General features: G+C 71.6%; 51 protein-coding genes and 1 tRNA gene. 39 read left to right on the plus strand and 13 right to left on the minus strand.

What is annotated here, in order from left to right; genetic code table 11:
- Positions 1–79 precede the first annotated feature (79 nt).
- The 3 genes from ACFVX9_RS16815 to ACFVX9_RS16825 form a co-directional block, all read right to left on the minus strand.
- A complete protein-coding gene (locus ACFVX9_RS16815; RefSeq protein WP_380377689.1) occupies positions 80–991 on the minus strand; it encodes an alpha/beta fold hydrolase in 912 nt (303 codons plus the stop codon).
- Positions 988–1,836: a hypothetical protein gene (locus ACFVX9_RS16820; protein WP_387982251.1), complete on the minus strand. Its 849-nt coding sequence runs from the start codon at positions 1,834–1,836 to the stop codon at positions 988–990. Before ACFVX9_RS16820 ends, ACFVX9_RS16815 begins: the two co-directional genes overlap by 4 nt.
- Positions 1,837–1,943: 107 nt before the next feature.
- Entirely contained in the window at positions 1,944–2,117 is a 174-nt protein-coding gene (locus ACFVX9_RS16825; protein WP_387982252.1) for a cypemycin family RiPP, read from the minus strand.
- Between the two features lie 517 nt (positions 2,118–2,634).
- Between ACFVX9_RS16825 and ACFVX9_RS16830 the strand changes: the two genes are divergently transcribed.
- From ACFVX9_RS16830 to ACFVX9_RS16850, 5 genes are all read left to right on the plus strand, one after another.
- On the plus strand, positions 2,635–3,333 hold the full coding sequence (locus tag ACFVX9_RS16830) for an ATP-binding cassette domain-containing protein (RefSeq protein WP_063346939.1): 699 nt from the start codon (positions 2,635–2,637) through the stop codon (positions 3,331–3,333).
- 5 nt (positions 3,334–3,338) lie between these two features.
- Complete coding sequence (locus ACFVX9_RS16835) at positions 3,339–5,015, plus strand: DUF6297 family protein (protein ID WP_387982254.1); 1,677 nt, start codon at positions 3,339–3,341, stop codon at positions 5,013–5,015.
- A gap of 285 nt (positions 5,016–5,300) precedes the next feature.
- Complete coding sequence (locus ACFVX9_RS16840) at positions 5,301–6,461, plus strand: sensor histidine kinase (RefSeq protein WP_387982256.1); 1,161 nt, start codon at positions 5,301–5,303, stop codon at positions 6,459–6,461.
- Positions 6,458–7,132 (plus strand): response regulator transcription factor, encoded by a 675-nt coding sequence (locus ACFVX9_RS16845; protein WP_363377203.1) that lies wholly within the window; start codon positions 6,458–6,460, stop codon positions 7,130–7,132. The genes ACFVX9_RS16840 and ACFVX9_RS16845 overlap by 4 nt, the downstream gene beginning before the upstream one ends.
- A 230-nt stretch (positions 7,133–7,362) precedes the next feature.
- A complete protein-coding gene (locus ACFVX9_RS16850; RefSeq protein ID WP_387982257.1) occupies positions 7,363–8,562 on the plus strand; it encodes an alpha/beta hydrolase in 1,200 nt (399 codons plus the stop codon).
- A gap of 286 nt (positions 8,563–8,848) precedes the next feature.
- On the opposite strand, the gene ACFVX9_RS16855 is transcribed toward ACFVX9_RS16850, so the two are convergent.
- Positions 8,849–8,936 (minus strand) — tRNA-Leu (locus ACFVX9_RS16855).
- Positions 8,937–9,226: 290 nt separating this feature from the next.
- Between ACFVX9_RS16855 and ACFVX9_RS16860 the strand changes: the two genes are divergently transcribed.
- From ACFVX9_RS16860 to ACFVX9_RS16870, 3 genes are all read left to right on the plus strand, one after another.
- Positions 9,227–10,558: a M20/M25/M40 family metallo-hydrolase gene (locus ACFVX9_RS16860; RefSeq protein ID WP_063346934.1), complete on the plus strand. Its 1,332-nt coding sequence runs from the start codon at positions 9,227–9,229 to the stop codon at positions 10,556–10,558.
- A 305-nt stretch (positions 10,559–10,863) separates the two neighbouring features.
- Positions 10,864–11,106, plus strand: a complete 243-nt coding sequence (locus ACFVX9_RS16865) for a chaplin (RefSeq protein ID WP_063346933.1) — start codon at positions 10,864–10,866, stop codon at positions 11,104–11,106.
- A gap of 334 nt (positions 11,107–11,440) precedes the next feature.
- Positions 11,441–12,280 carry a chaplin gene (locus tag ACFVX9_RS16870; RefSeq protein WP_387982259.1) on the plus strand — a complete coding sequence of 280 codons (840 nt, stop codon included), beginning with the start codon at positions 11,441–11,443 and terminating at the stop codon, positions 12,278–12,280.
- 304 nt (positions 12,281–12,584) lie between these two features.
- Here the strand turns inward: ACFVX9_RS16870 and ACFVX9_RS16875 are convergent, their stop codons facing one another.
- Positions 12,585–12,794 (minus strand): DUF5703 family protein, encoded by a 210-nt coding sequence (locus ACFVX9_RS16875; protein ID WP_033350848.1) that lies wholly within the window; start codon positions 12,792–12,794, stop codon positions 12,585–12,587.
- Between the two features lie 379 nt (positions 12,795–13,173).
- Between ACFVX9_RS16875 and ACFVX9_RS16880 the strand changes: the two genes are divergently transcribed.
- Entirely contained in the window at positions 13,174–13,779 is a 606-nt protein-coding gene (locus tag ACFVX9_RS16880) for a hypothetical protein (RefSeq protein WP_063346931.1), read from the plus strand.
- Between the two features lie 85 nt (positions 13,780–13,864).
- Here the strand turns inward: ACFVX9_RS16880 and ACFVX9_RS16885 are convergent, their stop codons facing one another.
- A complete protein-coding gene (locus ACFVX9_RS16885; RefSeq protein ID WP_387982260.1) occupies positions 13,865–16,087 on the minus strand; it encodes a helix-hairpin-helix domain-containing protein in 2,223 nt (740 codons plus the stop codon).
- Positions 16,088–16,136: 49 nt separating this feature from the next.
- A complete protein-coding gene (locus tag ACFVX9_RS16890) occupies positions 16,137–17,117 on the minus strand; it encodes an aldo/keto reductase (protein ID WP_380482167.1) in 981 nt (326 codons plus the stop codon).
- 251 nt (positions 17,118–17,368) lie between these two features.
- Here ACFVX9_RS16890 and ACFVX9_RS16895 point away from each other — a divergent pair, with 251 nt between their 5' ends.
- The 9 genes from ACFVX9_RS16895 to ACFVX9_RS16935 all read left to right on the plus strand — a co-directional run bounded on the left by ACFVX9_RS16895 (position 17,369) and on the right by ACFVX9_RS16935 (position 23,845).
- On the plus strand, positions 17,369–18,415 hold the full coding sequence (locus tag ACFVX9_RS16895) for an LLM class F420-dependent oxidoreductase (protein ID WP_387982261.1): 1,047 nt from the start codon (positions 17,369–17,371) through the stop codon (positions 18,413–18,415).
- A 79-nt stretch (positions 18,416–18,494) separates the two neighbouring features.
- Positions 18,495–19,049: a recombinase family protein gene (locus tag ACFVX9_RS16900; RefSeq protein WP_380482169.1), complete on the plus strand. Its 555-nt coding sequence runs from the start codon at positions 18,495–18,497 to the stop codon at positions 19,047–19,049.
- 107 nt (positions 19,050–19,156) lie between these two features.
- Positions 19,157–19,606 carry a hypothetical protein gene (locus ACFVX9_RS16905; protein ID WP_380482171.1) on the plus strand — a complete coding sequence of 150 codons (450 nt, stop codon included), beginning with the start codon at positions 19,157–19,159 and terminating at the stop codon, positions 19,604–19,606.
- A gap of 410 nt (positions 19,607–20,016) precedes the next feature.
- Complete coding sequence (locus ACFVX9_RS16910; RefSeq protein ID WP_380377667.1) at positions 20,017–20,238, plus strand: hypothetical protein; 222 nt, start codon at positions 20,017–20,019, stop codon at positions 20,236–20,238.
- The gene (locus ACFVX9_RS16915) at positions 20,222–20,743 is read left to right on the plus strand and encodes a DUF6879 family protein (protein ID WP_380377666.1); all 522 of its coding nucleotides are present in this window, start codon (positions 20,222–20,224) and stop codon (positions 20,741–20,743) included. The genes ACFVX9_RS16910 and ACFVX9_RS16915 overlap by 17 nt, the downstream gene beginning before the upstream one ends.
- The gene (locus ACFVX9_RS16920; RefSeq protein WP_380482173.1) at positions 20,733–21,581 is read left to right on the plus strand and encodes a Scr1 family TA system antitoxin-like transcriptional regulator; all 849 of its coding nucleotides are present in this window, start codon (positions 20,733–20,735) and stop codon (positions 21,579–21,581) included. Before ACFVX9_RS16915 ends, ACFVX9_RS16920 begins: the two co-directional genes overlap by 11 nt.
- A gap of 266 nt (positions 21,582–21,847) precedes the next feature.
- On the plus strand, positions 21,848–22,270 hold the full coding sequence (locus ACFVX9_RS16925) for a hypothetical protein (protein ID WP_387982263.1): 423 nt from the start codon (positions 21,848–21,850) through the stop codon (positions 22,268–22,270).
- Between the two features lie 115 nt (positions 22,271–22,385).
- Positions 22,386–22,838, plus strand: coding sequence for an NUDIX domain-containing protein (locus ACFVX9_RS16930; protein ID WP_380377660.1), 453 nt, complete (start codon positions 22,386–22,388; stop codon positions 22,836–22,838).
- A gap of 59 nt (positions 22,839–22,897) precedes the next feature.
- A complete protein-coding gene (locus ACFVX9_RS16935; RefSeq protein ID WP_387982265.1) occupies positions 22,898–23,845 on the plus strand; it encodes a hypothetical protein in 948 nt (315 codons plus the stop codon).
- 218 nt (positions 23,846–24,063) lie between these two features.
- Here ACFVX9_RS16935 and ACFVX9_RS16940 read toward each other — a convergent pair whose 3' ends face one another.
- Positions 24,064–25,047 carry a magnesium and cobalt transport protein CorA gene (locus tag ACFVX9_RS16940; protein WP_380377657.1) on the minus strand — a complete coding sequence of 328 codons (984 nt, stop codon included), beginning with the start codon at positions 25,045–25,047 and terminating at the stop codon, positions 24,064–24,066.
- A gap of 197 nt (positions 25,048–25,244) precedes the next feature.
- Between ACFVX9_RS16940 and ACFVX9_RS16945 the strand changes: the two genes are divergently transcribed.
- The 6 genes from ACFVX9_RS16945 (at position 25,245) to mshC (ending at position 31,179) form a co-directional block, all read left to right on the plus strand.
- Entirely contained in the window at positions 25,245–25,937 is a 693-nt protein-coding gene (locus ACFVX9_RS16945; protein WP_387982266.1) for a histidine phosphatase family protein, read from the plus strand.
- Positions 25,938–26,274: 337 nt separating this feature from the next.
- Positions 26,275–26,853 (plus strand): DUF3090 domain-containing protein, encoded by a 579-nt coding sequence (locus ACFVX9_RS16950; RefSeq protein WP_063350992.1) that lies wholly within the window; start codon positions 26,275–26,277, stop codon positions 26,851–26,853.
- Positions 26,854–26,909: 56 nt separating this feature from the next.
- A complete protein-coding gene (locus ACFVX9_RS16955; RefSeq protein WP_387982311.1) occupies positions 26,910–27,695 on the plus strand; it encodes an SCO1664 family protein in 786 nt (261 codons plus the stop codon).
- A 73-nt stretch (positions 27,696–27,768) separates the two neighbouring features.
- Positions 27,769–28,698: an AraC family transcriptional regulator gene (locus ACFVX9_RS16960; RefSeq protein ID WP_380377653.1), complete on the plus strand. Its 930-nt coding sequence runs from the start codon at positions 27,769–27,771 to the stop codon at positions 28,696–28,698.
- Between the two features lie 127 nt (positions 28,699–28,825).
- Positions 28,826–29,665, plus strand: coding sequence for a carbohydrate-binding protein (locus ACFVX9_RS16965; RefSeq protein WP_063346925.1), 840 nt, complete (start codon positions 28,826–28,828; stop codon positions 29,663–29,665).
- A gap of 284 nt (positions 29,666–29,949) precedes the next feature.
- Complete coding sequence (gene mshC / locus ACFVX9_RS16970) at positions 29,950–31,179, plus strand: cysteine--1-D-myo-inosityl 2-amino-2-deoxy-alpha-D-glucopyranoside ligase (RefSeq protein ID WP_380377650.1); 1,230 nt, start codon at positions 29,950–29,952, stop codon at positions 31,177–31,179.
- 88 nt (positions 31,180–31,267) lie between these two features.
- Here mshC and ACFVX9_RS16975 read toward each other — a convergent pair whose 3' ends face one another.
- Positions 31,268–32,218, minus strand: coding sequence for a PAC2 family protein (locus ACFVX9_RS16975; protein ID WP_063346923.1), 951 nt, complete (start codon positions 32,216–32,218; stop codon positions 31,268–31,270).
- 370 nt (positions 32,219–32,588) lie between these two features.
- Positions 32,589–33,680 carry a hypothetical protein gene (locus ACFVX9_RS16980; RefSeq protein ID WP_387982269.1) on the minus strand — a complete coding sequence of 364 codons (1,092 nt, stop codon included), beginning with the start codon at positions 33,678–33,680 and terminating at the stop codon, positions 32,589–32,591.
- A gap of 143 nt (positions 33,681–33,823) precedes the next feature.
- Between ACFVX9_RS16980 and metH the strand changes: the two genes are divergently transcribed.
- The 3 genes from metH (at position 33,824) to ACFVX9_RS16995 (ending at position 40,159) form a co-directional block, all read left to right on the plus strand.
- Positions 33,824–37,330: a methionine synthase gene (metH, locus tag ACFVX9_RS16985; protein WP_380377646.1), complete on the plus strand. Its 3,507-nt coding sequence runs from the start codon at positions 33,824–33,826 to the stop codon at positions 37,328–37,330.
- Positions 37,331–37,484: 154 nt separating this feature from the next.
- A complete protein-coding gene (locus ACFVX9_RS16990) occupies positions 37,485–38,186 on the plus strand; it encodes an HAD family phosphatase (RefSeq protein WP_063346921.1) in 702 nt (233 codons plus the stop codon).
- A gap of 353 nt (positions 38,187–38,539) precedes the next feature.
- On the plus strand, positions 38,540–40,159 hold the full coding sequence (locus ACFVX9_RS16995; RefSeq protein WP_380377642.1) for an ABC transporter substrate-binding protein: 1,620 nt from the start codon (positions 38,540–38,542) through the stop codon (positions 40,157–40,159).
- Between the two features lie 108 nt (positions 40,160–40,267).
- On the opposite strand, the gene ACFVX9_RS17000 is transcribed toward ACFVX9_RS16995, so the two are convergent.
- Positions 40,268–40,939: a response regulator transcription factor gene (locus ACFVX9_RS17000; RefSeq protein WP_063346919.1), complete on the minus strand. Its 672-nt coding sequence runs from the start codon at positions 40,937–40,939 to the stop codon at positions 40,268–40,270.
- Positions 40,939–41,847 carry a RecB family exonuclease gene (locus tag ACFVX9_RS17005; protein WP_063346918.1) on the minus strand — a complete coding sequence of 303 codons (909 nt, stop codon included), beginning with the start codon at positions 41,845–41,847 and terminating at the stop codon, positions 40,939–40,941. The genes ACFVX9_RS17000 and ACFVX9_RS17005 overlap by 1 nt, the downstream gene beginning before the upstream one ends.
- Positions 41,848–42,015: 168 nt before the next feature.
- Here ACFVX9_RS17005 and ACFVX9_RS17010 point away from each other — a divergent pair, with 168 nt between their 5' ends.
- The 3 genes from ACFVX9_RS17010 (at position 42,016) to ACFVX9_RS17020 (ending at position 44,972) form a co-directional block, all read left to right on the plus strand.
- Positions 42,016–43,236 carry a site-2 protease family protein gene (locus ACFVX9_RS17010; RefSeq protein WP_387982272.1) on the plus strand — a complete coding sequence of 407 codons (1,221 nt, stop codon included), beginning with the start codon at positions 42,016–42,018 and terminating at the stop codon, positions 43,234–43,236.
- 45 nt (positions 43,237–43,281) lie between these two features.
- Positions 43,282–44,241, plus strand: coding sequence for a tRNA (adenine-N1)-methyltransferase (locus tag ACFVX9_RS17015; protein WP_063346916.1), 960 nt, complete (start codon positions 43,282–43,284; stop codon positions 44,239–44,241).
- A gap of 125 nt (positions 44,242–44,366) precedes the next feature.
- Positions 44,367–44,972, plus strand: coding sequence for a hypothetical protein (locus tag ACFVX9_RS17020; protein WP_079135481.1), 606 nt, complete (start codon positions 44,367–44,369; stop codon positions 44,970–44,972).
- A 13-nt stretch (positions 44,973–44,985) separates the two neighbouring features.
- Here the strand turns inward: ACFVX9_RS17020 and ACFVX9_RS17025 are convergent, their stop codons facing one another.
- Complete coding sequence (locus ACFVX9_RS17025; RefSeq protein WP_063346915.1) at positions 44,986–45,291, minus strand: ferredoxin; 306 nt, start codon at positions 45,289–45,291, stop codon at positions 44,986–44,988.
- A 285-nt stretch (positions 45,292–45,576) separates the two neighbouring features.
- Here ACFVX9_RS17025 and arc point away from each other — a divergent pair, with 285 nt between their 5' ends.
- From arc to ACFVX9_RS17070, 9 genes are all read left to right on the plus strand, one after another.
- Positions 45,577–47,343 carry a proteasome ATPase gene (arc, locus tag ACFVX9_RS17030; RefSeq protein WP_063346914.1) on the plus strand — a complete coding sequence of 589 codons (1,767 nt, stop codon included), beginning with the start codon at positions 45,577–45,579 and terminating at the stop codon, positions 47,341–47,343.
- 230 nt (positions 47,344–47,573) lie between these two features.
- Positions 47,574–49,085: a depupylase/deamidase Dop gene (gene dop, locus ACFVX9_RS17035; RefSeq protein WP_208869055.1), complete on the plus strand. Its 1,512-nt coding sequence runs from the start codon at positions 47,574–47,576 to the stop codon at positions 49,083–49,085.
- Positions 49,086–49,259: 174 nt separating this feature from the next.
- Positions 49,260–49,478 carry a ubiquitin-like protein Pup gene (locus ACFVX9_RS17040; RefSeq protein WP_031069167.1) on the plus strand — a complete coding sequence of 73 codons (219 nt, stop codon included), beginning with the start codon at positions 49,260–49,262 and terminating at the stop codon, positions 49,476–49,478.
- A 163-nt stretch (positions 49,479–49,641) separates the two neighbouring features.
- Positions 49,642–50,484: a proteasome subunit beta gene (gene prcB / locus ACFVX9_RS17045; protein ID WP_380342771.1), complete on the plus strand. Its 843-nt coding sequence runs from the start codon at positions 49,642–49,644 to the stop codon at positions 50,482–50,484.
- A gap of 31 nt (positions 50,485–50,515) precedes the next feature.
- Complete coding sequence (gene prcA, locus ACFVX9_RS17050) at positions 50,516–51,271, plus strand: proteasome subunit alpha (protein WP_380380040.1); 756 nt, start codon at positions 50,516–50,518, stop codon at positions 51,269–51,271.
- Positions 51,272–51,392: 121 nt separating this feature from the next.
- Entirely contained in the window at positions 51,393–52,754 is a 1,362-nt protein-coding gene (gene pafA, locus ACFVX9_RS17055) for a Pup--protein ligase (RefSeq protein WP_063346911.1), read from the plus strand.
- 136 nt (positions 52,755–52,890) lie between these two features.
- Complete coding sequence (locus ACFVX9_RS17060) at positions 52,891–53,877, plus strand: FKBP-type peptidyl-prolyl cis-trans isomerase (RefSeq protein ID WP_363377220.1); 987 nt, start codon at positions 52,891–52,893, stop codon at positions 53,875–53,877.
- Positions 53,878–54,119: 242 nt separating this feature from the next.
- Positions 54,120–55,430, plus strand: a complete 1,311-nt coding sequence (locus tag ACFVX9_RS17065) for an FKBP-type peptidyl-prolyl cis-trans isomerase (RefSeq protein WP_380342778.1) — start codon at positions 54,120–54,122, stop codon at positions 55,428–55,430.
- A gap of 163 nt (positions 55,431–55,593) precedes the next feature.
- The gene (locus ACFVX9_RS17070) at positions 55,594–55,977 is read left to right on the plus strand and encodes an FKBP-type peptidyl-prolyl cis-trans isomerase (RefSeq protein WP_063346909.1); all 384 of its coding nucleotides are present in this window, start codon (positions 55,594–55,596) and stop codon (positions 55,975–55,977) included.
- Positions 55,978–56,096 lie beyond the last annotated feature (119 nt).

A 56,096-nucleotide genomic window follows, 5' to 3' on the forward strand; every position in this document is an offset into this window, starting at 1 on the left:
CGAACGTGCTGTGGGCGCTCCTGCGCGACAACCGGATCTTCACCTCCGCCCCACCGGTCGCGCAGGCATCTTGACTTCATCATTGAGACTCCAGGATGATCGCCGCCGTCTGCTGCGCCAGGGCGGGCTTGGCGATGATGGACCGGTGGCTGCTCGCCGGCACGACGTGGAAGTCCGCGGCGACCCGCTCGCTGAGCTTGCGCTGCTGCTCGGTGTTGTTGGCGGCCGAGATGACGACGCGCCGCAGCGGCCCGGCGGCCACGAAGTCCTGGCCGGTGAGGGGCTCGTGCAGGTACTCCTGGCGCGCCGCCAGCAGCACCTGGGGGCTGGAGATCGAGGCCAGGTACGCCCGTTGGATGTCCGGGCGGTATTCGAGTTCCCGCTCGGTGGGGCTCGTCAGCCAGCGGGTGGTGCCCAGGGCCGAGCCGAGCAGCCGTCGCGCGGTGTCCTGGTTGTAGCGCGCCACCCGCCTCTTCGACCCGCGGTCCTCACCGAGGAGGACGGCGTCCGTCCCGTCGACGATGTGCAGGACGGTGGCGCGCTCGCGCACGTACGCGGACTCCGCCGCGACGTTCATGGCGGTGAGGGCGCCGATCGAGTGGCCGCACAGGACGACGTCGCCCTGCGGCGCGAGCTGTTGCAGGAGGAACTCGACCAACTGGGCCGGCCGCAGCCTGCTCTTCGAGCGCCAGTACCCGCTGCGGTGGTAGCGCAGGACCCGGAAGCGCCGGCTGAGCAGCCCGGCCACCCAGTCCCAGGACTCCAGCGGCGCGCCCAGGCCGCTTTCGAGGACCGCGACGGGGGCGGTGGGGCCGAGCTCCCCGCCATCGAGCGCGTACTCGATCGCGAGGCCGTCCGGGCCCTGGATCAGGGAGGTCCCCTTGAGTCCGCCGCGCCGGGTGTACTCCTCCTCCAGGCGGATGTACGAGAGGTAGGCGCTGACCACGGCGGCGGCCCCGAAGGTGGCGACCACCTGGCGTTCGAACCTCATCCCCGGCCCCCGTTCCTGGGGAGGCGGTCCACGGCGTAGAGGACCGCCGCGTGGGCCGAGCTGAATCCCCAGAAGAACCGCGGCAGGCCCATCGTCACGGCGATGCCCAGGTGGAAGAGCTTGACGCCGGCCAGGGCCCTGCGGGCGTCCGCCGGTGCCAGCAGGTAGACGACCGGGAACCCCGTCTCCCAGACGATGGTGAACCACGTCATCGAACTGCACAGCAGCGGGCTCTTCTTCAGCCACTTGGCGACCGCGCTGTCCCCGTACTGCTGGGTCTGCAGGACCTGTTCCAGCGCCTCGCCCGACCGCCAGGTACTGGAGATCGCCTTCGCCGCGCCGGCGGTCACGTAGGCGATGAAGGTCTGGGCGTTGACCGCGCGCAGGAAGAGGTCGTCGGACTTCTCGGCCTCGGGGACCAAGGCGGTGAGCAGGCGGTAGCCGCAGATCAGGGCGGCCATGTGGTCCGCCCCGTCCCTGCCGAACGAGGTGCGGTACTTGCTCAGGCCGCTGGAGGCCAGCATCAGGCCGGCTCCGGTGATCTGCTGCGCCCGGCTCCTGCGGCCGGTCAGGGTCAGCGCGCCGCCGACGACGCCCATGGCCTTGATGGCGACGGCGCCGCCGCGGCTGTCGATCGCCTTGCGGAGAGCGTGCGGGACGACGCTGCGATCGCGTTTCGAACTCAGGCCCTGCAAAAGGCCGTTGGGTCCGTAGGCGGCTGTCCGGGTCAAGGCTTCGAGGCCGCTGATGATCTCGCCCACCGCGGCCGGGGCCAGCGTCCAGTAATGCGCGTCCTCGCGCGATATGGGGTGGGAAGGCTCGTTGACGATCTTAGTGAATGGCATTCACGCGTCCTCGTGCTCCGGTCGAGCGGGGCCGGAAAGGGGAACCGCTCGTCCCCCTTTCCGGCCCGTCTGCTCACATGGGTGGTGTCACCGGTGGGTCAGTTGGTTCAGCAGCCGAGGCAGATCGTGCTGCCCGTCACGACGACCTCGCACACGGCGATGATGGTGGGGGTGGTCATCGCGGGAGCGTTGTGTGCGTTCGCGAAACCCTCCTGCGCCTCCGCGAACGAGGCGTTGACGGCATCGGTCACGAACTCGACACGCGATTCGGTGGCGTTCACTCTTTCTCCTTTTGATGGTGGAGACAGCGGCCAACCCACAGAGGACCGACGTCCGCTGCCGGCCGCTGCCGTTCGACCATATGTCGTTTCGGTAACCACGGGAAGACCCTTGATGTGTTCATGGTGTGCGCAATGCGAATCGGCGGCGGATAATTTCGAAGAAATTGACCAATTCCATTGTAGGTGGACATTCCTCGAATTCTGTGCAATGCCCCTTTTGTTGCGGAGTCCCCGGGTGTTCCTGTATTCGATCATTGATATCGCAGGTCAGGCCTTGATCGAGAATCCGGGCGGGTGGCGGATTCCGCCGAACAGTCAGTATGGCCTCGAATCGCCCCATTTGACTTGACGGCCTCGGGTTCGGGTTCTGGTTCGGCCGGAGGGCGCATGTCGGGCCGCCCGGAGGGTGTATTTGGGTCGGCTTTGCAGGATTGGGACGCCTTGCTATGATCGGCCCAATGTTCAGAAAAGTGTGAAAATGAACTTTTCGATCATCCGAGAGAAGACGGCTCGTCGATTGAAAAACAAAACCGGCAAGGCGGCGGGCGCACCGCTGCTGCAACTCGTCGATGTCACACACGCGTACGGTGACAGCACCGTGCTCGACCGGGTCTCCCTCCGCATCCACCGTGGTGAGTGCGTTTCCCTGGTCGGGGAGAACGGATCCGGCAAGAGCACCCTGCTCCGCGTGGCGGCCGGCCGGGAGAGACCCTCCGCAGGGTCGGTCGTCTTCGACGGGGAAGAGATCCACGAGGATTCCCTGGACGTGCGCAAGCGGGTCGCGTCGGTGATGGATCCCGGTGCGTTCTACCCGGACCTCACCGTGCGGGAGCACCTGCGGCTCGTGGCGCTGTCGCACGGCATGGGCGCCGGAGCCGATGCCGCGGTCGACGGGGCGCTGGAGTCGCACCGCCTCACGGCGCAGTCCGAACAGTTCCCCTCGGCCCTGTCCTCCGGACAGACCCAGGCACTGCTCCTCGCCGCCGCCTTCATCCGGCCGCACGACCTCCTCATCCTCGACGAGCCCGAACAGCGGCTCGACTCCCACGCCCGGACCGCCCTCGCCCGCCTGATCGCGGAGCACCGCGACCGCGGAGCGGCCGTCCTCATGGCCACCCACCACCGGGCCCTGAACGAGGTCGCGGACCAGATCGTCGAAGTCGGCTCGCGTTCGGGGCACTCGGGCCCGTCCGGGGCGGTGCAGGGGGAAGGATGAACGGTTTGAGCGACAGCGTGGCACCCGCGACCGGGACGAGGGCGCGGGTGCCCGACAGGTCGGGGGACTGCACCGCGGACACCCTGCTGTTCCTGCGCGAAGCCCGGAGCGGCACGCGCCAGGAGAAGCGTAGGAGCGCGTGGTTCATCGCCTACACGGTCCTCCTGGTGGGCGGCTGCTGGGGTGTCCCCGCCCTGCTCCAGTGGACGAGTTCGACCCGGGCGGCCGACCGGCCGCCCGTGCAGATCGGGGAACAGGCGTCCGCGACGCTCCTGGCGCTGATCCCGGCGGTGCTGGTCCTCGCCCTGCTGCTCACCGCCCGGGGAGCGATGTGGCGGGGCCCGGTCCTGCTGGACCGGGCCACGACCGGCTTCCTGCTGCCCTCGGCCGTCGACCGGCGAGCCCTGCTCGCACCGGGGCTGCGGTCCTCGGTGGCGCTGGCCTCCGTGGTGAGCGGCGTCGCCGGCGCGGTCGCGGGCTTCCTGCTGCAGGGCCTGGCCCCGCAGTCGTGGATCCTGCTGACCCTCGCGGGCTCCTGGACGGGCGTCTCGGTGGCACTCACCACGAGCGCGGTCGGCGTCCTGGTCGAGCGGCACGACCAGTGGATGTCCCGGTACGGCCGCAGGGTCTTCGCCGCAGGGTGGCTCCTCGCCGCGGTCGCCGCCGTCGGCGTGTGGACGGCATGGACGCAGGGGCGGACGGGCTGGCTGCAGGGCCTCCTGCTCTGGTCGGGCCCGTGGGGGTGGGCGTCCCAACCGCTCCTGTGGGCGCTCGGCCTCGTGGGTGCGGCGGGCGCCGTCGGCACGGTGCTGTCCGTCGGCACCCCGGTGCTCGCCCTCGCCCTCGCCTGGCGGGAACTGCCCGCGATCCCGCAAGCCGCCCTCAGGCTGCGCGCGACGGTCGCCGCCCAGATCAGCACGTCCGTCCTCATGCTCGACCTCCGTCAGGCCCGCTCCGGAGTGCCGCGGCTCAAGGAGCGGCGCAGCACCCCCCGGCTCCGCCTCCCCATGCCGCGGCACCGGCTGCTGCTGGTCCCGTGGCGCGACCTCACCTGCCTGCTGCGCAACCCCCGCCGCCTGGGGTGGGCCGTCGTCTGGAGCGGAATCGCCGTCGGACTGACCGCGGCGGCCCCCTCCTTCACCTCGACCGCACAGCAGATCGTCGTCGTGCTGTCCCTGGTCGCCGAATACCTGGCGGCCGCTCAACTCACCGAGCCGGCACGGCTGGAGAGCGACGACCCGCGGCGCTCCACCAACCTGCCCTGGACGTTCAAGTCGCTCGCCCTCCAGCACTCGGCGGTGCCCGGCGGCCTCCTCCTCGCGCTCACCGGAGCCGGCGCACTGGCGTGCGCGCTCGCCGGCCGGGAGACCGCAGGACTCCTCCCGCTCCTCGCCTCCGTACCCGCACTCACCGCGGCCGCGCTGGTCAGCTCCTACCGGGGCGTCGTGCCCGTGCACCTGACGATCGGCGTCAACACCCCCATGGGCAACACCGGCCCCGGCCAGGTGGCGCTCTGGTACCTGCGCGGCCCGCTGGCGGTCGGCACCCTCCTGTTCCCGCTCGCCCGCTCCGCAGCCCAGGGCCACCCGTACGCCGCGACACAACTCGCCTGGACCCTGGCCGTCACCGCAGCCGCTCTCTGGTGGGTCCGGCGCACCGCCCACCGCCTCCACACCCGATAGCCCCGGCCCCACACCAGGGGCCGGCCGCCGCTGCGGACGCATCGTCGGGCGGTCCCTCCGGAGGCGGGCGCCCGTGACGCCTCATACCTGAGAGCCAGGCCGAGGACGGCTCCGCGGCGGGAGGCCGGCCGGTGGGTCCGCTCCGTAGCGTGGTGACCGAATGCACCCCGGCGTCGCGCGCCCGGCGTGATCCGAAAGAGAGCCCCTAGGAGGTGGTCGGTGCGCGGAGCGCTGCACACCGTGAGGAAGGATCTGTTCACCCCGGCCCCGCAGCCCATGCCGCCCATGAGCGGGCCGGGACTGCTGAGGTGGCTGCCGCACGGCGCGGTCGTCGCGGTGGCGGTCTTCGCGGCCGTCTCCGCTACCGAGGACATCCCGTTGCGGCCGCTCGGGATGCTCCACGCCGCGCTCCTGGTACCGGCGCTGCGCCGGCCGCTGCCGGCCTGGTGGCTGTCGCTGGTGATGCTGCCGGTGTTCTCGTTGTACCCGCCCTTCGCGCCGTACACGGGATGGGCGTGGGCCGTGCAGGCTGGGCTGTCGTTCCTGGTCGCGCTGCGCAACCCGCCGCGGGTGACGGGCGAGACGGTGGCGCTGAGCACCGCGCTGCTGCTGGGACTGCAGCTGGCGGGCGGGTGGATCGGGCCCTGGTACTTCACGGTGATCGTGCTGGTGTTGTTCGCCCTCGTCGTGGCCGCCGCGACCGGGGTGCGCCGGACGAGGGAGGTCCGCGCCCGGCTCGCGGAGCAGGAGCGGGCCCTCGCGCAGGAGCGGGCGCACCGCACCGTCCTGGAGGAACGCGCCCGCATCGCGCGCGAGTTGCACGACGTGGTCGCCCACCACATGTCCGTCATCTCCATCCAGGCCGAGGCCGCCCCGTACCGGGTCGCGGACCCGCCCCGGGAACTGGTCGCGGCGCTGGCCGACATCCGCGCGGGCGCCCTGGAGGGACTGACCGAGCTGCGCCGCCTCCTCGGCGTGCTGCGCTCCGAGGACCGTCCCGGCGGGCGTGCTCCCGAGGCTCCGCAGCCCACCCTGGAAAGGCTCGACGACCTGCTCGCCGGGGTGCGCGCGGCCGGGCTCGACGTGCGGGCGGTGGTCTCCGGGACGCGCCGACCGCTGCCCGAGGGCGTGGAGCTGTCGGCCTACCGCATCGTGCAGGAGGCGCTCAGCAACACGCTGCGCCACGCCCCGGGCGCCGCGGCCCGCGTCGAGCTGACGTACACCGACGCCGCCCTGCGGCTGCGGATCCGCAACGGGCCCGGCACCGCGGCCGCCGAGCCCTCGCCGGGAGCCGGGCACGGCCTCCTGGGCATGCGCGAACGTGCCGTGATGCTCGGCGGGGAGTTCTCCGCCGGCACCACCCCCGACGGTGGCTACGAGGTCACCGCGCTGCTGCCGGTGCCCGCCGCCCCAGCCGTCCGGACAGACAGGGAACAGACCGCATGACGATCCGAGTGATGATCGCCGACGACCAGGCGATGGTTCGCGAGGCCTTCTCGGTGCTCCTCGGCGCCCAGCCCGGCATCGAGGTGATCGCGACCGCCGTGGACGGCCTGGACGCGGTGGCCAAGGCCGAGGAGCTCCGCCCCGACGTGATCGTGATGGACATCCGGATGCCCGGACTGAACGGCATCGAGGCCACCCGCCGGATCACCGGGCAGGCCGGCCTGTCGACCAGGATCCTCGTCCTGACCACCTTCGACCTCGACGAGTATGTGTACGAGGCGCTGCGGGCCGGCGCCGGCGGGTTCCTCCTCAAGGACGCCTCCGGGGTCCAACTGGCCGAGGCGGTACGCGTCGTGGCCGCCGGGGACGCGCTGCTGTCGCCCGGACTCACCAAGCGGCTCATCACGGAGTTCGCCCGGCTGGGCGGCTCGGCGAAACCGCCCGCCCAGGTGCGGATCGACGTCCTCACCAACCGCGAGACCGAGGTGCTCACGCTGGTCGCCCGGGGCCTGTCCAACGCGGAGATCGCCGCCGAACTCGTCGTCGCCGAGCAGACCGTCAAGACGCACATGGGCAGCATCCTGCAGAAGCTGCAGCTGCGGGACCGCACCCAGGCCGCAGTCCTCGCCTACGAGACGGGACTGGTCGTTCCCGGCCGCACCGATCTGTGATCCCGCGGTAGTGCGGCGGCACTGGCGCGGACGTCTCCCCCCGACCCCCTACCTGAGAGCTGCTCCGGAGAATGGCTCCGCGGTGTGAGGCCCGTGCGGGTGCCGGATTCCTAGCGTTCTTGTACGAGCCGGTCCTCGCCGCCCCCGTGTGGGTTCCGAGGACCTCGCGGCTCCCGACAAGTTCCGCGGGCGGCGGCGACCGCCCCGCGCACCATCGCAGGAGTGCAGCCATGACCACACCCCGAAGCTCCGCCGCCTCGCCCGCCCGGCCCGTCCGGATCCTGCGGGCCGTCTCCGCCGTCCTGGCGTCGTTCCTCGCGTTCCTGACCGTCGCCATCGTGCTCGGCGCGTACGTCCCCTCGATACCCAAGGCGGGCGTGATCGGGCCGGTCCTGGGCGGGCAGTACCCGTTCCACACGGCCCTGCTGGCCCTCGTCGCCGCCGGCCTCGCCGCGCTGGCCTGGCGGGCCGGCCTGGTGCGCTGGGGACGCGTGGTCACCGGCGTCTCGACGCTGTGCACCGTGGGCGCGCTGGTCATCGGAGGCATCCAGTTCCAGGCCGCCAGGGAGGCCGGCGTCGACATCTCGCTGGGCCAGGTGTTCACCGAACTCTCCTACCCCGCGGCGAAGCCGGACGCGACCGAGACGTTCGCGAGCCCCGAGGGCGAGCCCCTGCGGGTGGACGCGTACCTGCCCGCGAAGGCCCCGGGCAAGCGGACCCCGGCTGTCGTGCTCGCCCACGCCGGCGGCTTCCACACCTTCGACAAGAACGACCTGCGCGGCACCGGCCGCTGGCTCGCCGACCACGGCGTCGCCGTCTTCGCCGTCGACTACCGCCTGGCCGGTCCCGACCGTCCCACCTGGGGCAAGGCCCCGCAAGACCTCGTCTCCGCCATGGGCTGGGTGCAGCGCAACGCCGACGTGTACGGCGTCGACGGCGCACGGATCTCGCTCGGCGGCATGTCGGCGGGCGGCACCCTGGCGATGAACACCGCCTACCGCCTCCAGAACGGCACCATCAAGGCCGCCGAGGGCGCCACCCCTGCGCCCCCGGCCTCCGTGATCGGCTTCTACCCCGGCACCGACGTCGCGCAGATGTGGGAGGACGACGTGGCCGGGACCCGCGAGGCGGCGCAGATGTACACCGGCGGCACCCCGCAGCAGTACCCGGACCGCTACCGCGAGGTGTCCCCGACCTCCGACGTCCGTCCCGGCCTGCCCCGCACCCTGCTCGTCGTCGGGGACCGCGACCGCAGCGCCCGCCCCGAGACCGTCACCGGCCTCGGCGACGCGCTGAGGAAGCAGGGCGTCGACGTGGAGGTGAAGGAACTGCCCTTCGCCGACCACGCGTTCGACGACGCGTACGGCAGCCTCACCTCCCAGACGAGCCGGCAGATCCTGCTCGACTTCCTCCTCGCGGACGCACGCTGACCCCGGGTCCCGGCCGGCCGTCGAGGCGGACAGGCAGCGCGACACGGCTGCGGGAGACTCGCTAGTAGTGCGTGCTGTGGTTCCACCAGGTCTGGGTGCTATCGGTACCGCTTTCCCCCGCAGGGGCGGACTCCGCCACGGGGGTGGGCGTCGACACCGGGCCGGCTGGGCCTGTCCGCCCTGGTCGAAGGGCAAGTCCGCCGGCCGGTGGGTCACGCGGTTGGTCACGTGACTGCTGCACCGTGACCGGAAAAGCAAAAAACCCCTGATAATCAGGGGTCTTAGCTGGTGTCCGAGGGGGGACTTGAACCCCCACGCCCGATAAAGGGCACTAGCACCTCAAGCTAGCGCGTCTGCCATTCCGCCACCCGGACCGGGTGTTGTCTTTGCGGCTTTCGTTCTCTCGTCGGCCGCGCTGACAGATGTAACTGTAGCAAAGATCGGCTTGGGGTCCCAAAACGGTTCGGGGCGGGGGTGCGGGGGTGGTGGCGGGGGCAAGGGGGAGTGTGTGGCGGGGGCGTGACCAGGGGGTTTCGGGGGCGCGCAGGGGGTGGATCCGGGTCGGGGGCTGGGAGAGGATGGGCGTACGTGCTCGTACGCCCGGGTGCAGGTCCTGGGGGTGGCGCGCTGGTGCGTCGGTGCGGGCCAAAGACGAGGAGTGACCGTGAGCGAGCGGAGCGAGTCGGCGGGGCCGAGGGCGACGGCTGAGTCGGAGGTCGCCGGGATCTGTCGCGATCTGATCCGGATCGACACCAGCAACTACGGGGACGGCTCCGGCCCGGGGGAGCGCAAGGCGGCGGAGTACGTCGCCGAGCAGCTCGCCGAGTTCGGGGTGGAGCCGCAGATCTTCGAGTCGGCCAAGGGGCGGGCCTCGACGGTGGTGCGGATCGAGGGCGAGGACCGTTCCCGCCCGGGCCTGCTGATCCACGGCCACACCGACGTGGTGCCGGCCAACGCCGCGGACTGGACGTACGACCCGTTCGGGGGCGAGATCGCGGACGGCTGCGTGTGGGGGCGCGGCGCGGTCGACATGAAGGACATGGACGCGATGACCCTCGCGGTGGTCCGCGACCGGCTGCGCACCGGCCGCAAGCCCCCGCGCGACCTGGTGCTGGCGTTCGTCGCGGACGAGGAGGCCGGCGGCACGTACGGGGCGCGGTTCCTGGTGGACAAGCACCCGGAGCTGTTCGAGGGCGTGACCGAGGGCATCGGCGAGGTCGGCGGCTTCTCCTTCACGGTCAACGACCAGGTGCGGCTGTACCTGGTGGAGACGGCCGAGAAGGGCATGCACTGGATGCGCCTGACGGTCGAGGGCCGCGCCGGGCACGGCTCGATGGAGAACGACGACAACGCGATCACCGAGCTGTGCGAGGCGGTCGCCCGGCTCGGCCGGCACAAGTTCCCGCTGCGGATCACCAAGACCGTACGGGCGTTCCTGAACGAGCTGTCGGACGCTCTCGGGGTCGAGCTCGACCCGGAGAACATGGACGAGACCCTGCGGGTGCTCGGCGGCATCGCCAAGATGATCGGCACCACGCTGCGCAACACCGCCCAGCCGACCATGCTCGGCGCCGGGTACAAGGTGAACGTGATCCCCGGCCAGGCCACCGCACACGTGGACGGGCGCTTCCTGCCCGGCTACGAGGAGGAGTTCCTGGCGGAGCTGGACAGCGTGCTGGGCCCGCGCGTGAAGCGGGAGAGCCTGCACTCGGACAAGGCGATCGAGACCACCTTCGACGGCGCGCTGGTGGAGGCGATGCAGACGGCGCTGCGGGCGGAGGACCCGATCGCCCGCGCGGTGCCGTACTGCCTGTCGGGCGGGACGGACGCCAAGTCGTTCCAGGACCTCGGGATCCGCTGCTTCGGCTTCGCGCCGCTGCAGCTGCCGCCGGAGCTGGACTTCGCCGGGATGTTCCACGGTGTGGACGAGCGGGTGCCGGTGGACGGGCTGAAGTTCGGCGTCCGGGTGCTGGACCGGTTCCTCGACGCCTGCTGAGCGTTGCCTGCCGAGCGTTGCCTGTCGAGCGGCTTGGGCTGAGCTCCTTGGGCTGAGCACCTTGGGCGGACGGCCCGTTCCCGGAGTGCCGGGGGCGGGCCGTCCGCATTGTCCGAGCTAATGATTTGGGACAGGGCGAAGGAGATCAACAGAAACGATCCTGCAAGGAAATGCGGATCGAGCGTGCGTGCGAGACGTCACCGTTGCGAGTGAATGGCAAATCTGTTCCGTACCCCGTTTGCCACACCCTCGTTCATCCCTGTGCAACCCGCCGAACGGGTTGCGTTGTCCATACAGGAGGAATGATGAAGGTCAAGAAGATCGCCGCTGTTGCCGCCGCCACCGGTGGCCTGGTGATCGCCGCCGCCGGTGTCGCGTCCGCTCACGGCGGTGCCGCCGCCGAGGGTGTGGCCGCCGGCTCCCCGGGTGTCGTCGCCGGCAACCAGGTGCAGATCCCGGTGCACGTCCCGGTCAACCTGTGCGGCAACACCGTCAGCGTGATCGGTGTGCTGAACCCGGCGTTCGGCAACCACTGCGCCAACTTCTGAGTCACGCTCCGAGCTGCTGAGGCTCGTTGAGCCGACTCATTCGACCCCCGGGTGGCGGACGCGCCGCCCGGGGGTCGCTTGCATGCGGGGTGCGAGTGCGGGGTGCGGAGAGGTGAACAAGGGGGCAATCGCTCGATCGGGTGAAGCTGGTTCGTTCGGCTCAACCTGCCCGCCGTCCTCTCGTTAACTCCTGTGCAGTCGAAGACCTTGCCGGATATCCGGATATACGGAAATTCCGACTTTCGGAAGGTATTTACGTCAAGGTCGTCACGTCGTTCTCGATACGTCAGGGGAAAAGATGAGGAATGTAGCCAAGAAGGGGATCCTCACGGTCGTGGCCACCGGCAGTGTCCTGGCCTCGACCGCCGGCTACGCCTACGCGGGTGCCGAGGCCCAGGGAGGTGCCGCCGGCTCGGCGGGCGTCGCCTCCGGGAACTCGGTGCAGGTGCCGGTCGAGGTGCCGATCAACGCCTGCGGCAACACCGTCGACGTGATCGGCGTGCTGAACCCGTCCTACGGCAACCGCTGCGCCAACGTCAGCGGCCACCCCGAGGCCGCGAAGCCGGGCGGCTCCCACGTGGGCTCCGGCTCCCACACCGGCTCCGGTTCCCACGCAGGCTCCGGGGCCAACGGCGGCACCGGCCGGGGCTCCTCCGCCTCGGGTGCGTCCGCCTCCGGCGTCGCCGCCAACTCGCCCGGCGTGGTCTCCGGCAACAGCATCCAGGCCCCCGTGCACGTCCCGGTCAACGCCTGCGGCAACTCCGTTGACGTGGTCGGCGTCGGGAACCCCGCCTTCGGCAACGACTGCGCCAACGTCGCGCAGCCCGCCCCGGCGCCGAAGCCGGCCGACGACTGCCCCGAGAAGCACAGCCCGTCCATCCCGCCGCAGGCCGGCGGCGAGGTCCCGGGCAACCCGCGCAACGGCGGCCCGTCCACGACCCCCGAGGCCGGCGCACACTCGGCCCCCGCCGTCGCGCCGGTCGCGAGCGGCCAGGTCGCCCCGGTCGCGGCCCGCGCCGCCGCCCCGGCCGTCGCCTCCTCGCCGAGCGGCGCCGTCGGCAGCCAGCTGGCCTCCACCGGCGCCGGTGACGTCGAACTGCTCGGCGCCGCCGGCCTCGCCCTGCTGCTCGGTGGCGGCGTGCTCTACCGCCGCGCCCGCGCCGGTGCCCGCTGAGCGGCCGCTAGGCCACACCCCGCGGCGCCGCACCCCAGCGGCGCTGCCGGAGCACGACGCCGGAGCGTGACGCGCCCGCGGCCGCCTGGAGGTACGGGCGGCCGCGGGCAAGCGGAGGCCCGGCGTGAAAGCCCGTACGAAGGCCTGACGGTGACGTGAAGCCCCGGCCCGAAAGCCCGGCGTGAAATCCCCACCGCGACGGGCGCGTTCCCGGGCCCGGAGCTCCCCGACCCGGCCGCCTCCCGCCCGGGCGCCCCGCCTGTCCACCCCCGCCGCGGCGGGTGGGCTCAGACGCGCTCGCCCGTCACCAGCTCCGGACCTGCCGGATGATCCGCCGCTTCAGCCGGACCGTCCGGCTCCCGTCGGGGAACAGCCGCAGCCGGTCGAGCTCCCAGTGCCCGTACTCGGCGTGCTCGGTGAGCAGTTGGCGTGCCGCGTTGCGCGTGGTGCCGCGCGGCATGCGCAGCGACTGGTACTCGTACTCCGGTTGCCGGACCGGCTTCGGTGGGGTCAAAACGCTCCTCCTGAGAATCACCTGCACGCAAGCCTACGACCTGCCTCGGACAGTCGGCCCGGGTATTTCCGGACGTCCTCCCGGACGTCCGTCCGACCCGGCAGGACGCCCCGGCAGGACGCCCCGGACCGGCCGGGGCGCGCCAGCTCGCCTGACAGTGCATCAGTTCCGTTGTTCCTCCGGACGGGATACCCCGATCCCGGCGCGCGAAGCGGCACCCGATCGGCCCCGCGCGGCCCGGCTGCACGCCCTTCGCGCCGGGCATGCGCGGGGACAGAACCACGCGGATCGGACATCAGGGGGGAAGTTGCGGTGAAATCGCGGGTGTAGGTGACAACCGCTGTGCGTACCGACACCGCGGGGAGATAGCGTCTGCACCATGTCTGATGCCGCGCAGCCAACCATTGCCGAGGTACGCGCCGCCGCCGAGGCGGTCAAGGCCGCCATCGACCGTCATCTGGAAGCGGTGTCAAGCCCCAGCGCAGCGGATGATCCCGCTGTGTCCGCCGCCTACGAGCAGCTCGCGACGGCGGCCATCGCCTACGACCAGATCCTCTACGAGGTCTACGACGAGGTCACCCCCTTCGAGATCCCCGGGGACGAGGGTCCGGGCGGCTACCACGGCCCCGAACAGCCGGAGGCGATCAGCGTGCTGATCCGCCGCGACTACCACGTCGCCGACCCCAAGCGGCTGCGCGCCCAGGCCGAGCGGCTCGACGAGTCGCTGACCCCCGGCGGGGGCGGCACCAGCGGGGTGAACGCCGCGATCGGCGTGCTGTTCGGCGAGTACGAGCCGGACGAGATCGCCGCCCGCAGCGAGGAGTTCGGCCTGGAGGAGGCGGACTCGACGCTCTGGGTCGCGGCGGCGGAGCCGACCGAGCCGGGGGAGTGGCTGCCGGAACCCTTCGAGCACGCCGACCCGCAGATGCTGATCTGCCGGTTCGACGTGAGCGAGGTCTACGACGACGAGGACCCCGACGACTGAACCGTTCGTCGTGCAGACACCCGGAGGGCGGGCCCCACCTGTAGGGGGCCCGCCCTCCGCGCGTTCCGCCAACCGCCGGACAGGGCTAGTACGCCGAGGCGGCGTTCTCGGCGAGGATCGCCCGCAGCCGGGTGGTGCGCGGCTGCGCCGGGCGCTCGGTGACGGCCTGGGCGAGCGCCGGGCCCGCCGCGTGCACCACGGACAGGTGCCGCTCGCCGCGGCCGAAGGCGGTGTAGACCCACTGCCGGGTGAGCGCCGGGCCGGCGTCCTCCGGGAGCACCACGACCGCGCCCGGCCAGCGGCGGCCGAGTGCCTGGTGGACGGTCAGCGCCCAGCCGTGCCGCAGCCGGCCGGCCTGGGCGGGCGGGACGGTCCGGCGCGAGCCGTCCGCGTACGCCAGGTGCAGGCCGGTGGCGTCGCCGTCCAGCACCCGGGCCGGGCGGGTGACGCCGGGGGCCGGGGAGTCGACCACCCGGTCGCCCGGGTCGAAGCCGCCGAACCGGCCGGGCCCCGGGTTGAGCCGGGCCTTCGCGGCGGCGTTCAGCGCCCGGGTGCCCGCCGGGCCGCCGTGGCCGGGGGTGAGCAGCACCACCTGCTCGGCGGGGATGCCGAGGGCGCGGGGGATGGAGTCGGTGAGCAGCTGGAGGGCGCGGTGGACGGCTTCGCCGCCGTCCTTCGCGGTCAGGATGACCACCTCCTTGTCCGGCGCCTCGACGGGCTGGAGCTCGCCGATGCCGACGCCGGAGACCAGCTCGCCGATCGGGCCGAAGTCCGGGGTGCGGGAGGCGACCGCCGGGCAGACCCTGGCGGCCAGCAGGTCGGCGAAGAACCGGCCGGGGCCGGCCGACCAGAGCTGGCCGGGGTCGCCGCTGAGCACCAGCCGGGTGCCGTCGGCGAGCGACTCCAGGACGGTGGCGGCCAGTTCGACGTCCAGCAGCGGGGCGTCGAGGACGACCAGGACGTCCAGGGCGAGCGTGCCGTCAGCGGCGCGGCCCGGCCCGGCGGCGCCGGAGAGCAGGTCGGCCAGGGTGATCACGGCGGCCGGGGTGTCGGTGAGCGCGGCGAAGGACTCCCGGCCCTGGTCGGTCCAGGTGGCGGCCCAGACCCGCAGCCCGAGGCCGCCGGCAGCGGCCAGCAGCGCGGCGGGTTCGGCGCGGGCGGCCTCGCCGCCGGTGTGCAGCACCAGGGCGCTGTCGGCGACGGCCTGGATCAGGGCGGTCGCGGAGGAGGACGGCGCGGCCTCGCCGGCAGCCGCCCACGCGGTCGGGCCGGGCGCGGCGGGGGCCTGCGGAGATTCCTCCGCCGTGGCCTCTGCTGTGGCCTCCACCGTGTCCTCCGTGGGGGCCGCGCCCGAGCCGGAGGCCGCCTCGGAGCCGGAGGCCGGCGAGGAGTCGGCCGCGGACTCGGCGTCCTCCGCCGTGTCCTCCTCCTCCGGATCCTCCTCCGCCGCCGCGTCCTCGTCGCCCGGCTCAGGGTCCTCGCCCGGCACGAAGGTCGACATCAGCCGGACCAGCCCGTCCGCGAGGCTCTCCTCGGCCAGCGCGAGCCGCTCCAGGGCGAGCAGCGTCCGGGTCGGCGGCTCCTCGTCCTCGTCGCCGCCCGCCGCGTGCGCCTCGGGGCCGGTCAGCTCCTCCTGGAACGGCATCGCGCGCCCGTCCAGGACGGCGGCCTGGATCGCCGCGGCCGAGTCCGGCAGCCCGTGGCGGTCGAGCCCGGCCGCGATCTCGGCGACCTCGACGGCGGAGTGGCCGCGCAGCGCCGCCTGCTCCAGCAGCCACGGCACCAGCGCCTGGGCGCGGCGCGGGTCACCGGGGCCGGCGGCGGGGCCGAGCAGGCCGCGGGCGAAGCCGTCCGCGTGCTCGGGGCGGACGCCGGGCAGGGACAGTACGGCCCACGGGTCGGAGCGCAGCTGTTCGGCGGCGCCGTCGCCGAACTCGGCCACCGCGGCGGCCGCGAGATCGGCCGGGGCGCCCCCGGCGGTCAGTACCTCGGCGGTGTCCTTGAGCGCCTGCGCGCGCTGCTGGTCGGGCTGCGCGGAAGCCGGGGACGGGGTCGGGGCCTTGGCGCCCTGGCCGTCCTTGACGTCCTTGGCGTGCTCGGGAGCCGCGGCGCGGCCCTCGCCCTCCGGCGGTGCGGCCTGCGGGCCGATGCTGCGGATCCGCTGCGCCAGCTCGGCGATCGCCGCCGCCTTCTCCGCCGGGCTCGCCGACTGTGCCGGGCTCGCCGTCTCCGCGGGGCTCGCCTTCTCCGTCGGGCTCACCGAGACTGCCGAGGTCTCCTCCGGAGCGCCGTTCTCCGTGTCACTCATCGTCCGCTCCAAGGGTCACTCCACTGCGTGTTCAGCTGAACGAGGGGGGCTACAGCTCGCTCCACCCCTGGTCCGGGTAGCGGTGCACCGGCGACGAGATGTCGTCCAGCGCACCACGGATCTCACCCGGTAGCGTAAGCGCCTCCACTGACAGCGCCGCCTGCAGCTGTGCCACCGTACGGGCCCCGACCAGCGCGCTCGCCACTCCGGGTCGGTCCCGGACCCAGGCGAGGGCGACCGCGAGCGGGCTGCTGGCGAGGCCGTCGGCGGCCGTGGCGACGGCGTCGACGATCCGCCGCGAGCGCTCCCCGAGGTACGGCTGGACGAACCCGGACAGGTACGGCGAGGCGCCGCGCGAGTCCTGCGGGACGCCGTGCCGGTACTTGCCGGTGAGCACCCCGCGCCCGAGCGGCGAGGAGGCGAGCAGCCCGACCCCGGCGTCCGCCGCGGCGGGCAGCGCCTCGCGCTCGATGCCGCGCTGGAGCAGCGAGTACTCCAGCTGGGCCCCGGCCAGCGGGGTCCGCCCGTGGTGGACGCGCTGCCAGGTGGCGGCCTTGGCGAGCTGCCAGCCGCTGAAGTCGCAGACCCCGACGTACCGGGCGCGTCCGGAGGAGACGGCGATGTCGAGGGCGCTGAGCGTCTCCTCGACGGGCGTCATGGGGTCGAAGGAGTGCACCTGCCACAGGTCGACGTAGTCGGTGCCGAGTCGGCGCAGCGAGGCGTCGAGGGCGGCGAGGAGGTGGCCGCGGGAGCCGTCGAAGCGGCGGGCGGACTCCGGCACGCTGCCGGCCTTGGTGGCGATGACGAGTTCGGAGCGGGGGACGAGGTTGTCGGTGAGCCGGGAGATCAGGTATTCGGCGCCGCCGTCGGCGTACACGTCGGCGGTGTCGAGCAGGGTTCCGCCGGCGTCGACGAACTCCTTGAGCTGCTCGGCGGCCTCGTGTTCGTCGGTGTCGCGGCCCCAGGTCATGGTGCCGAGGCCGAGCCGGGAGACCTGGAGACCGGTACGGCCGAGGTGACGCTTTTCCATCGGACGGGTCCTCCACTGGCCGGTGGCACCGGGCGCCCCGGTAGCCCTGAGAACGCGCAGGTGGGGAGAGCGCTCCCCACGTCGGCTGAGCGTAGCGGCCGGTGTCCGGGCAGGGGTGGCGACCCGCAGAACGATCACCTGGCCCGGTCGGCGGCGGGTGTGACCCAGACCACCACTACCGGTCAGTAGCATGACCGGCGAGTGCGCGGCTACCCTCGCCACCAACCCTCACCGACTGGAAGGTTCGGCACATGCGACTCGGAATCAACCTCGGCTACTGGGGTCTCGGCATGGACGCCGACAACATCGCCGTGGCCCAGGAGGCGGACCGGCTCGGCTACTCGGTGTGCTGGGCGGCCGAGGCGTACGGCTCGGACGCCGCGACGGTGCTGAGCTTCGTCGCCGCGAAGACCGAGCGGATCGACGTCGGTTCGGCCATCTTCCAGATCCCCGCCCGCACCCCGGCGATGACCGCGATGACCGCGGCGACCCTGGACACCCTGTCCGGCGGCCGCTTCCGGCTCGGCCTCGGCGTCTCCGGCCCGCAGGTCTCCGAGGGCTGGTACGGGGTGAAGTTCGACAAGCCGCTCGCCCGCACCCGCGAGTACGTGGAGATCATCCGCAAGGCGATGTCCCGCGAGCGGCTGGTCCACGAGGGCGCGCACTGGACGCTGCCGCTGCCCGGCGGCCCCGGCAAGCCGATCAAGCTCACCGTGCACCCGGTGCGCGAGCACATCCCGCTGTACATCGCCGCGATCGGCCCGAAGAACCTGGAGCAGACCGGCGAGATCGCCGACGGCTGGCTCGGCATCTTCTTCTCGCCCGAGCACGCCGCGCTCTCCCTCGACCCGCTGAAGGCCGGCCGCGCCAAGGCGGGGCAGAGCCTGGACGGCTTCGACCTGTGCCCGACCGTCACCATCGCGGTCGGCGAGGACATCAAGGCCGGCGTCGACTCCCAGCGCTCCTACGCCGCGCTGTACATCGGCGGCATGGGCAGCAAGGAGAAGAACTTCTACAACCAGCTCGCCCGGCGGATGGGCTACGAGCAGGCCGCCGACGAGATCCAGGAGAAGTACCTGGCCAAGGACTACGCGGGCGCCGCGGCCGCCGTCCCGCACGACCTGATCGACGCCACCTCGCTGATCGGCGACACCGCCCGGATCGCCGACCGGATGCAGGCCTACGCCGACGAGGGCGTCACCACGCTCACCCTGGCCCCGTCCGGCTTCACCCTGGACGAGCGGATCCAGGCGCTGCGCACCGGAGTCGAGGCCCTGGAACTGGCCGGGCTCGCCTAGCAGCGGGCATCCCTGGGGGCCCGGGTTCGCCCGTTCAGCGGCGCGAGCCGCCCCGGCCCCTGGGGAACACATGCCCACTATGACCAGCACCAATGACGCGCCCGTGACGCCGTACGACGGCTGCGGGCGCTGTCTGCTCGGCGTTCGCCGACTCTCCCGCGTGCAGGCGGCTACCAGCTCACCGGCACGGCAGCGGGACGCGATCCTCGACTCGGCCGAGCGAGCCGGAGGGCACGTCATCGGGTGGGCGGACGACTGGGAGGTGTCCGGCGCGTCCGACCCGCTCACGCGTCCGAAGCTGGGGCCGTGGCTCAAGGCCCAGCGCGGGCCCTATGACGGACTTGCGGCGTCCGCCGTGGATCGCCTCGGGCGTGACGTCCTGGAGGGGCTGCGGCTCGCCAGGGAGACCAACGCGGGCCGTCTCCTCCTCACCGCTGATCACCCCGGCTTCTGGGACCTGGACGACCCGAGCCAGGAGATCGAGTTCAACGCGAAGCTGTTCGGCGCGCAGATCGAGCACCGGAACATCCGGACACGGAACCGGGACCCGCGCGGTACAGGCCCGTTCGGCGGGGGAGGTCGCGGGGCGGCCCGCGCCATCGCCTTCACGGTCACCCCGCCCGCCAAGGCGTGACCGGCACGGCCCGGAGCCCAATGTCAGATCTGACATTGGGCTCCGGGTGCTCATGTCCAAGTGGACATGAGCACTGCCCCCGTCCTGCCGCCCAGATCGGAGAGTCCATGCCCACGCCCGCCGAGGTCATCCCGGGCGGTGTCGCCCATCCCGGCACCCCCGCGCCCGCCGACCCCGCGCCGACCTCCGCTGCCGAGGCTGACCCCTCCGGCCGGCCGGAGCCCGAGCCCGACCCGCGAGACGCACGAATCGCCGACCTGGAAGCCGAGTTGGCCCACGTCCGCGAGGAGCACAGCGGCGCGTCCGTCGAGGTCGACGAGCTACGCGGCCAGGCCGCCGAGGACGCCCGCCGGGCCGAGACGGACCAGGTCATCGCCGGATACGCGCTGCCGCCGTTCGCCGCCGACGCCGCCCGCACCGCCGCCCCCTTCGTGGACCTGGACGCGCTGTGCCGCAACCTGGCCGAGGCCGTCATCCCGCGCCCGCTGTTCGGCTCCGGCGGGCTCGACCCGGCCCCCCGGCCAAGCCGGACCATCAGGCCATCGCTGAGAGGCTGATCCGCCGGGCGTGGTGACCGGGCCCAGACCCCTGCACCTCGGAATTTTCCGAGGACGCCCCCACGCCAGAACTGCGGAGAATTCCGCAGTTGCCCTGTGCCTCATGTCAGTTCTGACATGAGTCACAGGGCGTGCCTCAAACCTAGCGACGAACTCCGGGCGGGCCGCTCCAGCGCCGCCCGCAGCCTCGCCGCCCACCGCTGGGGCAACCGCATCTGACCGCCCCAGCACACCAGCCCCGGCCGCCCAACGAACTGGGCAGCCGGGGCCTTTCGTGCGTTCTGGGTCGCTCCAGCATGATCCTTAGTCCAACACGGGAATATTTCCGTCCTGTCATAGACATGTGCCGAAGGGCTCTCTAGCGTCATTCCTGGGCGGTCCAGGCAGGGCCGCAGTTCCAGGGGGTTGAGATGGACGACAGGTCGGGTCTCACGCGGCTGACCAACACGGGCAACGGCAGCGGCTCGGGGGAGTGCAACCAGAACGACTGCCCCAACGTGTACCGCACCGAGCGAGGGACCTTCGTGGTTCAGGGGGATGTGTCCAACGCCTTCATGCCGCCCAACGGCGAAGGGCTCGTGGAGATCCCCGAGAGCGTGCTTCGGGAGGCCGTCCGTGCGCTTGGATGGTGATGCTTGGCAGGCCAGGTTCCGGGATTTCAAGACGGAGGCATGGCGCCTGGAAACTCTTCCGGCCTACAACGTGCCGCAGGAGATCGAGGAGCTGCGAGCGTTCCGGGCGGGCGAGCGAATCGACCCGCGTGCGCACTCCAACGATTACACGGACGACCTCAAGCGGGTGCGTCGAGAAGGGAAGTCCAAGGGGCGCGTTCGCATTGTCACGCGACCGCTCTCCGAGTACCTGCGCTACGAGTTCATGTACTATCTGCCGCATGCCTGGGCGGGGGAAGAAATTCGGATCATGGACGTCACGGATCGCCCTAACCCGCTGGCCGGCGTTTCGGACTACTGGATGTTCGACAAAAGGGAGGTGGTGCTGATGAACTACCTGCCCGACGGAACGCAGATCGACCGCACCGTGTTCGAGGGCGACATGAGCCCCTTCGTCGAGTATCAGCGGATTGCAATCGCTGAATCGGTGCCTTTTGAGGAGTACGTGAAGGGCATTGGCGCTTGATCCACAAGAGCTAGGTCAATCGAATTCGGACCTGGCAGCAATCCTTCAAGAGCTTCGCAAGCGAGCTGGACTCTCCGGGGTCCAGCTCGCTCGGCGTGTCAACATGTCGCAGTCCAAAATTTCCAAGATCGAGACCGGCAAGGTCACGCCGTCGCTGGTTGACGTCGAACTGATCCTGCGGGCGTTGGACGCGCCGCCCGATCTCATCGCCCACGTCACGGCGCTTGCCCGCATCGCCAACACGGAGTGGCAGGATGCGAGGGCCCTGCGCAGGAAGGGGCTCGAAAAGAAGCAAGTCGAGTTGGCGACGCTTGAACGTACCACCGGCGAGTTTCGATACTTTCTGCCAACCATGATCACCGGTCTTCTTGCGACTCCTGAGTACATCCGGGCCAGTCTCGCCCCGTTCCCCGGCGATCACTCGAAGGCTATTGCCAAAAAACTTGAACGGCAGGCCGTCCTCTACGAGCCGGCTAAGCGCTTCGACTTCATTCTGACTGAACAGGCTTGCCGCTGGCCTCTTGTTCCCGCGCAGGCCATGGCGATGCAGATTGACCGGTTGGTCTCTGTGTCCCGGTTGCCCAATGTACGCCTCGGGATTATCCCGATGGCTGGTCACATGCCGTGGGCGCCATTGAACGTATTCACCGTCTACGACGAGGCCCTAGCAACTGTCGAGGTCTCCACGGGCGCGCTTGTGTTCCGTGACCCCCGAGACATTCAGGAGTACCTGGACGAGTTCCGGACCTTCGAGGGCTATTCGCTGTGGGGTGAGGATGCTCGGGTCAAACTGGCGGAGTGGGCCGACCACTATCGAGGGACATCTCAAGATCTTTAGTCGATAGCGGGAATATCGTTGAGTCCCTATCTGGAATTCCCCTAGCCTGGCATCTCATTCCACGAAGCCGAGCGAAAAGGAGCCAGGTGTGTCCGTTGCCGTGAGGTCCGCCGGTTCGCACCGGAGTAGGGAGAAGGCCAGTCCGCAGACGATGGCCGCGTTGAGGGAGCAGTACCGGGCGGCGAACCCGACCGGTCGTGCGCTGACCTACCCGCTCGACCCGGAGTGCCCGTGCCCGAGGTGCACGGAGTTGAGGTTGGGCCGCAATGCCGCCGCTTGAACTGGTGGCGGCGCCCGGAGAGCCGAAGCCGGGCATGGTCATGCGCTATGAGGTGGTGGCGGCGGCGGGCTCCCATGTCCTGCGGGATGTGCTCCTGGGCGAGTTCTGCACCCTCCCGGACCTCTCCGGCAAGCCCGTGTTGCTCGCCTTCCCCGACGCCTACCACGCGCGTCTGTGGCTGATGACGGCCGACACCCGTAAGCAGTACGCGGTGAACGCCACCCGCATCCGCGCCGAGCAGGGCAAGAAGCCGTTGCAGGAGCACGCCGGATGGCTGCGGTTCGACCTCTATGCCCCCGCGCCGGCCGACCCGTCCAACGCCTCGGGCGGGGCCGATCCGGTGGCTGCCGAGGTGGCCGGACGGGCAACCCTGCATTCGGATCGCCTGTGGTACCGGCACCAGCACTGACGCACCCCAATTGGTCTGATCATCACGGGATTTGATGTCGGTGGGGTGGGGTGCGGGATCGTGGGCCGACCGCGCGAGCGGCGCGCGGTGGCCCGACCAATGAAGGGGCGAACCCATGAAGAAGATCGCTGCGAAGCTCTGGCGGATCATCCGGGGCCCGATGCAGTGGCGCGTTCTGTGGCTGTGGCACTCGAAGTTCATGGTCGGGGTCACGGGCATCGTTCGCGACGACGAAGGCCGGGTGTTGCTCCTCAAGCACCGGATGTGGCCGGAGGGTCGGCAGTGGGGGCTACCGACCGGCTACGCGAACAAGGGCGAGAGCTTCGAAGAGACGATCATCCGTGAGGTCAAGGAGGAGACCGGACTCACGGTGAAGGTGTGCGAGCTGGCGCACCTGAAGAGCGGATACAAGCTGCGCGTCGAAGTCGCCTACGAGGCGCTGTACGTCAGCGGACGGATCAAGGTCGCTTCGTTCGAGATCTTGGAGGCCCGATGGTTCTCACCGGACAAGCTCCCCGAGGGAGTGCAGGAGTCGCACCGACAGCTGATCAGCCGTCAGCGCTTCTGACCCTCGGTCGCTCGCTCACCCCCTCGTGTCTGGGGCCGAACGAGCACCTGGCCGGAGACGTGACCGAGCGCGCCGAGTTGGCGCACCTGCTGGCCTCGCGCCGGGCGACGGCGGCGCTGGACCAGGCGCACCCGCACGTGACGTTCTCGCTGCTCCACTGGGTGCTGGACACCTGGGCGGACGAGTCGGCGCGGGAGGTGTTCCGGCAGGGGGCGGCGCTCCTGGCCGACCGCTACCGGGAGTTGGGGTTGAACCAGCTCCTGCCGATCGATCGGGTGTGGGTCGGGGTGCGCTCGACGCAGCCCGACGCGTTCGGCGGGTTCCATCACCCGAACCAGGGCTACCGGCACGAGCAGATGGCCTCCGTGATCACGAGGTACGGGCGGCTGAGCGACCCCCGGCTGACCTCGCCCGAACTGGTGGCGCTGGACCTGCTCCGGTCCTACGCGCATGACTGCCTCCACTGGGGGTCGTTCCGGGAGTACCGGTTCCAGGACGGGCACGTGGTCCGGAGCCGGTACGGGATCAACCGGCGTGACCCGCAGGGGCGCACCTACTCGGCGCGGGACCAGGAGGACGCCGTCTCGACTCGGAACCTCGGGATCGTGATGGAGGGGGCGACCGATCGGGAGGCCCGGACGATCGCCGCCACGGTGGCCGATCGGCTCGACCTGGCCGAGCGGATCGCACTGCCCGATCGGCTGGCCTTCCGTGACACCACTGGCCGCCTGGAGCCGTCCGACTTCGACCAGGCGGAGCCCGGCATCGCGACCCGCTTCCACCTGGCGATGGCCGGATACGAACACGGGGTCGGGGCGCGGTATCAGCGCTTCCTGACCGAGATGGGCGGGACCGATGCTGGCGCGCTGCACGGCCTGATAGTGGCCGCGACGATCGGCGGGGACCTGTCCGGCCTGACCGGGTGGCTCGACCAGCGGCACGGTTCCCGGGCGTTCCCGCGCACCTTCCGCTCATCGGCCTACACCGGGCCGGACCCCGGCCAGTAGCCGCCCGTCCGTGCGCCGTTCCCCCGTGGCGCACGGGCGGGCGCACGGTTGGGCACGGCCGGAGTCCGGCCGCAACGAGGGCGCTATCCTTCCAGGTGATAAACGAATCCGGCCCCGTCCGGCTTCACCCTGGACGAGCGGATCCAGGCGCTGCGCACCGGCGTCGAGGCCCTGGAGCGCGCCGGGCTGGCGTAGCCGCCCGGGGCCGTCGAGCGGCACTACAGCCAGTCGTGCCGCTTGAACACCCGGTGCAGCACTATGCAGACCGCGACCATCAGCGACAGCACCGCCGGGTACCCCCAGGGCTGGCGCAGTTCGGGCATGTCCTCGAAGTTCATCCCGTAGACGCCCGCGATCATCGTCGGCACGGCGGCCAGCGCCGCCCAGGCCGAGATCTTCCGCATGTCGTTGTTCTGCTGCACGCTGACCTGCGCCAGGTTGGCGTTGAGGATGTCGGACAGCAGCCGGTCCATGCCCTCGACCTGGTCGGTCACCCGGGCCAGGTGGTCGGCGACGTCCCGCAGGTAGGGCAGGGTCTCCGAGCGGATGTACGGCTCGCCGCCGCGGGCCAGGCGCAGCGTCGGTTCCAGCAGCGGGCCGGTGGCGCGGCGGACGGTCATCACCTGGCGCTTGTAGCCGTAGATCCGGCCGGCGGTGTCGCGGCCGACCCGTCCGGGGGCGAAGACGTCCGCCTCCAGTTCGTCCAGGTCGGTCTGGAGCCCGGTGGCCACGTCCATGTAGCCGTCGACGATGGTGTCGCAGACCGAGTGCAGCACCGAGCTGGGCCCGTAGCGCAGCAGTTCGGGCTGCTTCTCCAGCCGGGCCCGCAGGCCGGAGAGCGGGGCGTCGGCGCCGTGTCGGACGGTCATCACGAAGTCCGCGCCGAGGAAGACCATCACCTCGCCGATGGTCACCGCGTGGGCGCCGGGGTGGTAGCCGAGCGTCTTGAGGGCGACGAACAGGGAGCCCTGGTACGGCTCGATCTTGGGGCGCTGGTGGGCGCTGACGGCGTCCTCGACGGCCAGCGGGTGCAGGGCGAACTCCCGTCCGACGTGGTTGAGTTCCTCGGCGGTGGGCTCGAACAGGCCTATCCAGACGAAGCCGCCGGGCCCGGCGGCGCGGGCGGCGGCGAGCGCGCCGGCGAGGTCGTCGGGGGCCTCGATCCGGTGGCCGTCGTGGTAGCTGGCGCAGTGGACGATCATCGGGCCATTGTGGCCCGGGGCGGGGTGCCCGGGGCGGAGCCGGGCCAGGACGGCGTCGCGGGCCGGTGCCGGCGGCGGCCCAGGAGGGCCCGCAGCCCACCGCGCGTTGCGCGCCCGCACCCCACGGCCGCGCACCCCGCGCCCGCACCTCGCACCGACACTCCACGCCCGCGCCCGGAGGCCGTAGGCTGAGCCCCATGCCCACCCTGCTGCTCGTCCGCCACGGCCGCTCGACCGCGAACACCGCCGGAATCCTGGCCGGTTGGACGCCCGGCGTGGACCTCGACGACACCGGGCGCGGGCAGGCCGCCGCGCTGGCCGGTCGGCTCGCGGGGATCCCGCTGGTGCAGGCCGTCAGCAGCCCGCTGGAGCGCTGTCGGCAGACCCTGGAGCCGCTGCTGGCGGCTCGGCCCGAGCTGGGCCCGCCCGCCGAGGACGAGCGGCTGGGCGAGTGCCACTACGGCGAGTGGACCGGCCGGCCGCTGGCCGAGCTGGCCAAGGAGCCGCTCTGGCGCACCGTGCAGGACCACGCGGCCGCCGCGGCCTTCCCCGGCGGGGAGTCGTTGCGCGAGCTGAGCCACCGGACGGTCGGTGCGGTCCGGGAGTGGAACGAGAAGATCGCCGCCGAGCACGGCGCGGACGCGGTCTGGCTGGCCTGCTCGCACGGGGACGTGATCAAGGCGGTGGTGGCCGACGCCCTCGGCCTGCACCTGGACCACTTCCAGCGGATCAGCGTCGAGCCCTGCTCGGTCACCGCGATCCGCTACACCCCGCAGCGGCCCTTCGTCCTGAGGATGGGCGACACCGGCGACCTCGCCTCGCTCGCGCCCAGGCCCGGCGGGGCCCCGGCCGCCCCGGCGGGCGACGCGGTGGTCGGCGGCACCACCTGAGGCGGTCGTCCCACCTGGCCCGTCTGACCCGCCTGACCCGCCTGGCCCGACCCTGGCCCGACCGGCGCCACCCGGCCTGACCGAAGCCACCCGGCCCGGAGCCGCATGACGTGGGCGGGAGAGCCGTCGCACCCTGCCCCGTAGGGACCGGCGGCACCGCCTGAGCTGGCCGGTGCCACTGCGGCTCGGCTCCCCTGCGGGGGCCCGGAGGTCGTAGGGTGACTAACGAGCCCCGCCGCGTGGCGAGCCCGCGCGCGGGCCGCCGTACGGCAGCCCGAGCCATGACGTCCGAACGATCCCTGTGATCCCCACGACCGACACGATCCGGAGCGAGAGCGTGCCCCGTCAGGTCTTCTTCTACGACCAGCCCGAACGGTTCGTGGCCGGCACCGTCGGCCAGCCCGGTGCCCGGGCGTTCTACCTCCAGGCCAGTGCCCGGGGCCGGATCACCAGCGTCCTGTTGGAGAAGACCCAGGTGGCGGCGCTCGCCGAGCGGATCGAGGAGGTCCTGGACGAGGCGCTGCGGCGCAGCGGCGGCGACGTCTCCATCCCGGCCGCCGCCCCGCAGGACCTGCTCGACACCGCGCCGCTGGACCTGCCGCTGGAGCAGGAGTTCCGGGTCGGCACCATGGCCCTGGCCTGGGACAGCGTGGACGGCTGCCTGGTGGTCGAGGCGCAGGCGCTGATCGAGGCGGAGGAGGACGGCGAGGACGAGGACAGCGCCGCGGCGGTCTTCGAGGACGACGACAACGGTCCGGACATGCTGCGGGTGCGGCTGTCCGGCGCGATGGCCCGGGTGTTCGCCAAGCGGGCGCTGGACCTGGTCTCGGCCGGCCGCAAGCCCTGCCCGTTCTGCAACCTGCCGCTCGACCCGGAGGGCCACCTGTGCCCGCGCGCGAACGGCTACCGGCGCTGAACACCGAGACCCCGCCGCAGGCGGACCCGGCGGCCGCCGCTGCCCTCGCCGCCGACGTGCCCACCGCGTTGGAGCTGCTGCGCGAGGGCGAGTTGACGGTGCACGGGCGCCTCACCGAGGCGTCCAACGCCGCGCTGTACTGCACCGCCACGCACGGTTCGCTGAGCGCTCAGGCCGTCTACAAGCCGGTCGCCGGGGAGCGCCCGCTGTGGGACTTCCCGGACGGCACGCTGGCCGGCCGCGAGGTCGCCGCGTACGAGGTGTCGGCCGCGACCGGCTGGGCGCTGGTGCCGCCGACCGTGCTGCGCGACGGGCCGCACGGGCCCGGGATGGTGCAGCTGTGGGTCGAGCCGGATCCGCAGGCCGAGCCGCTGCTGGCCCTCCAGGACCCGCGCGGCCCGGAGCACGGCTGGCTGCCGATCGTGCGGGCCGAGGTCGGCGGGGGACGCACCGCGCTGCTGGTGCACCACGACGACCAGCGGCTGCGCCGGCTCGCCGTGCTGGACGCGGTGCTCAACAACGCCGACCGCAAGGGCGGCCACCTGATCCCGGCCGCCGACGGCCGCGTCTACGGCATCGACCACGGCGTCACCTTCAACACCGAGGGCAAGCTGCGCACCCTGCTCTGGGGCTGGGCCGGCGAGCCGCTGCCCGCCGAGGCGCTGGAGGTGCTGACCCGGCTCGCCGAGCGGCTGGACGGTGAGCTGGCCGCGCGCCTCGCCCCGCACGTGACCGCCGCCGAACTGGAGGCGACCCGCGCCCGGGTGGCCGGGCTGCGCCGCACCGGTCGGCACCCGCTGCCCTCCGAGGACTGGCCCTCGATCCCCTGGCCCCCGGTCTAGGACGTATCCCGCGGACCGGTTCGGGCCGGCTGATGGTCTGGACCTGTCCGCGAACCGGCAGCACACTGCTCCGATGGACGCGTTACGGACCACCCCCACCCCCCGTACCACGCCGGACCTGCCGCTGCACCGGCTCCAGGTCCCGCTGCCGCACCTGCTCCCGTTCGCCATCGGGAGCTTCGACACGATCGGCCCGCTGTCCCGGGCGGGCTTCCCGCACCGGCACTCGTTCTACGAGATCGTCCACGTCACCGGCGGCCGCGGCGCCCACGTCCTGGACCTGGTCCACCGGCCGCTGGCGCCACCGCAGTTGTGCGTGATCACACCCGGCCAGGTGCACTACTGGTCGGATGCGGACGAACTCACCGGCCAGGTCGTCCTGTTCAACGAGGACTTCCTGCTCCGGAACCCGCAGGACCTCGCCGCGCTGCGCACCCTGGCCACCCGCCCCGCGCTCGGACTCGGCGAACAGGCCGGGCCGGTCGGCGCGTTGCTCGCCGACATGGAACACGAGTACCGCTCCAGGCAGCCCGGCTACCAGGGCGTGCTGCGGGCCAGTCTGCACATCCTGATCGTCCGGGCGCTGCGCGCCGCCCGGCCGGGGGAGCGGCCGTCGCCGCCCGGCCGCCCGACCGAAGTGGCCTCCGCCTTCACCCGGTTGATCGCCGGTCCGGGCGGGGTGCGGTACTCGGTGGCGTCCAGTGCGCAGGAACTCGGCGTCTCGCCGGGCCACTTGCAGACCCTGGTCAAGCAGGCCACCGGCCGCACCCCGGGCGGGCTGATCCGGCGCCAGCAGACCCTGGAGGCCAAACGGTTGCTGGCGTGCACGGATTTGACGATTCGTCAGGTCGCGAAGGAGGCGGGCTTCGCCGACCCGGCCTACTTCTGCCGCTTCTTCCGGCGGGAGACCGGGATGACGCCGGGGGAGTTCCGGGCCCGGGTCGACGGAAATCACCACGATCCCCGGATCGCGTCCATCGCGGCGGCCCCGGACGGCCCGTAACTTTGCTGGTGGCCACCGGTGGCCGGTCCGGCGCGCGCGGACGGGCGGCCGGTTCGGCCCTTGTCATGCCCCCACCATGGCAAGGGCCGCCCCCCCACATCCACCCCCCACCCGAAGGAGAGGGCGCATGCCCACGCCCGACGGCATGATCAGCCGCAAGACCGTCCTGAAGGCCGCTGCCGCGCTCGGCGCCGCCCCGCTGCTGGTCGGCGGCGGCGTCGCGCTGGCCCGTGAGCAGGCCGGCACCGGCCGGCCCCTCGGCCTCACCCCCGAGTGCCACGACGGCGACGACCCCACCATCGAGCAGACCGAGGGCCCCTACTTCAAGCCCAACTCCCCACTGCGCAGCTCCATGGTCAACGACGGCCCCGGCACCCGGCTGACCGTCAGCGGCTACGTCTTCGGCCGCGCCTGCCGACCGATCTCCGGCGTCCTGCTGGACTTCTGGCAGGCCGACGACAACGGCGCCTACGACAACGCCGGCTTCACCTTCCGCGGCCACCAGTTCACCGACGCGAACGGCGCCTTCAAGCTGGACACGATCGTCCCCGGCCTCTACCCGGGCCGCACCCGGCACCTCCACGTCAAGCTCCAGGCGCCCGGCCGCCCGGTGCTCACCACCCAGCTCTACTTCCCCGGCGAGCCGCGCAACAGCACGGACACCATCTACGACGCCCGGCTGCTGATGAACGTCCGCCAGAACGGCCCGGGCCGTGAGGGCAGTTACGACTTCGTCCTGGACGTGCCGCAGACCCCGGGTACGCCGAGCCCGACCCCCACCGCCACCCCGACCGGAACCCCCACCGGAACGCCCACGCCGCCGAGCGGCAGTTGGAAGCCGGGAGCCTCCTACAACGCGGGCGACCGCGTCACCTACTCCGGCGCCTCCTACCTCTGCCTCCAGGCGCACACCGCCATGGTGGGCTGGGAGCCGCCGAACGTGCCGGCCCTCTGGCAGCGGTCGTAGCGGCTCCGGCCGCGTTCCCCGGGGTGCCGGGCGCCCGGTCGGCGGCAGGGTCGACCGGGCGCTCAACCGTGTCCGAAAGCCTGCCCAACGCCTGCCCAACGCCTGCTCGACGCCTGCCCAACACCCGCCCGAAGCCTGCCGCATTCCTGCCCGAAACAACGCCGGGCCCGTCAAGGTCCGCTCCTTATCAGTCGGGAAGCGGTCCGGCAACGACAGGAAGCGAATCCAGTCGATCTTGTGTACTGGTTAGGCTTTCAAATGTTCGCAAGGTTAAAGTCGGTTCCATGCATGCCTGGCCCGCCTCCGAGGTTCCCGCCCTGCCTGGTCAGGGGCTCCCCCTCCGTATCTTCGACACCGCAGCGGGCACGGTCCGCGAGGTCGTGCCGCAGGACGGCACTGCCCGGATCTACGTCTGCGGCATCACCCCCTACGACGCGACCCACATGGGCCACGCCGCCACCTACAACGCCTTCGACCTGGTGCAGCGCGTGTGGAAGGACGCCGGCCACGACGTCCTGTACGTCCAGAACGTCACCGACGTGGACGACCCGCTGCTGGCCCGGGCGGTCGAGACCGGTCAGGACTGGGTGGCCCTCGCCGAGCGCGAGACGGCCCTGTTCCGCGAGGACATGACCGCCCTGCGGCTGCTCCCGCCGGCCCACTACATCGGCGCCGTCGAGTCGATCCCGTGGATCGTCCCGCTGGTCCAGAAGCTGCTCGCCGGCGGCGCCGCCTACCAGGTGGACGGCGACATCTACTTCTCGGTCGAGTCCGACCCCCGCTTCGGCCAGGTCTCCGGCCTCGACCAGGAGGCCATGCGCCCGGTCTTCGCCGAGCGCGGCGGAGACCCGGACCGCCCGGGCAAGCGCCACCCGCTGGACGCCCTGCTCTGGCTCGCCGCCCGCCCGGGCGAGCCCGCCTGGGAGACCGAACTCGGCCACGGCCGCCCCGGCTGGCACATCGAGTGCGTCGCCATCGCGCTGCAGTACCTCGGCATGTCCTTCGACATCCAGGGCGGCGGCAGCGACCTCTCCTTCCCGCACCACGAGATGGGCGCCTCGCACGCCCAGGTCGCCACCGGCGCCCACCCGTACGCCAAGGCGTACGTGCACGCCGGCATGGTCGGCCTGGACGGCCACAAGATGTCCAAGTCCCGCGGCAACCTGGTCTTCGTCTCGGCGCTGCGCCGTGAGGGCGTCGACCCGGCGGCGATCCGCCTGGCGCTGCTCTCGCGCCACTACCGCGAGGACTGGGAGTGGACCAAGGCGACCCTGGACGAGGCCGTCGAGCGCCTCGCCCGCTGGCGGGCCGCGGTCTCCCGGCCGGACGGCCCGGCCGCCGAGCAGCTGCTCGACGAGGTCCGTACGGCGCTCGCGGACGACCTGGACGCGCCCGCCGCGCTGGCCGCCGTCGACCGCTGGGCCGAGCGGCAGGAGGCCGGGGGCGGCACCGACATGGGTGCGCCCGGCCTGGTCAGCCGCACCGTGGACGCCCTGCTGGGCGTCGCACTCTAGAGCCCTCCCTCAACACGCCGAAGGGGCGTCCGGACCAGGTGTCCTGACGCCCCTTCGGCGTTGTCCGGGGCGGGCCCCGGGGCGGCGGCTACTCCTCGTCGCCGTCCTGGCTCTCCCGGGCCGCGCCCGGGGCCTCCGGCTCGGCCGGCCGCTCCGCCGTGGCGTGCCCGGCCACCGGCTTCTCGCCGGTCGGCCCGACGTTCTCCCGGCGGCGCAGGTAGCGCTCGAACTCGCGGGCGATCGCGTCGCCGGAGGCCTCCGGCAGCTCCGCGGTGTCCTGCGCCTCCTCCAACTGCTGGACGTACTCGGCCACCTCGCTGTCCTCGGCGGCCAGCTGGTCCACGCCCAGCTGCCAGGCCCGGGCGTCCTCGCCGAGCTCGCCCGGCGGGATGCGCAGGTCGAGCAGGTCCTCCAGCTTGTTGACCAGGGCCAGCGTCGCCTTGGGGTTCGGCGGCTGCGCGACGTAGTGCGGCACGGCCGCCCAGAGCGTCACGGCCGGGACCCCGGCGTGCGTGCAGGCCTCCTGGAGCACCCCGACGATGCCGGTCGGGCCCTCGTAGCGGCTCTCCTCCAGGTCCAGCCGGCGGGCCAGCTCCGGGTCGGAGGTGACGCCGCTGACCGGCACCGGGCGGCTGTGCGGGGTGTCGCCGAGCAGCGCGCCCAGGATCACCACCAGCTCGATGCCGAGCTCGTGCGCGAAGCCGAGCAGCTCGTTGCAGAACGAGCGCCAGCGCATGCTCGGCTCGATGCCGCGCACCAGGACGACGTCCCGGGTGGTCGGCTCGGTCACCCGGATCACCGAGAGCCTGGTGGTCGGCCAGGTGATCCGGCGGATGCCGCCGTCCAGCCAGACCGTGGGCCGGTTGACCTGGAAGTCGTAGTAGTCCTCCGCGTCCAGGGCGGCGATCACCTTGCCGCCCCAGGTGTCGTCCAGATGTGCCAGAGCCGCGGAGGCGGCGTCGCCCGCGTCGTTCCAGCCCTCGAAAGCGCAGACCATCACCGGGTCGATCAACTCGGGAACATCTTCCAGCTCGATCACCCAGCGTCTCCCTCCGGTCGGCGGTCGAACCTGCGCCGCCTCGGCTGGCCTGCCGGGGCGCCGACGGGTCGGCTGCCGACTGTCGAACCTCTCGTCACCCATGGAACGCCTCGCCCCATGGTCCCTACCTGCCCAGCCTACGGGCTTTGATGCGCACCGCGGCCGGGCACCGGGACAGTCTGGGGGAGCGTGCCGCCCCGATCCAGCGGATATCCGGACCGTCCGAGCTGACGATCCGTCAGCTCCTCCGGGGTGGGTGCGGACGGTGTCCGAGCGGCGACGCGGCGCGACGGCACGCCCTCTCTGCGCACACCCTTCCCGCACGCACCCTTCCCGAGGGCGCCCCTCCCGCGCTCGCCGCCGGAACCCCTCAGGCGTCCACCCACCCGCGCCGGTACGCCGCCCAGTGCTCCGGGGTGGCGGCGAAGTCCACGTACAGCGCGACGCCGAAGTTCCGCCGCCCCGGATCCTGGCGGCCCAGGCCCAGCCGGACGCCCCGGACGGCGGCCGGCACGGTCTCGGCGTCACCCCGATGGCCGTGCCGGTCGTCCCAGAAGAACGGCAGGCCGATCAGCAGGTCCACCCCGGCCGGGGTGGCCTCCAGCGCCAGTTCGGTCTGCAGGGCGACGTAGCCGCCGAACAGCGGCTCGGTCGGCATGCTGGTGTCGTACGCCATCACGGCGACCTGGTCGACCCGGCGGGCGGTCTCGGTGAAGTACGCCTGGTCCCACCACTTGCCGTGGTCGGTGAGCAGGATCCCGGCGGTGTGCAGGCCGGGCACCGGGTCGAGCTGGGGGACCGCCACCGAGAGCGCCGCGCCGCGCCCGGCCGTGACCGGGCGGACCTGGTCGAGCAGGGCCAGCCAGCCGGCGCTGCCGGGCCGGATCGGCTCCATGTCGAAGTGCACGCCGTCGAAGCCGAGGTCCAGGACCTGCCGGGCGGAGGCGGTGACCCGGTCCCGGGTGGGGGCGTCCTCCGGGTCCAGGGCGTCCTTCTCCGGCTTGACCTCGTCGCCCAGCCAGCTCTGCACCCGGACGTCCGGCAGCGCCCGGTGCACCGCGTCGGTGAACCAGCGGCCCCGGGGGTGGACGGCGGGCGGCAGCGAGCCGTCGTGTTCCAGCGGGCCGGTGTGCACGTACAGGTCGCGGACGCCGGTGCCGGCCAGCTGTCGCACCAGCGCGGCGACGTCGGCCTCGCCCTTGCGGCCGTCCACCCAGGCGTGGCCGAGCCAGAGCGCGTCCCGGCCGCGGGTGCGGGCCTCGGCGGACGGGTCGCCGGTGTAGTGCAAGCGGATCGCGACGAAGGCGGAGCCGAGCGCGGCCGCCGGTACGGCCGCCGCGAGGCCCAGTGCCAGCAGCGCCCGGCGCCACCAGGACCAGCTCCGCCAGCGCTTGCGCAACGCCCGGAACGGGGCCGCCAGGGCCCCCGTGACGCGTCGCGCGACGGTCGGGAATCGGCCCACGCGGTTGCTCCCCCCTTGCGGTCGAACGCTCAGGATACGGAATGCGACCGCAGGCCGGGGCGCGGGCCGGATACCCTGGCCACGTGCGGGCCCGAGTAAGCGGGCCCGCAAAGCCGACAGCCGTCGCACCAGGGAGAAGCCCCATGGCCACTGCAGCCAATCCGTCCATCACTCAGCAGAGCCGCGCGAACGCGTTGCGTGAAGCGCTCGCCACCCGGGTGGTGGTCGCCGACGGTGCGATGGGCACCATGCTCCAGGCACAGGATCCGACGCTGGAGGACTTCCAGAACCTGGAGGGCTGCAACGAGGTCCTCAACGCCACCCGGCCGGACATCGTGCGCTCCGTCCACGAGGCCTACTTCGGGGTCGGCGTGGACTGCGTCGAGACCAACACCTTCGGCGCCAACTTCTCCGCACTCGGCGAGTACGAGATCGCGGAGCGCATCTTCGAGCTGTCCGAGTCGGGCGCCCGGATCGCCCGCGAGGTGGCCGACGCCCACGCCGCCGACGGCCGCACCCGCTGGGTGCTCGGCTCGATCGGCCCCGGCACCAAGCTGCCCACCCTCGGCCACGCCCCGTACGAGACGCTGCGCGACGGCTTCCAGCAGAACGCGGCCGGCCTGATCGCGGGCGGCGCCGACGCGCTGCTGGTCGAGACCAGCCAGGACCTGCTGCAGACCAAGGCCGCCATCCTGGGCTCCAAGCGCGCCCTCGCCGAGGCCGGGCTGGACCTGCCGGTGCTGGTGCAGGTGACCGTGGAGACCACCGGCACCATGCTGCTCGGATCCGAGATCGGCGCCGCACTGACGGCCCTGGAGCCGCTCGGCGTCGACTACATCGGCCTCAACTGCGCCACCGGCCCGGCCGAGATGAGCGAGCACCTGCGCTACCTGGCCAAGAACGCGCGGATCGGCCTGTCCTGCATGCCGAACGCGGGCCTGCCGGTGCTCGGTAAGGACGGCGCCCACTACCCGCTCTCCCCGGCCGAACTGGCCGACGCGCACGACGTGTTCACCCGCGAGTACGGCCTCTCGCTGGTCGGCGGCTGCTGCGGCACCACGCCCGAGCACCTGCGCCAGGTGGTCGAGCGGGTGCAGGGCCGGCCGGTCACCCCGCGCACCCCGCAGCCGGAGTCCTCGGCGTCCTCGCTGTACCAGGCGGTGCCGTTCCGCCAGGACACCTCGTACCTGGCGATCGGCGAGCGCACCAACGCCAACGGCTCGAAGAAGTTCCGCGAGTCGATGCTGGCCGGCGACTGGCAGGCCTGCGTGGAGATCGCCCGCGACCAGATCCGGGACGGCTCGCACCTGCTGGACCTCTGCGTGGACTACGTCGGCCGCGACGGCGTCGCCGACATGAAGGAGATCGCCGGCCGGCTGGCCACCGCCTCCACCCTGCCGATCGTGCTGGACTCCACCGAGCCGCAGGTGCTGCGGGCCGGCCTGGAGGCGCTCGGCGGCCGCGCGGTGCTCAACTCGGTCAACTACGAGGACGGCAACGCCCCGGACTCGCGCTTCGGCCGGATCGCCTCGCTGGCCCGCGAGCACGGCGCCGGCCTGATCGCGCTGACCATCGACGAGGAGGGCCAGGCCCGCACCGCCGACAAGAAGGTCGAGATCGCCGAGCGGCTGATCACCGAGCTGACCGCCGACTACGGCGTCGACGAGGGCTCGATCCTGGTGGACTGCCTCACCTTCACCCTGGCCACCGGCCAGGAGGAGTCCCGCCGGGACGGCATCGAGACCATCGAGGCGATCCGCGAGCTCAAGCGCCGCCGCCCGGCCGTGCAGACCACGCTGGGCCTGTCCAACATCTCCTTCGGCCTCAACCCGGCCGCCCGGGTGGTGCTGAACTCGGTCTTCCTGCACGAGTGCGTGGAGGCCGGCCTGGACTCGGCGATCGTGCACGCCTCCAAGATCCTGCCGATCTCCCGGATCCCCGAGGACCAGCGCGAGGCCGCCCTCGACCTGGTCTACGACCGCCGCCGGGACGGCTACGACCCGCTGCAGCACCTGCTGGAGCTGTTCGACGGCGTCTCCTCGGCCTCGGTCAAGGCGTCCAAGGCGGAGGAGTTGGCCGCGCTGCCGCTGGACGAGCGCCTGCAGCGCCGGATCATCGACGGCGAGCGCAAGGGCCTGGAGGCCGACCTGGACGAGGCGCTGGCCGGGCGGCCCGCGCTGGAGATCATCAACGACACCCTGCTGTCCGGCATGAAGGTGGTCGGCGAGCTGTTCGGCTCCGGCCAGATGCAGCTGCCCTTCGTGCTCCAGTCCGCCGAGGTGATGAAGACCGCGGTGGCCCACCTGGAGCCGTACATGGAGAAGTCCGACAGCGAGGGCAAGGGCACCATCGTGCTGGCCACCGTCAAGGGCGACGTCCACGACATCGGCAAGAACCTGGTGGACATCATCCTGTCCAACAACGGCTACAACGTGGTCAACCTGGGCATCAAGCAGCCGGTCTCGGCGATCCTGGACGCCGCGCAGGAGCACAAGGCGGACGTCATCGGGATGTCCGGCCTGCTGGTGAAGTCCACCGTGATCATGAAGGAGAACCTGGAGGAGCTCAACCAGCGCAAGCTGGCCGCGAGTTACCCGGTGATCCTGGGCGGCGCCGCGCTCACCCGGGCCTACGTCGAGCAGGACCTGCACGAGATCTACGAGGGCGAGGTCCGCTACGCCCGGGACGCCTTCGAGGGGTTGCGGCTGATGGACGCGCTGATCGCGGTCAAGCGCGGCGTGCCCGGCGCGAGCCTGCCGGAGCTCAAGCAGCGCCGGCACGCCCGGGTCGAGGTGGTGGAGGAGCCGGAGGTCAACCTCGGCCAGATCCGCTCGGACGTCACCGTCGACAACACCGTGCCGACCCCGCCGTTCTGGGGCGACCGGATCGTCAAGGGCATCCCGTTCGCCGACTACGCCTCCTGGCTGGACGAGGACGCGCTGTTCAAGGGCCAGTGGGGCCTGAAGGCGGCCCGCAGCGGCGAGGGGCCCTCGTACGAGGAGCTGCTGGAGACCGAGGGCCGGCCGCGGCTGCGGATGTGGCTGGACCGGCTGCAGACCGAGGGCTGGCTGGAGGCGGCCGTGGTCTACGGCTACTACCCGGCCAACTCCAAGGGCGACGACCTGATCGTCTTCCACGAGGACGGCACCGAGCGCACCCGCTTCACCTTCCCCCGCCAGCGGCGCGGGCGCCGGCTCTGCCTGGCCGACTTCTTCCGCCCGGAGGAGACCGGCGTGCGGGACGTGGTCGGCCTCCAGGTGGTCACCATGGGCAACCGGATCTCGGAGGCGGCGAACGAGCTGTTCGCCGACAACTCCTACCGCGACTACCTGGAGCTGCACGGCCTGTCGGTGCAACTGGCCGAGGCGCTGGCCGAGTTCTGGCACGCCCGGGTCCGCTACGAGCTGGGCTTCTCCGGCGAGGACCCGCAGGACGTCAAGGACATGTTCGCGCTCAAGTACCGGGGCGCCCGCTTCTCCCTCGGCTACGGGGCCTGCCCGGAGCTGGAGGACCGCGCCAAGATCGCCGAGCTGCTGAAGCCCGAGCGGATCGGCGTGGTGCTCTCCGAGGAGTTCCAGCTGCACCCGGAGCAGTCCACCGACGCGATCGTCATCCACCACCCGGAGGCGAAGTACTTCAACGCCCGGTAACCCGGGCGCCTCGTTCCGTTCGCTCTTTTCGGGCGAACCGGGCGTATCCTGGATGATCCTGAACGGGCCGGTCCGCTCACCAGCGGGCCGGCCCGCGCCATCCCCGGGGGGTGCTCGAACGCGCCCGGGGGGTACCGACGGAAGGACTCCCGCCATGACCACCTCCACCGCCGCCCGGATCCTCGACCGCGGGGACGGCCGCGGCCTGCAGGCGGTGCTGCTGGACATGGACGGGACGCTGGTGGACACCGAGGACTTCTGGTGGCAGGCCGAGGTCACCCTGTTCGCCGAGCTGGGCCACGCGCTGACCGACGAGGACCGGGCCCAGGTGGTCGGCGGTCCGATGACGCGGGTGATCGACTACCTGGTCGGCACCACCGGGGTGGACCTCGCTCCGGCGGACCTGACGGTGCTGATCAACCAGCGCTTCGTCGACCTGCTGGCGGGCGGCGTGCCGCTCATGCCGGGCGCCGAACGCCTCCTCAACACCCTGGCCGCACACGGGATTCCGGCCGTCCTGGTGACCGCCTCGCACCGGCACGTGGTGGACATCGTGCTGCGCTCGCTGGGCTCCCACCACTTCGCCTTCACGGTCGCCGGGGACGAGGTGCCGCGCACCAAGCCGCACCCGGACCCGTACCTGGAGGCGGCCCGGCGGCTGGGCGCGGACCCGGCCCGCTGCGTGGTGGTCGAGGACGCGCCGACCGGGGTGCGGGCGGCCGAGGCGGCGGGCTGCCCGGTCATCGCCGTGCCCTCGGTGGCGCCGATCGAGCCGGCCCCGGGGCGGCTGGTGCGCTCCTCGCTGGAGCAGGTCGATCTTGAACTGCTGCGCTCGCTGGTCACTTCGCGGGTGTGATTGTCATCTCATTGCGAGGGTGGTCTACTCGCCGGTAAGCGGCCGGATCCGGCCGCCGCCGACGCCCGCCCGGGGAGAAAAAGGGCATTGCCTGACAACTCGTCGGGTGTTTCGCGATGCCCTCAACCACCGTGTCCCAAACGTCATCTGCACGGGTATCGGTCGTGCGTGTTCGATATGGCACGCTACTCCAGTTCGTTCCCCTCCCTCGCGCCCTGCCACCGCCGACGACGGGCAACCCCGTCCCGCCCGCGGTCGTACGGGCGCCAGGCCCGCGCACGCCTTCCGCACCCGGAGCGCCCTCGACGCGGGCCGCCGGCCCCGGTCGGACCGCACCCAGAAGGACGCGCCCCGTGAAGACTTCAGCTGAACGCCTGGCAGTACTCGGCTGCGCCGGTCTTGTCGCCGTGACGGCGGCAGGCTGCGGATCGGTCACCGACGCCGTCAAGGGGGACGGCGGCAAGCCGATCGTCATGGGCACCACCCAGCTCACCGGCGTGCTGGACCCGGCCGCCGCCTACGACTCCGGCTCCTGGCTGCTGCTGCGCAACACCTTCCAGTCGCTGCTCACCTTCCCGGCCGCCTCCAGCGCCCCCTCCCCGGACGCCGCGCAGTCCTGCGAGTTCACCGCGGGCGACGCCACCCAGTACCACTGCACCATGCGGACCGGCCTGAAGTTCTCCAACGGCCACCCGCTGACCGCCGCCGACGTGGTGTTCTCGATCGAGCGCACCAAGAAGATCAACGACCAGAACGGCGCGGCCCCCCTGCTCTCCTCGATCAGGAGCGTCGAGGCCAAGGGCGACACCGAGGTGGTCTTCCACCTCTCCACGCCCGACGCCACCCTGCCGGCCAAGCTGGCCGGCCCGGCCGGCGCCATCCTCGACCACCAGGCCTACCCGGCCGACAAGGTCGTCCCCAACGACAAGCTGATCGGCTCCGGCCCGTACCGCTTCGAGACGGTCGAGGTCATGGGCGGCAACGGCGACACCGCCAAGCAGCTGGGCAAGGTCGTCCTGGTGCCCAACGACAAGTACAACGGCGAGGCCAAGCTCCGGAACAGCAAGTTCACCGTCCGGTACTTCGACAAGCCCGCCGACCTGAAGGCCGCGCTGGACAAGGGCGACGTCGACCTCACCGACAACAGCCTGGACCCGAACACCGCCGCCCAGATGCACTCCGACCAGCAGGGCGGCAAGACCGACCTCCAGGTCGTCGAGGGCGACAGCAACGACACCCGCTCGCTGGTCTTCAACACCAAGGACCCGGTCGCCGGCAACGTCGCCGTCCGCCAGGCCGCCGCCCAGCTGCTCGACCGCAAGTCGCTCGCCCGCGATGTCTTCGCCCGGACCGTCCAGCCGCTGTACGCGATGGTCCCGGCCGGCGTCACCGGCCACACCACGGCCTTCTTCGACCGCTACGGCGACCAGGACAGCGGCAAGGCCAAGAAGATCCTCACCGACGCCAAGGTCCAGCTCCCGGTCAAGCTCACCCTCACCTGGTCGCGCTCGCGGGCCGGCAGCGCCGAGCCCGAGACCCTGAAGAAGCAGCTGGAGGCCGGCGGCCTGTTCCAGGTGACCGTCCAGACGGAGCCGGACTGGGACAAGTACCGGTCCGGCTGGTCCGAGGGACGCTACCAGGCGTACCTCATCGGCTGGTTCGCCGACTACCCGGACCCGGACAACTACATCGCCCCGCTGCTCATCGACGGCGGCGCCTACCACCACGGCTGGGACGACCCGCGGATCAGCCAGAAGCTGGTGCCGGACGGCCTCAAGCAGGCCGACCGCAGCGCCGCGGTGGCCGGCTACGCCCAGATCCAGCAGATCGTCGCCGAGAACGCGCCGCTCATCCCGCTGTACCAGAACAAGGGCTTCTTCGCGTCGCGTTCGTACATCACCGGCGTCGAGTCGACCATCGACACCACCGGCGTGTTCCGCTTCTGGGAGATCAGCCGCAGCGCCGGCAAGTAGACGACCGGACGACACCCCTCGACACGGCGGCCCGCCCGCCTTCCCCCTGGGTGCACGGGGAAGGCGGGCGGGCCGCCGGCACGTTCGGCCGGAAAGGGCCTACACGCCCTACAGGGCGCCCGGGCGCACCAGCCCGCTCTCGTACGCGTACACCGCCGCCTGCACCCGGTCGCGCAGCTGGAGCTTGGTCAGCACATGGCCGACGTGCGTCTTCACGGTGGTCTCGCTGACGAACAGTTCGGCTGCGATCTCCGCGTTCGAGAGCCCGCGCGCCACCAGCTTCAGCACCTCCAGCTCACGCTCGGTCAGCGCGCTCAGCGCCTGCGGCGGCGCCTCCTCGCCCGAGGGCAGCTTGGTGGCGTACATGTCCAGCAGCCGGCGGGTGATGCTCGGCGCCAGCATCGCCGCGCCGTCCGCCACCACCCGGATCGCCTGCACCAGTTCCTCCGCCGGGACGTCCTTCAGCAGGAAGCCGCTGGCGCCCGCACGCAGCGCCTCCACCACGTACTCGTCCAGGTCGAAGGTGGTCAGCACCAGCACCTTGGCCGGGCCGTCCCGCCCGGGGCCGGCGATCCTGCGGGTCGCCTCGACGCCGTCCATCCTGGGCATCCGGATGTCCATCAGCACCACGTCGGGCTGCAGCGCCCGCACCTGGTCCAGCGCCTGCTGACCGTCGCCGGCCTCACCGACCACCACCAGGTCGGACTCGGCCTCCAGGATCATCCGGAAACCGGTGCGCAGCAGCGGCTGGTCGTCGACCAGCAGCACTCGGATCGTCACTAGGACTCCTTGCTCATCTGATCCCCCGTGGGATCGTCTTCGTCAGACGTACGCGACAGCGGCAGCGGGTACGGCGGGGGAGTGCCGCCGAACTCCGGGCAACTGGCCTGGTGGTCGCACCAGTCGCAGAGGCGGTTGCGGGTCGCCGGGAACTCCCCGGTGGCCACCGCGTGGGTGATCCGCTCCCAGAGCGCCCGCAGCTTGCGCTCCACCGCGAGCAGGTCGGCCTCGTCCGGGTCGTAGCTGACCACGTCCCCGCCCCCGCCGAGGTAGACCAGCTGGAGCCGCTTGGGGACGACGCCCTTCCAGCGCCACACCACGAGCGCGTAGAACTTCATCTGGAACATCGCCTTGCCCTCGAAGTCCCGCGAGGGCGCCCGGCCGGTCTTGTAGTCCACCAGCCGGACCTCGCCGCTCGGGGCGACGTCCACCCGGTCGATGTAGCCGCGCAGCAGCAGCCCCGACTCCAGGGCCGTCTCCACGTACAGCTCGCGCTCCACCGGGTGCAGCCGGGTCGGGTCCTCCAGCCGGAACCACTGGCCGACCAGCTTCTCGGCGTCCGCCAGCCAGCGGGCGAGCGCCGCGCCGTCCGGATCGTCCGGGAACAGCGAGCCCAGCTCCGGGCGCTCGCCCAGCAGCCGCTCCCACTGCGGGCGCAGCAGGCCCAGCGCCCGCTCCGGCGTCCGCTCGGTCGCGGGGCTGTCGAAGAGCCGCTCCAGCACCGCGTGCACCAGCGTGCCCCTGGTCGCCGCCGCACTCGGCGGCTCGGGCAGCCGGTCGATCACCCGCAGCCGGTACAGCAGGGGACAGGTCAGGAAGTCCCCCGCCCGGGACGGGGACAGGCCGGTCGGGGGCGCCGCCGGGCGCGCCGGGGCCCCGGCGGCGCTGGTGGTGTCGGTCTGCTGCATGCCTCCGACCCTATTGCCCTTCGCTGTCATCCTGCTGCCACGGTGCTGCCACACCGCGCGGCACAGTGGGTATGAAGCCTGACAGAGGGCCGCACGCCACCGGAGGGCCGCGATCACGTAGCGTGGGCGCACCGGGGCACGACGGGGCAGACGACCGAAGGGATCACGGTGAGCGACAGCAGGGGGCAGCAGACCTCCGACCAGCCACCGCAGGACGACGGCGGCCGCCCGGCAGGGCGACCGCCGAGGCCGCCCGAGCGCGGCAGCGGCCTCCTGGTGGGCCGCCCCTTCGGCGTGCCCATCTACGTGACCCCCTCCTGGTTCGTCATCGCCGCGCTGATCACCTGGGTGTTCGGCGGCCAGCTCGGCGACGTCCTGCCGGACCTCGGCGCCGCCCGCTACCTGCTCGCGTTCTTCTTCGCGGTCGCCTTCTACGCCTCCGTCCTGGTGCACGAGCTCGCTCACACCCTGGTCGCGCTGCGCTACAGGCTCGGTGTACGGCGGATCCAGCTGCAGTTCTTCGGCGGCGTCTCCGAGATCGAGAACGAGGCCGAGAGCCCGTGGCGCGAGTTCTGGCTGGCCTTCGTCGGCCCGCTGCTCTCGCTGGTGCTCGGCAGCGTGTTCTACCTCGCGATGCAGGCCGTGGAGCTCTCCACGGTGCCCGGGGTGCTGCTCACCGGGCTGATGGTCTCCAACCTGGTGGTCGCCGCGTTCAACCTGCTGCCCGGCCTGCCGCTGGACGGCGGCCGGATGCTGCGCGCGGTCGTCTGGGCGATCAGCGGCAAGGCGATGACCGGCACGGTCGCCGCCGCCTGGGTCGGCCGGGCACTGGCCGTCGTGGTGCTGATCGGCCTGCCGCTGTTCAGCGCCGCCCGCGGGATCGAGCGCACCACGACCGACACCCTGGTGGACGCGGTGCTGGCCGCCGTCCTCGCCGCGATCATCTGGAACGGCGCCACCGGGAGCCTGCGCAACGCCCGGCTCAAGGAGGTGCTGCCCGGCCTGCGGCTGCGCGAGCTCGCCCGCCGGACCGTCGAGGTCACCGTCGACACCCCGCTCGGCGAGGCGCTGCGCCGGGCCCGCGAGGCCCAGGCCGGCGCGGTCGTGGTGGTGGACGGCCGGGGCGACCCGATCGGCATCGTCCGCGAGTCCGCCGTCCGCGCGGTGCCCGAGCACCGCCGCCCGTGGGTCGCCGTCGGCCCGCTCGCCCGCGACCTCGAACCCGGCCTGCGGCTGGACGCCGACCTCGGCGGCGAGGACCTGCTGCGCGCCGTCCAGGCGACCCCGGCCGGGGAGTACCTGGTGGTCGAGGCGGACGGCCGGGTGTTCGGCGTCGCCGCGCTCACCGACATCGAGCAGCGCCTCACCGCCGCCGTCGCCGGCCGGTGATCACCCTGGTCGGGCGGACCGTCCGCTTCCCTTAGGATTGACCGCATGTCCGAACCGACCGGTGCCACCCGCCGACGCGGGCCCTTCCAGGTCGGGGACCAGGTCCAGCTGACCGACCCCAAGGGCCGCCACTACACGTTCACGCTCCAGGCCGGGAACCAGTTCCACACCCACAAGGGTGCGTTCCCGCACGACGAGCTGATCGGCGCCCCCGAGGGCACGGTCGTGCGCACCACGGGGAACGTCCCGTACCTCGCGCTGCGCCCCCTGCTCCCCGACTACGTCCTGTCCATGCCGCGCGGCGCCGCCGTGATCTACCCCAAGGACGCGGGGCAGATCCTGGCCATGGCCGACATCTTCGCCGGCGCCCGCGTCGTCGAGGCCGGTGTCGGCTCGGGCGCGCTCTCCACCTACCTGCTGCGCGCCGTCGGCGACACCGGCATGCTGGCCTCGTACGAGCGCCGGCAGGACTTCGCCGACATCGCCAAGGGCAACGTCGAGCGCTACTTCGGCGGGCCGCACCCGGCGTGGAAGCTCACCGTCGGCGACCTCCAGGACAACCTGGTCGAGGCCGACGTCGACCGCGTCATCCTCGACATGCTCGCCCCCTGGGAGTGCCTGGACGTCGCCTCCAAGGCGCTCGTCCCCGGCGGCCTGATCTGCTGCTACGTGGCCACCACCACGCAGATGTCCAAGACCGTCGAGGCACTGCGCGACCACGGCACCTTCACCGAGCCGCAGGCCTGGGAGACCATGGTCCGCACCTGGCACCTGGAGGGCCTGGCCGTCCGCCCGGACCACCGGATGATCGGCCACACCGGCTTCCTGCTCACCGCCCGCCGCCTCGCCGACGGCGTCGAGCCGCCGCTGCGCCGCCGCCGCCCGGCCAAGGGCGCGTACGGCGAGGACTACGACAACGGGGGCTCGGAGTCGACTCTGCGGGAGCGCGCCGCGGCCCGTGCCGCCGCCCGCGCCGTCGAGACCGAGCAGCCCGACCTGGGCTGACCGGGATCGCTTCCCAGGGGTGGTACGAGCCTGCTCGTGCCACCCCTCGGCACTTCGGCCGCCGGCGTGTGGGACGATGCTCGCGCACGCAGACCAGCTCCTGGGAGCACTGGAGGGGACGCCTGGTGGAGACCGCGGTCGGGACGACGGCTGGACAGCAGACACCGCGGGGCCGCACCGGGCCCGGGCACGCGCGCACCGCCCCCTGGCACTGGGCCCTGGCCCTGGCCGGCTGCGGCGCGGTGGTGGCCTCGGCCCTCGCCGCCGGCCCCGCCACCGGCACCCCGGTGCCCCTGCACGGCACTCCCAAGGCCCTCGGGGCGAGCGCCGCCCCCGACCCGGCCAAGGCCCAACTTCCGCTCGACTGCGGCCCGTTCCCGGTCGCGACGGCCATCAGCATGCCGGCCGACCTGGGCGACGGGCGGCCCGGCACGGTCGTCGCCGCGCACTGCGCGGCCGAGAACGGCACGCCGCCGGACGCCGTCTACCTGCTCGGCTTCGGCCCGGGCGAGCGCCCGGTGGTGCTGGCCACGCTCCTCTCCGAGCGCGAGAACCTCACCCTCGGCCGGCTCGCGCTGCGCTCCGACGGCGCCATCACCGGTCACGCGCAGGGGTATTCGAGCGACGAGGTGCCGCGCTTCCGCCCTGACATCTCACTCGACCTCACCTGGATGCGCAAGGGCGGCGGCTGGGAACGCTCCCAGACCGCCGCCCCGGTCAGCCAGACCTGAGGGGGAGGACGCGTCAGTCCGCGTCCGGCCCGTACACCTCGACCCGGTCGGTGACCCGGCGCACGTGGATGCAGTCGCCGGGGCACTCCTTCGCCGAGTCCACCACGTCCTGAAGGATCGTCAGCGGCACCGGGGCGGTCTGCCCGGGCTGCTGGCGCAGCTCGTCGTCCGGCCCCTTCACGTAGGCGAGGCCGTCGATGTCCAGCTCGAAGACCTCGGGTGCGTACTGCACGCAGATGCCGTCGCCGGTGCACAGATCCTGGTCGATCCACACCTCCAGCTGTTCGGCCGCCGTGGCCGTCTGCTCGGTTACCGACATGGTCCCCTGCCGTTTCTGTCCCGGGTCGCCCCTTTTCCGGGGGCAATCCCGCCATTCGTACAACGATCGGACCCAGGTGCCCGGTCGCGATCGGATATCACTTCGCTCGACGATACATCTGGCCCGCTTTGGGTGGTGAGCGGTGGGTATCCCCTTAGCAGAGGGGAAGCACGCTGGGGCGAAGATCGGACACGCCCGTTCCATCTTTCTTGATCTAGGGGTTTACGGACCCCTGGTCCCAGGTAGGGTCTGGAAGCGTCCAGCTCCCCGGAGGAGGTGAGGACCGTGGCAGCCCACGATGACGACTACAACCGCAGCACCGGCAGGCCCGCTCGTGGTTCCGACGAGGCCGCTCAGGTCTCGTTCCTTGAGCAGGAAATCGCTGTGCTGCGCCGCAAGCTCGCCGACTCGCCGCGCAATTCGAGGATCCTCGAAGAGCGGATCGTCGAGCTCCAGACCAACCTGGCCGGAGTGTCCGCCCAGAACGAACGGCTCGCCTCCACCCTGCGAGAGGCCCGCGACCAGATCGTGGCCCTCAAGGAGGAAGTGGACCGGCTGGCACAGCCCCCGGCCGGGTTCGGCACCTTCCTCGAGGCCAACGAGGACGGCACCGCCGACATCTTCACCGGGGGGCGCAAGCTCCGCGTGAACGTCAGCCCCAACGTCGCCCTCGACGAACTGCGGCGCGGCCAGGAGGTGATGCTCAACGAGGCCCTCAACATCGTGGACGCGATGGCCTTCGAGCGCATCGGCGAGATCGTCACCCTCAAGGAGATCCTCGAGGACGGCGAACGCGCCCTGGTCGTCGGCCACACCGACGAGGAGCGGGTGGTGCGCCTCGCCGAACCGCTGCGCGAGCTCACCATCCGGGCGGGGGACGCCCTGCTGCTGGAGCCCCGCTCCGGCTACGTGTACGAGGTCGTGCCGAAGTCCGAGGTCGAGGAGCTGGTCCTCGAAGAGGTCCCGGACATCGACTACCGCCAGATCGGCGGACTGAGCAACCAGATCGAGCTGATCCGGGACGCGGTCGAGCTGCCCTACCTGCACGCCGACCTCTTCAAGGAGTACGAGCTGCGCCCGCCCAAGGGCGTGCTGCTCTACGGCCCGCCCGGCTGCGGCAAGACGCTGATCGCCAAGGCGGTCGCCAACTCGCTGGCCAAGAAGGTCGCCGAGGTCACCGGACGCCCCCAGGGGAAGAGCTACTTCCTCAACATCAAGGGCCCCGAACTGCTCAACAAGTACGTGGGCGAGACCGAGCGGCAGATCCGCCTGGTCTTCCAGCGGGCCCGGGAGAAGGCGAGCGAGGGCACGCCCGTCATCGTCTTCTTCGACGAGATGGAGTCGCTGTTCCGCACCCGCGGTTCCGGCGTCAGCTCGGACGTGGAGAACACCATCGTCCCGCAGCTGCTCGCCGAGATCGACGGTGTGGAGGGCCTGGAGAACGTCATCGTCATCGGCGCCTCGAACCGCGAGGACATGATCGACCCGGCGATCCTGCGGCCCGGCCGCCTGGACGTCAAGATCAAGATCGAGCGCCCGGACGCCGAGGCCGCGAGGGACATCTTCTCCAAGTACCTCAAGGAGTCGCTGCCGTTCCACCCGGACGACCTCAAGGAGCACGACGGCTCCCTGGGCACCACGGTGGCCGCGATGATCCAGTCGGTCGTGGAGCGGATGTACTCCGAGACCGAGGAGAACCGCTTCCTGGAGGTCACCTACGCCAACGGTGACAAGGAGGTCCTGTACTTCAAGGACTTCAACTCCGGCGCGATGATCCAGAACATCGTCGACCGCGCGAAGAAGATGGCCATCAAGGACTTCCTCGACCACGGTCAGCGCGGTCTGCGCGTCTCCCACCTGCTCGCCGCCTGCGTGGACGAGTTCAAGGAGAACGAGGACCTCCCGAACACCACCAACCCGGACGACTGGGCCCGCATCTCCGGCAAGAAGGGCGAGCGGATCGTCTTCATCCGCACGCTGGTCACCGGCAAGCAGGGCGCCGAGTCCGGCCGCTCGATCGACACTGTCGCCAACACGGGGCAGTACCTGTAAGCACACGGTGAGACCGGGCCGCCCGGCGGTCCCCGGAACAGCACGCACCCCGTCCGGCTGTGGCGCCTCGCGGCCCCGCAGCCGGACGGCGCGTCTCGGGGTCCGCCCGTCGGTGCCGGGTTCTAGGCTCGACCCACCGATCGCGGGCAGAACGCCGGCGCCGGTGTTGTTCAGCGGTACGTCGGCGTGCTCCGCCCGTGGGGGGCGGCGCACCGGGCAAGGAGGGCCGCATGACCGTACGGCGCGTGATGGGCATCGAGACCGAGTACGGGATCTCCGTGCCCGGGCACCCCAACGCCAACGCCATGCTCACCTCGTCCCAGATCGTCAACGCGTACGCGGCGGCGATGCACCGGGCGCGGCGGGCCCGCTGGGACTTCGAGGAGGAGAACCCGCTGCGTGACGCCCGGGGCTTCGACCTGGCGCGCGAGGTGGCGGACGCCAGCCAGCTGACCGACGAGGACATCGGCCTGGCCAACGTCATCCTCACCAACGGGGCCCGGTTCTACGTGGACCACGCGCACCCCGAGTACAGCTCGCCAGAGGTCACCAACCCGCGCGACGCCGTGCTCTGGGACAAGGCCGGCGAGCGGATCATGGCGGCCGCCGCGCAGCGCGCGCTGGAACTGCCCAACGGGCAGAACATCCACCTGTACAAGAACAACACCGACAACAAGGGCGCCTCCTACGGCACCCACGAGAACTACCTGATGAAGCGGGCGACGCCGTTCGCCGACATCGTCCGCCACCTCACCCCGTTCTTCGTCTCCCGCCAGGTGGTCACCGGCGCCGGCCGGGTCGGCATCGGCCAGGACGGTTCGACGCACGGCTTCCAGATCAGCCAGCGGGCCGACTACTTCGAGGTCGAGGTCGGCCTGGAGACCACGCTCAAACGCCCGATCATCAACACCCGGGACGAACCGCACGCCGACGCGGAGAAGTACCGCCGGCTGCACGTGATCATCGGGGACGCCAACCTCTCCGAGATCTCCACCTACCTCAAACTGGGCACCACCTCACTGGTCCTGTCGATGATCGAGGACTCCTTCATCGCCTCCGACCTCGCCGTCGACCAGCCGGTGCGCACCCTGCACCGGGTCTCCCACGACCCCACGCTCAAGCACCTGATCACCCTGCGCAACGGGCGCAAACTCACCGCCGTCCAGCTCCAGCTGGAGTACTTCGAGCTGGCCCGCAAGTACGTCGAGGACCGCTTCGGCACCGACGCGGACGAGCAGACACTGGACGTGCTGGCCCGCTGGGAGGACGTCCTCGGCCGGCTGGAGCGCGATCCGATGTCGCTCTCCCGGCAACTGGACTGGATCGCCAAGCGGGAGATCCTGGAGGGCTACCGCAGCCGGGACGCCCTGGGGTGGGAGAATCCGCGGCTGCACCTGGTCGACCTCCAGTACAGCGACGTACGGCCCGACAAGGGCCTCTACAACCGGCTGGTGGCCCGCGGCCGCTTCGAGCGGCTGGTGACCGAGGCGGAGGTCGAGCGGGCCGTCTCCAAGCCCCCGGAGGACACCCGGGCGTACTTCCGCGGGCGCTGCCTGGAGCAGTACGCCGACCACGTCGCCGCGGCCTCCTGGGACTCGGTGATCTTCGACCTGCCGGGCCGGGACTCGTTGCAGCGGGTGCCCACGCTGGAGCCGCTGCGGGGCACCCGCAACCACGTCAAGGAGCTGCTGGACCGCTGTCGCACCGCGGAGGACCTGCTGCGGGTCCTCTCCGGCGGGTAACTTTTCGATCACCATGGGTGAACGTCCGCCGAATGGGAATCATCCGGGGTGGCAGCGGGTGTTGGACAGGAAGCGCCACCGGCAAACCGGGAGCGGCAGTCGCACCTTGTGTATAGGGTCGGTGCAGCAAGCAACGACCAAACCGTGCCAGAAGAATCGAGCGGGGTGAGGGAAATGGCGAGCAAGGACACCGGCGGCGGCCAGCAGCGGGCGAACCGCTCCTCCGAGGAGGTCGAGGAGCAGGCCGCGGAAACCCAGAATTCCGACGACCTCAAGGAGCGCCAGGAAAAGCTGAGCGACGACGTCGACGCGGTGCTGGACGAAATCGACGAGGTCCTCGAGTCGAATGCGGAGGATTTCGTCCGCGGATTCGTGCAGAAGGGCGGGCAATAGCTCGTCCCCGGCATTCGGGAATTCACGGTCGTGACCGTCGAGGGCGGTCGGGCGGCGAGGGCCGCCCGGCCGTCCGGCACCGGCCCCCTGCGCGCGTGGACAGTGATCTCCGGGCGGGTAGGGTGCGGGCAACGCGAGCTTCAAGCTACCTGGAAGGAATCGTGTGGAAGCCAACACTCGTGGCACCGGGCGTCTACCGGCTGCCTTCCTGACCCCGGGGTCCTCCTCCTTCGTGGACTTCCTCGCCGAGCACCGGCCGGAGCTGATCCCCGGCCACCGCGGGCTCCCCGCGGGGGCCGTGATCGAGGCCCCGCACGGGACCACCATCGTGGCCGCGGTGTTCGACGGCGGCGTGGTGATCGCCGGTGACCGCCGGGCGACGATGGGCAACGTGATCGCCCAGCGCGACATGGAGAAGGTGTTCCCGGCCGACGAGTACAGCGCGGTCGGCATCGCCGGCACCGCCGGCCTCGCCATCGAGATGGTCCGGCTGTTCCAACTGGAGCTGGAGCACTACGAGAAGATCGAGGGCGCGGTGCTCTCGCTGGAGGGCAAGGCCAACCGGCTCACCGCCATGATCCGGGGCAACCTGGGCATGGCGATGCAGGGCCTGGCGGTCGTCCCGCTGTTCGCCGGCTACGACCTGGACCTCGGCCGCGGCCGGATCTTCAACTACGACGTCACCGGCGGGCGTTCCGAGGAGCGCGGCTTCGCCGCCACCGGCTCGGGCTCGGTCTTCGCCCGCGGCTCGATGAAGAAGCTCTACCGCGACGGCCTGACGGCCGACCAGGCCGCCACGCTGGTCGTCCAGGCGCTGTACGACGCGGCCGACGACGACTCCGCCACCGGCGGCCCCGACCTCGCCCGCAAGATCTTCCCGATCGTCTCGCTGATCACCGAAGAAGGCTTCCGCCGGCTCACCGACGCGGAGGTCACCGAGATCGCGGTCGCGATCACCGACGAGCGCCGCTCGCACCCCAACGGCCCGCAGGCCCCGCTGCTCTAGCCATCACCTCTCAGGAAAGGGACGACCGCCGGTGTCGACACCGTTCTACGTCTCGCCCCAGCAGGCCATGGCGGACCGCGCGGAGTACGCCCGCAAGGGCATCGCGCGCGGCCGCAGCGTGGTCGTGCTCACCTACGCCGACGGCATCGTCTTCGTCGCGGAGAACACCTCCAGAGCGCTTCACAAGGTCTCCGAGATCTACGACAAGATCGCCTTCGCGGCGGTCGGCCGCTACAACGAGTTCGAGAACCTGCGCATCGGCGGCGTCCGCTACGCCGACCTGCGCGGCTACTCCTACGACCGGGCCGACGTCACCGCCCGGGGCCTGGCCAACGTCTACGCCCAGACGCTCGGCACCATCTTCTCCTCGGTCGGCGAGAAGCCCTACGAGGTCGAGCTGATCGTGGCCGAGGTCGGCCGCACCGCGGACGAGGACCAGATCTACCGCCTCACCCCGGACGGCTCGATCGTCGACGAGAAGAACTACGTCGTGGTCGGCGGCAACGCCGACTCGATCGGCAACTACCTGGGCCAGCGCCACCGGGCAGGGATGGGCCTCACCGAGGTGGTCCGGGCCGCCGTGGACTCGCTCGCCCGCGACCCCAACGGCGGCAGCCCGCGCGCCCTCACCCCGGAGCAGCTGGAGGTGGCCGTCCTCGACCGCCAGCGGTTCCAGCAGCGCAAGTTCAAGCGCATCCTGGGCAACCAGCTCGCCCGGCTGCTCGACGGCGACCAGTCCGCCGAGTCGGACGACGAGGACAACCCGGCGGACACCGCGCCGGAGTAGCAGTGCCTGCGGAGTCCCGTACGGCGGCCGGAAGGAGGCCGTACGGGACTCCGGTGCCCCTGCGGCGGCCCAGTCGTCGTGGAGGCGGTTTCGGACAGCTCCGACACAGAATGGAGTGCTCATGGACCGCCGGATTTTCGGGCTGGAGAACGAGTACGGCGTGACCTGCACGTTCCGCGGGCAGCGCAGGCTGTCGCCGGACGAGGTGGCGCGGTACCTGTTCCGCCGGGTCGTCTCCTGGGGCCGCAGCAGCAACGTCTTCCTGCGCAACGGCGCCCGGCTGTACCTCGACGTCGGCTCCCACCCCGAGTACGCCACCCCCGAGTGCGACGACGTGACCGAGCTGGTGACGCACGACAAGGCGGGTGAGCGGATCCTCGAAGGGCTCCTGGTCGACGCCGAGCGGCGGCTGCACGAGGAGGGCATCGCGGGGGACGTCTACCTGTTCAAGAACAACACCGACTCGGCCGGCAACTCCTACGGCTGCCACGAGAACTACCTGGTGGCCCGGCACGGCGAGTTCTCCCGGCTGGCCGACGTGCTGATCCCCTTCCTGGTGACCCGCCAGCTGATCTGCGGCGCCGGCAAGGTGCTGCAGACCCCGCGCGGCGCGGTCTACTGCGTCAGCCAGCGCGCCGAGCACATCTGGGAGGGCGTCAGCTCCGCCACCACCCGCTCCCGCCCGATCATCAACACCCGCGACGAGCCGCACGCGGACGCCGAGCGCTACCGCCGGCTGCACGTGATCGTCGGCGACTCCAACATGTCGGAGACCACGACGCTGCTCAAGGTCGGCGCCACCGACCTGGTGCTGCGGCTGATCGAGGCCGGCGTGGTGATGCGCGACCTCACCCTGGAGAACCCGATCCGGGCGATCCGCGAGGTCAGCCACGACCTCACCGGCACCCACCAGGTGCGGCTCGCCAACGGGCGCGAGGCCAGCGCGCTGGACATCCAGGAGGAGTACTACACCAAGGCGCTGGAGTTCGCCGACCGCAAGGGCATCAACACCGGCACCATCGGCCAGGTGCTCGAACTGTGGGGCCGGACCCTGGAGGCCGTCCGCACCGAGAACCTGGACCAGGTGGCCACCGAGATCGACTGGATCATGAAGTACAAGCTCATCGAGCGCTACCGCGAGAAGCACCAGATGAGCATGTCCAACCCGCGGGTGGCCCAGATCGACCTGGCGTACCACGACATCCACCGCCGGCGCGGCCTGTTCTACCTGCTCCAGGGCAAGGGCCAGGCGAAGCGGGTGACCACCGACCTCAAGACCTTCGAGGCCAAGTCCATCCCGCCGCAGACCACCCGGGCCCGGCTGCGCGGGGACTTCATCCGCCGGGCGCAGGAGCAGCGCCGGGACTTCACGGTGGACTGGGTGCACCTGAAGCTGAACGACCAGGCACAGCGCACGGTGCTCTGCAAGGACCCGTTCCGCTCGGTGGACGAGCGGGTGGAGAAGCTGATCGCCGGGATGTGACCCCCGAAGGGGATCCCAGGTTTGTGATCAAGGCGGTGTCCGGCCCCGGTGGTGTCTACCGGGGCCGGACACCGTCCGGGCATACGCTGTCCGTCGAAGTCAGGAGAGCCGACCTCGATCGACAGTTAGGACCACCGTGCGCCGCACCGCCGGTTTGCTACTCACCCTGCCCCTGCTGCTGGCGGTCGCCTGCAGCAGTTCGCCCAAGGCGGCCGGCCCGGCGACTCCGTCCGCGGCGAGCGCGCCTCCGACGGTGCCCGCGCCGGTCGGCGAGGCGTCGCCGATGCCCACGCTCTCGGAGGGCGGTTTCGGCAGCAAGGCCACCATCACCCTCCCGGAGGGCCAGCCCGGCGGCCAGTTCGTGGTGAACACCGTCAGCGAGGGCGAGCGGTCGACGGTCAACAAGGGCGACTGGGTGACGGTCAACTACACGGCGAAGGACTGGACCACCGGCAAGGACCTGCCCAGCTCGTACGACCCGAGCGGGAAGCCGCAGCTCTACCAGGCCGGCAGCGGACAGCTCGTGCCGGCGCTGGACCAGAGCGTGATCGGCAAGAAGGTCGGCAGCCGGCTGCTGGTGGTCGCCCCGCCGGCGGCGGCCTTCGGCGAGCAGGGCAGCACCCAGCTCGGCGTCAACAAGGGCGACACCGTGGTGTTCGTCCTGGACATCATGGAGAGCCTGCCGCAGGACTCCACGCTGACCGGCGCCATGACCCCGCCGCCGGCGACGATGCCGCAGGTCAAGGACAACGGCAAGGCCCCGGTGACGATCACCGTGCCGGCCGGGCAGGCCGCGCCCACCGACCTGGAGCAGGCGGTGCTGATCAAGGGCGAGGGCAAGCAGGTCAAGAGCGGGCAGACCCTGGTGGTGCAGTACACCGGGGTGCTCTGGAACAACGGCCAGCAGTTCGACTCCTCCTGGACGCACGGGGGCGCGCAGGCGGTGCAGATCGGCACCGGCAGCGTGATCGAGGGCTGGGACAAGGCGCTGGTCGGCCAGACCGTCGGCAGCCGGATCCTGCTCGTGGTGCCGCCCGCGCTCGGCTACAAGGACCAGGCGCAGGGCTCGGTGCCGCCCAACTCGACGCTGGTCTTCGTGATCGACATCCTGGAAGCTGTTTAGGGAAGCCAGGGAAGCGGTTTAGGGCGGACACGCTCTAGGAAGTCCCCCCGGGGATTCCGTACGCTTGGGCGGACGCTCGTACAACGAAGCGTCCGCCCTCATCCTGAGCTGTCATACTGCCCTCGCACTGTGGCAGGCGCCGCCCGGCGTCGAGGTCCGGGGCGGACGGTGCGACGGCAGACCGGCAGTCAGCACGCCGGTCGCAGACCTGGAAGACCTCGTGGCGAGATGGATGGGGAGTCATGACTGAGAAGACGCCGAGCCCGGGCGGGGCCGACACCGCGGCGAACGACAGCTCCGCGGGTGACCCGGCCGCCTCGCGTCCCGGCGGCCCGCTCCCGGGGGACGGTGAGTCGATCGTCGTCCCGCCGTCGATCCTGAAGCAGCAGGCCGGCTGGGCGCAGCCCGGCGAGCAGCCGCGGGCCTCGGGCGGGACCAAGACGGACGACACCCCGCAGATCTTCGCCTCCACCGTGCGTCGGGGCGACACCTCGGAGGCCGGGTACGACGAGAACCCGCCCGGGGTGGGCCGGCTGGGCGTGATCCTCGGCACGGTGCTGGCCGTGCTGCTGGCCGGCAGCGCCGTGACGCTGTACCTGGTGAACAAGGACGGCAAGTCGGACACCGCCGCCAAGCCGGACGCCGCCAAGAGCGCGCCGCCCACGCCGACCGCCGACCCGGTGCCGCCGATCAAGGACAGCGCCAAGGTGCTGCCCACCGTCACCGGTGACTTCGGCAAGAAGGCCGAGATCCAGGTGCCGGGCGAGGCCTCCGACGGCTCCTTCGTGGTGAAGGTGCTGACCGAGGGCACCGGCCCCAAGGTGGACAAGAACTCCTGGACCTCGGTGGACTACACCGCCAAGGACTGGACCACCGGCAAGGACATCCCGAGCTCGTACGACAACAACGGCAAGCCGCAGATCTTCCAGGCCGGCACCGACGCGCTGATCCCGGCGCTGGACCAGGCCGTGGTCGGGAAGAAGGCCGGCAGCCGGGTCCTCGTGGTGGCCCCGCCGGCCGCCGCGTTCGGCTCCCAGGGCAAGGCCGACATGTCGATCGGGGCGAAGGACGACCTGGTCTTCGTGATCGACATCCGCAACGCCAACGCGCCCGACTCCGTGGTGAGCGGCACCGTCACGCCGCCGCCCGCGGACTTCCCGCAGGTCAAGGACAACGGCAAGAAGCCGGCCGAGATCACCCCGGTGGCCGGCGCGAAGGACCCGACCGAGCTGAAGTCGCACGTCCTGATCAAGGGCACCGGGCCGGCGGTGGAGAAGGGCGAGAAGGTCGTCGTCCAGTACACCGGCGCGCTGTTCAAGGACGGCAAGATGTTCGACTCCTCGCTCAGCAAGGGCCAGGCGTTCTCCTTCCCGGTCGGCGGTGGCCAGGTCATCCAGGGCTGGGACCAGGGGCTGGTGGGCCAGACCGTCGGCAGCCGGGTGGAGCTGGTGATCCCGGCCGCGCTGGCGTACGGCGACAAGGGCCAGGGCGACATCCCGCCGGGCGCGCCGCTGGTCTTCGTGGTGGACATCCTGGACGCCGGTCAGGGCTGATCCACTTTCGGGTGACAATGGTGTGCGTGTGACCTTCGGGTCCGGCCGCGTGGCCGGACCACCCCGGGCGGTGGGCGCCCGTACCGTGGTCCGGGAACGGACCGGGGGTGCGGGCCCCCGCCGCTTGGTCGTGACTGCAATGCGAAACGTGAGAAGAGGGACTGTGAGCGTCAACCTCAACGAGAAGCCCGAGATCGACTTCCCGATCGGCGACGCCCCGGCGGACCTGCAGATCCGCGACATCGTCGTCGGTGACGGCGATGAGGCCAAGTCGGGCCAGGTCGTCAAGGTCCGCTACGTCGGCGTGACCTTCGAGACCGGTGAGGAGTTCGACTCCAGCTGGAACCGGGGCACCGCCCCGTTCTCGTTCCCGCTGGGCGCCGGCCGCGTCATCAAGGGCTGGGACCGCGGTGTCGCCGGCATGAAGGTCGGCGGCCGCCGCGAGCTGACCATCCCGTCGCACCTGGCCTACGGCAACCAGTCGCCGACCCCGCTCATCCCGGCGGGCTCGACCCTGATCTTCGTCGTCGACCTGATCGGCGTCTGAGTCGTTCCACACCGTGGGGGGGAACTCAACCGGGGTTGTGCCCCCGGTCGGTTCCCGAGGTGGGTCTTTTCCTGCTTGCCCATCCAGGTACAGTCGGTCCCGCCGGGCGGCAAACTTCC

Source organism: Kitasatospora sp. NPDC058243, from assembly GCF_042882025.1.
Classification (GTDB): Bacteria; Actinomycetota; Actinomycetes; order Streptomycetales; family Streptomycetaceae; genus Kitasatospora.

Bases quoted from the DNA above. Each gene is read 5' to 3' on its own strand.
- ACFVX9_RS16895 (WP_387982261.1), top strand. From the start codon at position 17,369: ATGCGACTCGGAATCAACCTCGGCTACTGGGGTCTCGGCATGGACGCC.
- ACFVX9_RS16820 (WP_387982251.1), bottom strand. From the start codon at position 1,836: ATGCCATTCACTAAGATCGTCAACGAGCCTTCCCACCCCATATCGCGC.
- ACFVX9_RS16905 (WP_380482171.1), top strand. From the start codon at position 19,157: ATGCCCACGCCCGCCGAGGTCATCCCGGGCGGTGTCGCCCATCCCGGC.
- ACFVX9_RS17040 (WP_031069167.1), top strand. From the start codon at position 49,260: ATGGCGAGCAAGGACACCGGCGGCGGCCAGCAGCGGGCGAACCGCTCC.
- ACFVX9_RS16850 (WP_387982257.1), top strand. From the start codon at position 7,363: ATGACCACACCCCGAAGCTCCGCCGCCTCGCCCGCCCGGCCCGTCCGG.
- ACFVX9_RS16940 (WP_380377657.1), bottom strand. From the start codon at position 25,047: ATGATCGTCCACTGCGCCAGCTACCACGACGGCCACCGGATCGAGGCC.
- pafA (WP_063346911.1), top strand. From the start codon at position 51,393: ATGGACCGCCGGATTTTCGGGCTGGAGAACGAGTACGGCGTGACCTGC.
- mshC (WP_380377650.1), top strand. From the start codon at position 29,950: ATGCATGCCTGGCCCGCCTCCGAGGTTCCCGCCCTGCCTGGTCAGGGG.
- ACFVX9_RS16965 (WP_063346925.1), top strand. From the start codon at position 28,826: ATGCCCACGCCCGACGGCATGATCAGCCGCAAGACCGTCCTGAAGGCC.
- ACFVX9_RS17065 (WP_380342778.1), top strand. From the start codon at position 54,120: ATGACTGAGAAGACGCCGAGCCCGGGCGGGGCCGACACCGCGGCGAAC.
- ACFVX9_RS16815 (WP_380377689.1), bottom strand. From the start codon at position 991: ATGAGGTTCGAACGCCAGGTGGTCGCCACCTTCGGGGCCGCCGCCGTG.
- ACFVX9_RS16990 (WP_063346921.1), top strand. From the start codon at position 37,485: ATGACCACCTCCACCGCCGCCCGGATCCTCGACCGCGGGGACGGCCGC.
- ACFVX9_RS16930 (WP_380377660.1), top strand. From the start codon at position 22,386: ATGAAGAAGATCGCTGCGAAGCTCTGGCGGATCATCCGGGGCCCGATG.
- ACFVX9_RS16925 (WP_387982263.1), top strand. From the start codon at position 21,848: ATGCCGCCGCTTGAACTGGTGGCGGCGCCCGGAGAGCCGAAGCCGGGC.
- ACFVX9_RS16885 (WP_387982260.1), bottom strand. From the start codon at position 16,087: ATGAGTGACACGGAGAACGGCGCTCCGGAGGAGACCTCGGCAGTCTCG.
- ACFVX9_RS17025 (WP_063346915.1), bottom strand. From the start codon at position 45,291: ATGTCGGTAACCGAGCAGACGGCCACGGCGGCCGAACAGCTGGAGGTG.
- ACFVX9_RS16900 (WP_380482169.1), top strand. From the start codon at position 18,495: ATGACCAGCACCAATGACGCGCCCGTGACGCCGTACGACGGCTGCGGG.
- ACFVX9_RS16890 (WP_380482167.1), bottom strand. From the start codon at position 17,117: ATGGAAAAGCGTCACCTCGGCCGTACCGGTCTCCAGGTCTCCCGGCTC.
- ACFVX9_RS16865 (WP_063346933.1), top strand. From the start codon at position 10,864: ATGAAGGTCAAGAAGATCGCCGCTGTTGCCGCCGCCACCGGTGGCCTG.
- ACFVX9_RS16880 (WP_063346931.1), top strand. From the start codon at position 13,174: ATGTCTGATGCCGCGCAGCCAACCATTGCCGAGGTACGCGCCGCCGCC.
- ACFVX9_RS16910 (WP_380377667.1), top strand. From the start codon at position 20,017: ATGGACGACAGGTCGGGTCTCACGCGGCTGACCAACACGGGCAACGGC.
- ACFVX9_RS16840 (WP_387982256.1), top strand. From the start codon at position 5,301: ATGAGCGGGCCGGGACTGCTGAGGTGGCTGCCGCACGGCGCGGTCGTC.
- ACFVX9_RS17005 (WP_063346918.1), bottom strand. From the start codon at position 41,847: ATGCAGCAGACCGACACCACCAGCGCCGCCGGGGCCCCGGCGCGCCCG.
- metH (WP_380377646.1), top strand. From the start codon at position 33,824: ATGGCCACTGCAGCCAATCCGTCCATCACTCAGCAGAGCCGCGCGAAC.
- ACFVX9_RS16945 (WP_387982266.1), top strand. From the start codon at position 25,245: ATGCCCACCCTGCTGCTCGTCCGCCACGGCCGCTCGACCGCGAACACC.
- ACFVX9_RS17015 (WP_063346916.1), top strand. From the start codon at position 43,282: ATGTCCGAACCGACCGGTGCCACCCGCCGACGCGGGCCCTTCCAGGTC.
- ACFVX9_RS16960 (WP_380377653.1), top strand. From the start codon at position 27,769: ATGGACGCGTTACGGACCACCCCCACCCCCCGTACCACGCCGGACCTG.
- dop (WP_208869055.1), top strand. From the start codon at position 47,574: ATGACCGTACGGCGCGTGATGGGCATCGAGACCGAGTACGGGATCTCC.
- ACFVX9_RS16845 (WP_363377203.1), top strand. From the start codon at position 6,458: ATGACGATCCGAGTGATGATCGCCGACGACCAGGCGATGGTTCGCGAG.